56 protein-coding genes, 1 tRNA gene, 1 riboswitch and 1 other annotated feature (1 of these 59 only partly in view) are annotated in these 57,671 nt (G+C 45.4%); of the genes, 47 read left to right on the top strand and 10 right to left on the bottom strand.

Translation table 11 applies throughout. From position 1 onward, the window contains the following. From araN to ACQVGS_RS06830, 9 genes are all read left to right on the top strand, one after another. Nucleotides 1–369 carry the final stretch of an arabinooligosaccharides ABC transporter substrate-binding protein AraN gene (gene araN / locus ACQVGS_RS06790; RefSeq protein ID WP_127696667.1) on the top strand. Its footprint begins 933 nt before the window's first position, so 369 of the gene's 1,302 nt are visible here — the last part of the coding sequence; its start codon lies off the left edge, out of view; the stop codon is at nucleotides 367–369. Between the two features lie 35 nt (nucleotides 370–404). After that, entirely contained in the window at nucleotides 405–1,346 is a 942-nt protein-coding gene (gene araP / locus ACQVGS_RS06795) for an arabinooligosaccharides ABC transporter permease AraP (RefSeq protein ID WP_010335239.1), read from the top strand. After that, a complete protein-coding gene (gene araQ, locus ACQVGS_RS06800) occupies nucleotides 1,347–2,192 on the top strand; it encodes an arabinooligosaccharides ABC transporter permease AraQ (RefSeq protein WP_044153972.1) in 846 nt (281 codons plus the stop codon). 18 nt (nucleotides 2,193–2,210) lie between these two features. Then, on the top strand, nucleotides 2,211–3,713 hold the full coding sequence (gene abfA, locus ACQVGS_RS06805) for an alpha-L-arabinofuranosidase AbfA (protein ID WP_127696668.1): 1,503 nt from the start codon (nucleotides 2,211–2,213) through the stop codon (nucleotides 3,711–3,713). Nucleotides 3,714–3,863: 150 nt separating this feature from the next. Next, complete coding sequence (locus tag ACQVGS_RS06810; protein ID WP_024122421.1) at nucleotides 3,864–4,190, top strand: PadR family transcriptional regulator; 327 nt, start codon at nucleotides 3,864–3,866, stop codon at nucleotides 4,188–4,190. Further along, a complete protein-coding gene (locus ACQVGS_RS06815) occupies nucleotides 4,187–4,741 on the top strand; it encodes an HAAS signaling domain-containing protein (protein WP_099043322.1) in 555 nt (184 codons plus the stop codon). The genes ACQVGS_RS06810 and ACQVGS_RS06815 overlap by 4 nt, the downstream gene beginning before the upstream one ends. Continuing rightward, the gene (locus ACQVGS_RS06820) at nucleotides 4,738–5,628 is read left to right on the top strand and encodes a DUF4097 family beta strand repeat-containing protein (protein WP_127696669.1); all 891 of its coding nucleotides are present in this window, start codon (nucleotides 4,738–4,740) and stop codon (nucleotides 5,626–5,628) included. The genes ACQVGS_RS06815 and ACQVGS_RS06820 overlap by 4 nt, the downstream gene beginning before the upstream one ends. 111 nt (nucleotides 5,629–5,739) lie before the next feature. Then, nucleotides 5,740–7,536, top strand: coding sequence for a carbon starvation protein CstA (gene cstA, locus ACQVGS_RS06825; protein ID WP_106020227.1), 1,797 nt, complete (start codon nucleotides 5,740–5,742; stop codon nucleotides 7,534–7,536). A 33-nt stretch (nucleotides 7,537–7,569) separates the two neighbouring features. Continuing rightward, nucleotides 7,570–7,953, top strand: coding sequence for a VOC family protein (locus ACQVGS_RS06830; protein WP_044153993.1), 384 nt, complete (start codon nucleotides 7,570–7,572; stop codon nucleotides 7,951–7,953). Between the two features lie 37 nt (nucleotides 7,954–7,990). On the opposite strand, the gene ACQVGS_RS06835 is transcribed toward ACQVGS_RS06830, so the two are convergent. The 4 genes from ACQVGS_RS06835 to sspI all read right to left on the bottom strand — a co-directional run bounded on the left by ACQVGS_RS06835 (nucleotide 7,991) and on the right by sspI (nucleotide 12,229). After that, nucleotides 7,991–9,325: a (Fe-S)-binding protein gene (locus ACQVGS_RS06835; protein WP_127696670.1), complete on the bottom strand. Its 1,335-nt coding sequence runs from the start codon at nucleotides 9,323–9,325 to the stop codon at nucleotides 7,991–7,993. Continuing rightward, nucleotides 9,322–10,734 carry a glycolate oxidase subunit GlcD gene (gene glcD / locus ACQVGS_RS06840; protein ID WP_106022180.1) on the bottom strand — a complete coding sequence of 471 codons (1,413 nt, stop codon included), beginning with the start codon at nucleotides 10,732–10,734 and terminating at the stop codon, nucleotides 9,322–9,324. The genes ACQVGS_RS06835 and glcD overlap by 4 nt, the downstream gene beginning before the upstream one ends. A gap of 103 nt (nucleotides 10,735–10,837) precedes the next feature. After that, the gene (locus tag ACQVGS_RS06845) at nucleotides 10,838–11,944 is read right to left on the bottom strand and encodes a CdaR family transcriptional regulator (protein WP_400153437.1); all 1,107 of its coding nucleotides are present in this window, start codon (nucleotides 11,942–11,944) and stop codon (nucleotides 10,838–10,840) included. Between the two features lie 69 nt (nucleotides 11,945–12,013). Then, nucleotides 12,014–12,229, bottom strand: a complete 216-nt coding sequence (gene sspI, locus ACQVGS_RS06850) for a small acid-soluble spore protein SspI (protein ID WP_010335228.1) — start codon at nucleotides 12,227–12,229, stop codon at nucleotides 12,014–12,016. Between the two features lie 120 nt (nucleotides 12,230–12,349). On the opposite strand from sspI, the gene ACQVGS_RS06855 reads away from it, so the two are divergent. Further along, nucleotides 12,350–13,096 (top strand): TrmH family RNA methyltransferase, encoded by a 747-nt coding sequence (locus ACQVGS_RS06855; protein WP_263463212.1) that lies wholly within the window; start codon nucleotides 12,350–12,352, stop codon nucleotides 13,094–13,096. Between the two features lie 24 nt (nucleotides 13,097–13,120). Here ACQVGS_RS06855 and ACQVGS_RS06860 read toward each other — a convergent pair whose 3' ends face one another. Beyond that, the gene (locus ACQVGS_RS06860; protein WP_081638352.1) at nucleotides 13,121–13,369 is read right to left on the bottom strand and encodes a hypothetical protein; all 249 of its coding nucleotides are present in this window, start codon (nucleotides 13,367–13,369) and stop codon (nucleotides 13,121–13,123) included. A gap of 83 nt (nucleotides 13,370–13,452) precedes the next feature. Here ACQVGS_RS06860 and pheS point away from each other — a divergent pair, with 83 nt between their 5' ends. Further along, nucleotides 13,453–14,487, top strand: a complete 1,035-nt coding sequence (gene pheS, locus ACQVGS_RS06865) for a phenylalanine--tRNA ligase subunit alpha (RefSeq protein WP_059335559.1) — start codon at nucleotides 13,453–13,455, stop codon at nucleotides 14,485–14,487. Between the two features lie 15 nt (nucleotides 14,488–14,502). Next, nucleotides 14,503–16,917 carry a phenylalanine--tRNA ligase subunit beta gene (gene pheT, locus ACQVGS_RS06870; protein WP_106022182.1) on the top strand — a complete coding sequence of 805 codons (2,415 nt, stop codon included), beginning with the start codon at nucleotides 14,503–14,505 and terminating at the stop codon, nucleotides 16,915–16,917. Between the two features lie 35 nt (nucleotides 16,918–16,952). On the opposite strand, the gene rnhC is transcribed toward pheT, so the two are convergent. Then, on the bottom strand, nucleotides 16,953–17,894 hold the full coding sequence (rnhC, locus tag ACQVGS_RS06875; protein WP_095714259.1) for a ribonuclease HIII: 942 nt from the start codon (nucleotides 17,892–17,894) through the stop codon (nucleotides 16,953–16,955). A 133-nt stretch (nucleotides 17,895–18,027) separates the two neighbouring features. On the opposite strand from rnhC, the gene zapA reads away from it, so the two are divergent. The 14 genes from zapA (at nucleotide 18,028) to ACQVGS_RS06945 (ending at nucleotide 34,400) form a co-directional block, all read left to right on the top strand. Then, nucleotides 18,028–18,285 (top strand): cell division protein ZapA, encoded by a 258-nt coding sequence (zapA, locus tag ACQVGS_RS06880; protein ID WP_024122410.1) that lies wholly within the window; start codon nucleotides 18,028–18,030, stop codon nucleotides 18,283–18,285. Between the two features lie 6 nt (nucleotides 18,286–18,291). After that, entirely contained in the window at nucleotides 18,292–18,825 is a 534-nt protein-coding gene (locus ACQVGS_RS06885; RefSeq protein ID WP_024122409.1) for a CvpA family protein, read from the top strand. Nucleotides 18,826–18,897: 72 nt separating this feature from the next. After that, the gene (polX, locus tag ACQVGS_RS06890) at nucleotides 18,898–20,610 is read left to right on the top strand and encodes a DNA polymerase/3'-5' exonuclease PolX (RefSeq protein ID WP_400153438.1); all 1,713 of its coding nucleotides are present in this window, start codon (nucleotides 18,898–18,900) and stop codon (nucleotides 20,608–20,610) included. Nucleotides 20,611–20,630: 20 nt separating this feature from the next. Next, nucleotides 20,631–22,988 (top strand): endonuclease MutS2, encoded by a 2,358-nt coding sequence (locus ACQVGS_RS06895; RefSeq protein WP_400153439.1) that lies wholly within the window; start codon nucleotides 20,631–20,633, stop codon nucleotides 22,986–22,988. 14 nt (nucleotides 22,989–23,002) lie between these two features. After that, nucleotides 23,003–23,407 (top strand): DUF350 domain-containing protein, encoded by a 405-nt coding sequence (locus ACQVGS_RS06900; protein WP_010335217.1) that lies wholly within the window; start codon nucleotides 23,003–23,005, stop codon nucleotides 23,405–23,407. A 187-nt stretch (nucleotides 23,408–23,594) separates the two neighbouring features. After that, nucleotides 23,595–25,277: an AMP-binding protein gene (locus tag ACQVGS_RS06905; RefSeq protein ID WP_400153440.1), complete on the top strand. Its 1,683-nt coding sequence runs from the start codon at nucleotides 23,595–23,597 to the stop codon at nucleotides 25,275–25,277. A 117-nt stretch (nucleotides 25,278–25,394) separates the two neighbouring features. Next, nucleotides 25,395–25,979, top strand: a complete 585-nt coding sequence (gene fadR / locus ACQVGS_RS06910) for a fatty acid metabolism transcriptional regulator FadR (protein ID WP_095714264.1) — start codon at nucleotides 25,395–25,397, stop codon at nucleotides 25,977–25,979. A 14-nt stretch (nucleotides 25,980–25,993) separates the two neighbouring features. Next, entirely contained in the window at nucleotides 25,994–26,770 is a 777-nt protein-coding gene (locus ACQVGS_RS06915; RefSeq protein ID WP_103671723.1) for an enoyl-CoA hydratase, read from the top strand. 14 nt (nucleotides 26,771–26,784) lie between these two features. Next, nucleotides 26,785–27,558 carry an electron transfer flavoprotein subunit beta gene (gene etfB, locus ACQVGS_RS06920; protein WP_024122404.1) on the top strand — a complete coding sequence of 258 codons (774 nt, stop codon included), beginning with the start codon at nucleotides 26,785–26,787 and terminating at the stop codon, nucleotides 27,556–27,558. 35 nt (nucleotides 27,559–27,593) lie between these two features. Continuing rightward, nucleotides 27,594–28,571 carry an electron transfer flavoprotein subunit alpha/FixB family protein gene (locus tag ACQVGS_RS06925; RefSeq protein ID WP_151174414.1) on the top strand — a complete coding sequence of 326 codons (978 nt, stop codon included), beginning with the start codon at nucleotides 27,594–27,596 and terminating at the stop codon, nucleotides 28,569–28,571. 203 nt (nucleotides 28,572–28,774) lie between these two features. Next, the gene (locus tag ACQVGS_RS06930; protein WP_101861328.1) at nucleotides 28,775–30,262 is read left to right on the top strand and encodes an alpha-N-arabinofuranosidase; all 1,488 of its coding nucleotides are present in this window, start codon (nucleotides 28,775–28,777) and stop codon (nucleotides 30,260–30,262) included. A gap of 313 nt (nucleotides 30,263–30,575) precedes the next feature. Further along, nucleotides 30,576–30,890, top strand: coding sequence for a thioredoxin (gene trxA / locus ACQVGS_RS06935; RefSeq protein ID WP_003222500.1), 315 nt, complete (start codon nucleotides 30,576–30,578; stop codon nucleotides 30,888–30,890). 135 nt (nucleotides 30,891–31,025) lie between these two features. After that, a complete protein-coding gene (gene uvrC, locus ACQVGS_RS06940; RefSeq protein ID WP_151174413.1) occupies nucleotides 31,026–32,798 on the top strand; it encodes an excinuclease ABC subunit UvrC in 1,773 nt (590 codons plus the stop codon). A gap of 64 nt (nucleotides 32,799–32,862) precedes the next feature. Beyond that, a riboswitch (Lysine riboswitch) is annotated at nucleotides 32,863–33,042 on the top strand. A gap of 125 nt (nucleotides 33,043–33,167) precedes the next feature. Continuing rightward, entirely contained in the window at nucleotides 33,168–34,400 is a 1,233-nt protein-coding gene (locus ACQVGS_RS06945) for an aspartate kinase (protein ID WP_024122399.1), read from the top strand. 41 nt (nucleotides 34,401–34,441) lie between these two features. Here the strand turns inward: ACQVGS_RS06945 and ACQVGS_RS06950 are convergent, their stop codons facing one another. Beyond that, the gene (locus ACQVGS_RS06950; protein ID WP_010335208.1) at nucleotides 34,442–34,888 is read right to left on the bottom strand and encodes a YslB family protein; all 447 of its coding nucleotides are present in this window, start codon (nucleotides 34,886–34,888) and stop codon (nucleotides 34,442–34,444) included. A 292-nt stretch (nucleotides 34,889–35,180) separates the two neighbouring features. On the opposite strand from ACQVGS_RS06950, the gene sdhC reads away from it, so the two are divergent. The 12 genes from sdhC to ACQVGS_RS07010 all read left to right on the top strand — a co-directional run bounded on the left by sdhC (nucleotide 35,181) and on the right by ACQVGS_RS07010 (nucleotide 44,096). Then, the gene (gene sdhC / locus ACQVGS_RS06955; protein ID WP_003237652.1) at nucleotides 35,181–35,789 is read left to right on the top strand and encodes a succinate dehydrogenase cytochrome B558; all 609 of its coding nucleotides are present in this window, start codon (nucleotides 35,181–35,183) and stop codon (nucleotides 35,787–35,789) included. Between the two features lie 33 nt (nucleotides 35,790–35,822). Then, nucleotides 35,823–37,583, top strand: a complete 1,761-nt coding sequence (gene sdhA, locus ACQVGS_RS06960) for a succinate dehydrogenase flavoprotein subunit (protein WP_491831268.1) — start codon at nucleotides 35,823–35,825, stop codon at nucleotides 37,581–37,583. A gap of 2 nt (nucleotides 37,584–37,585) precedes the next feature. After that, on the top strand, nucleotides 37,586–38,347 hold the full coding sequence (gene sdhB, locus ACQVGS_RS06965; RefSeq protein ID WP_024122397.1) for a succinate dehydrogenase iron-sulfur subunit: 762 nt from the start codon (nucleotides 37,586–37,588) through the stop codon (nucleotides 38,345–38,347). A gap of 59 nt (nucleotides 38,348–38,406) precedes the next feature. Continuing rightward, complete coding sequence (locus tag ACQVGS_RS06970; RefSeq protein ID WP_106022189.1) at nucleotides 38,407–38,850, top strand: acyl-CoA thioesterase; 444 nt, start codon at nucleotides 38,407–38,409, stop codon at nucleotides 38,848–38,850. Nucleotides 38,851–38,965: 115 nt separating this feature from the next. Next, complete coding sequence (gene gerE / locus ACQVGS_RS06975) at nucleotides 38,966–39,190, top strand: spore germination transcription factor GerE (RefSeq protein WP_003184172.1); 225 nt, start codon at nucleotides 38,966–38,968, stop codon at nucleotides 39,188–39,190. 239 nt (nucleotides 39,191–39,429) lie between these two features. After that, nucleotides 39,430–39,870, top strand: coding sequence for a MarR family winged helix-turn-helix transcriptional regulator (locus ACQVGS_RS06980; RefSeq protein WP_003222521.1), 441 nt, complete (start codon nucleotides 39,430–39,432; stop codon nucleotides 39,868–39,870). Between the two features lie 7 nt (nucleotides 39,871–39,877). Then, nucleotides 39,878–40,696: a glutamate racemase gene (gene racE / locus ACQVGS_RS06985; protein WP_081638350.1), complete on the top strand. Its 819-nt coding sequence runs from the start codon at nucleotides 39,878–39,880 to the stop codon at nucleotides 40,694–40,696. Between the two features lie 115 nt (nucleotides 40,697–40,811). Continuing rightward, the gene (locus ACQVGS_RS06990; RefSeq protein WP_024122394.1) at nucleotides 40,812–41,912 is read left to right on the top strand and encodes a GerMN domain-containing protein; all 1,101 of its coding nucleotides are present in this window, start codon (nucleotides 40,812–40,814) and stop codon (nucleotides 41,910–41,912) included. Nucleotides 41,913–42,022: 110 nt separating this feature from the next. Then, nucleotides 42,023–42,760 carry a ribonuclease PH gene (gene rph / locus ACQVGS_RS06995; RefSeq protein ID WP_106022190.1) on the top strand — a complete coding sequence of 246 codons (738 nt, stop codon included), beginning with the start codon at nucleotides 42,023–42,025 and terminating at the stop codon, nucleotides 42,758–42,760. A gap of 12 nt (nucleotides 42,761–42,772) precedes the next feature. Then, a complete protein-coding gene (locus tag ACQVGS_RS07000) occupies nucleotides 42,773–43,369 on the top strand; it encodes an XTP/dITP diphosphatase (protein WP_101863450.1) in 597 nt (198 codons plus the stop codon). A 14-nt stretch (nucleotides 43,370–43,383) separates the two neighbouring features. After that, nucleotides 43,384–43,893, top strand: a complete 510-nt coding sequence (locus ACQVGS_RS07005) for a YfcE family phosphodiesterase (protein WP_024122391.1) — start codon at nucleotides 43,384–43,386, stop codon at nucleotides 43,891–43,893. A gap of 129 nt (nucleotides 43,894–44,022) precedes the next feature. Beyond that, a tRNA-Arg gene (locus ACQVGS_RS07010) sits at nucleotides 44,023–44,096 on the top strand. Nucleotides 44,097–44,152: 56 nt separating this feature from the next. On the opposite strand, the gene ACQVGS_RS07015 is transcribed toward ACQVGS_RS07010, so the two are convergent. The 3 genes from ACQVGS_RS07015 to cotQ form a co-directional block, all read right to left on the bottom strand. Next, nucleotides 44,153–44,980 carry a YsnF/AvaK domain-containing protein gene (locus ACQVGS_RS07015; RefSeq protein ID WP_400153441.1) on the bottom strand — a complete coding sequence of 276 codons (828 nt, stop codon included), beginning with the start codon at nucleotides 44,978–44,980 and terminating at the stop codon, nucleotides 44,153–44,155. A gap of 186 nt (nucleotides 44,981–45,166) precedes the next feature. Next, the gene (locus ACQVGS_RS07020; RefSeq protein ID WP_106020214.1) at nucleotides 45,167–45,622 is read right to left on the bottom strand and encodes a GNAT family N-acetyltransferase; all 456 of its coding nucleotides are present in this window, start codon (nucleotides 45,620–45,622) and stop codon (nucleotides 45,167–45,169) included. A gap of 171 nt (nucleotides 45,623–45,793) precedes the next feature. Beyond that, complete coding sequence (gene cotQ, locus ACQVGS_RS07025) at nucleotides 45,794–46,120, bottom strand: inner spore coat protein CotQ (protein ID WP_106022193.1); 327 nt, start codon at nucleotides 46,118–46,120, stop codon at nucleotides 45,794–45,796. 450 nt (nucleotides 46,121–46,570) lie between these two features. After that, nucleotides 46,571–46,820, top strand: a binding site (T-box leader). A gap of 121 nt (nucleotides 46,821–46,941) precedes the next feature. On the opposite strand from cotQ, the gene ilvB reads away from it, so the two are divergent. The 9 genes from ilvB (at nucleotide 46,942) to tig (ending at nucleotide 57,604) form a co-directional block, all read left to right on the top strand. Beyond that, entirely contained in the window at nucleotides 46,942–48,666 is a 1,725-nt protein-coding gene (ilvB, locus tag ACQVGS_RS07030) for an acetolactate synthase large subunit (RefSeq protein ID WP_400153442.1), read from the top strand. Next, on the top strand, nucleotides 48,663–49,181 hold the full coding sequence (ilvN, locus tag ACQVGS_RS07035) for an acetolactate synthase small subunit (RefSeq protein WP_101863444.1): 519 nt from the start codon (nucleotides 48,663–48,665) through the stop codon (nucleotides 49,179–49,181). Before ilvB ends, ilvN begins: the two co-directional genes overlap by 4 nt. 23 nt (nucleotides 49,182–49,204) lie before the next feature. After that, nucleotides 49,205–50,233, top strand: coding sequence for a ketol-acid reductoisomerase (gene ilvC / locus ACQVGS_RS07040; protein WP_400153443.1), 1,029 nt, complete (start codon nucleotides 49,205–49,207; stop codon nucleotides 50,231–50,233). After that, the gene (locus tag ACQVGS_RS07045) at nucleotides 50,220–51,776 is read left to right on the top strand and encodes a 2-isopropylmalate synthase (RefSeq protein ID WP_024122383.1); all 1,557 of its coding nucleotides are present in this window, start codon (nucleotides 50,220–50,222) and stop codon (nucleotides 51,774–51,776) included. The genes ilvC and ACQVGS_RS07045 overlap by 14 nt, the downstream gene beginning before the upstream one ends. A gap of 20 nt (nucleotides 51,777–51,796) precedes the next feature. Further along, the gene (leuB, locus tag ACQVGS_RS07050; RefSeq protein WP_059293476.1) at nucleotides 51,797–52,894 is read left to right on the top strand and encodes a 3-isopropylmalate dehydrogenase; all 1,098 of its coding nucleotides are present in this window, start codon (nucleotides 51,797–51,799) and stop codon (nucleotides 52,892–52,894) included. Between the two features lie 51 nt (nucleotides 52,895–52,945). Further along, a complete protein-coding gene (gene leuC, locus ACQVGS_RS07055; RefSeq protein ID WP_106020211.1) occupies nucleotides 52,946–54,364 on the top strand; it encodes a 3-isopropylmalate dehydratase large subunit in 1,419 nt (472 codons plus the stop codon). Between the two features lie 12 nt (nucleotides 54,365–54,376). Further along, on the top strand, nucleotides 54,377–54,976 hold the full coding sequence (gene leuD / locus ACQVGS_RS07060; protein WP_101861315.1) for a 3-isopropylmalate dehydratase small subunit: 600 nt from the start codon (nucleotides 54,377–54,379) through the stop codon (nucleotides 54,974–54,976). A gap of 121 nt (nucleotides 54,977–55,097) precedes the next feature. Next, nucleotides 55,098–56,102 carry a DNA damage checkpoint antagonist DdcA gene (gene ddcA, locus ACQVGS_RS07065; protein WP_024122379.1) on the top strand — a complete coding sequence of 335 codons (1,005 nt, stop codon included), beginning with the start codon at nucleotides 55,098–55,100 and terminating at the stop codon, nucleotides 56,100–56,102. 227 nt (nucleotides 56,103–56,329) lie between these two features. Beyond that, nucleotides 56,330–57,604: a trigger factor gene (gene tig, locus ACQVGS_RS07070; RefSeq protein WP_024122378.1), complete on the top strand. Its 1,275-nt coding sequence runs from the start codon at nucleotides 56,330–56,332 to the stop codon at nucleotides 57,602–57,604. The last annotated feature ends 67 nt before the right edge of the window (nucleotides 57,605–57,671 follow it).

Consider the following 57,671-nt stretch of genomic DNA (forward strand, 5'->3'; position numbering starts at 1 on the left):
ACCGTTGTGCCAAAGCAGGCCAAACATGTCGAATTAGCGAAAGAGTTTCTCGCCTTTGCGAAGGGTTCTGAAGAAGGAAACAAAAAGCTTTGGAGTGTGCTCGGGTTCGATCCGCTTCGCTGGGATGTCTGGAGCTCCAAGGAATTGAAAGAGAAAAACCAATACACGGATTACTTCCAAAACGGAACAGGCATTTTTTCTGTGCTGCTCGATATCAAGGATGAAATCAATCCGATTTATTTACATGAGGATTTTGCCAAGGCTTCAGACCTTGTCAACAGAAGCGTATTATTCGACGCGCTCAAATCTCAGCAAAAGACGCCAAAACAAGCCTTGGACAGAGCGGCAGGTGAACTGAAACAGAAATAGAATCCCATTCAAAAAGTGAAAGCGGGGAGGTTCTCATGAAACCTGTGAAAACGGGAACGGCTCATCCCGTTCCTTCGGCTGCGAAAGAATCAGGCTGGCGAGGTATTTTTTATTCGAAAAAAGCGGCGCCTTATCTGTTTACAGCGCCATTTGTTTTATCCTTTCTTGTTTTTTTTCTATACCCCATCATTAGTGTCTTCATCATGAGCTTTCAAAGAATATTGCCTGGAGAGGTGACGTTTGTCGGGTTATCCAATTACACCGCTCTTAACAACCCGACGTTTTATACCGCCCTTTTTAATACGCTGGAATATACGTTTTGGACGCTGATTGTGCTGATTCCAGTTCCATTGCTGTTAGCCATATTCTTGAATTCGAAACTGGTCAAATTCAGAAACATTTTCAAATCAGCGTTATTTATACCTGCACTGACTTCTACCATTGTGGCTGGAATCATTTTCCGGCTGATTTTTGGAGAGATGGAAACATCTTTAGCCAATTCGATTTTATTGAAACTCGGCTTTTCACCGCAGAACTGGATGAACAATGAACATACCGGCATGTTTTTGATGGTGCTGCTTGCTTCGTGGAGATGGATGGGAATTAACATCCTTTACTTTTTGGCCGGACTGCAAAATGTGCCGAAAGAGCTGTACGAAGCCGCTGATATTGACGGAGCAAATACGATGAAAAAATTTATGCACATTACGCTGCCGTTTCTGAAGCCTGTATCCGTCTACGTTTTAACCATCAGCATCATTGGAGGGTTCAGGATGTTTGAGGAAAGCTACGTCCTTTGGCAAAATAATTCCCCGGGTAATATCGGCCTGACGCTTGTCGGATATTTGTATCAGCAGGGCCTTGCTTACAATGAAATGGGATACGGGGCGGCCATCGGCATTGTCCTTTTGATTGTCATACTTGTTGTCAGCCTGATTTCATTAAAACTGTCAGGCTCGTTTAAGGGGGAGGGGTAAATGTTGCAGCACAGTCCTCAGTTTCGGGTGTACAGAATCGCGCTTACTTTATTTTTTATCATGCTGAGCCTGTTGTATATTTTCCCGATTTTCTGTCTGCTTTTAGGATCATTAAAGCCGTCATCTGAGCTTTTGCGGGTGGGGCTGAATGTTGACATTGATCCAAAAGTGATGAGTCTTGATAACTATACATTTTTGTTTAACGGCGGCAGCATTTATTTTAAATGGTTTTTTAACAGCCTTGTGCTCGGTCTATTAACGACAGTGCTTACTCTGTTTTTCTCGTCGATGATCGGATACGGGCTAGCGGTTTATGAATTTAAAGGCAGAAATATCATCTTTGTTCTTGTGCTGATTATTATGATGGTTCCGCTGGAAGTGATGATGCTCCCGTTGTTTAAGCTTACAGTCGGACTGCATTTGATCGATTCGTATACGGGTGTCATTTTGCCGTTTATCGTTTCGCCGGTAGCTGTTTTCTTTTTCCGGCAATATGCACTCGGCCTTCCGAAAGATCTGCTGGATTCAGCAAGGATGGACGGATGTACGGAATTTGGCATTTTTTTCAGAATTATGGCGCCTCTGATGAAACCGGCATTCGGAGCGATGATTATTCTCCAGTCTTTAAACAGCTGGAACAACTTCTTATGGCCCTTGATTGTGCTTCGGTCGAAAGAAATGTTTACGCTTCCAATCGGGCTGTCCAGCTTGCTTAGCCCTTACGGAAACAACTATGACATGCTCATATCCGGCTCAGTATTTGCCATTTTGCCGGTGATTATCATTTTCTTGTTTTTCCAAAAGTACTTTATCTCCGGCCTGACAGTAGGCGGAGTCAAAGGATAATGAAGGAGGAAACGTATAATGAAAAAAGCGAGAGTGATTGTGGACAAAGAATATAAAATTGGTGAAGTCGACAAACGGATTTACGGGTCGTTCATCGAGCATATGGGGCGTGCTGTATACGAAGGCATATATGAACCTGATCATCCTCAGGCTGATGAAAACGGGTTTCGCAAGGATGTCCAGGCGTTAATCAAGGAATTGCAGGTTCCGATCATCCGCTATCCGGGCGGAAACTTTTTATCAGGGTATAATTGGGAGGACGGCGTCGGACCTGTTGAGAACCGCCCGAGACGCCTTGACTTGGCATGGCAAACGACAGAAACCAATGAAGTGGGAACGAATGAATTTTTAACTTGGGCAAAAAAGGTGAACACAGAAGTCAATATGGCTGTTAACCTCGGCACGAGAGGGATAGATGCTGCCCGCAATCTCGTAGAATACTGCAACCATCCGAAAGGCTCTTACTGGAGTGATTTGAGAAGATCGCATGGCTATGAGCAGCCGTACGGCATCAAAACGTGGTGCCTGGGTAACGAAATGGATGGCCCGTGGCAGATCGGCCACAAAACAGCTGACGAATACGGACGGCTTGCCGCGGAGACGGCAAAGGTCATGAAATGGGTTGACCCATCAATTGAACTTGTTGCCTGCGGCAGCTCAAACAGCGGCATGCCGACCTTTATCGATTGGGAAGCAAAGGTGCTGGAGCATACGTACGAGCATGTCGACTATATTTCTCTCCATACGTATTACGGAAACCGGGATAACAATCTGCCAAACTATCTGGCTCGTTCAATGGATCTCGATCATTTTATTAAATCTGTTGCTGCAACCTGTGACTATGTAAAAGCAAAAACACGCAGCAAGAAAACAATCAATCTCTCTCTGGACGAATGGAATGTATGGTATCACTCAAATGAAGCTGATAAAAAAGTAGAACCGTGGATTACTGCGCGGCCTATTTTAGAAGATATTTATAACTTTGAAGATGCCTTATTGGTGGGCTCATTGCTCATTACGATGCTGCAGCACGCAGACCGTGTGAAAATCGCGTGTCTTGCACAGCTTGTAAATGTCATCGCGCCAATCATGACGGAAAAAGGCGGAGAAGCATGGAGACAGCCGATTTTTTATCCGTACATGCATGCTTCTGTCTACGGCCGAGGAGAGTCGCTGCAACCGCTTATTTCTTCACCGAAGTATGACTGCGCTGATTTTACTGATGTGCCGTATGTTGATGCCGCTGTTGTGTACTCCGAAGAGGAAGAAACACTGACGATTTTTGCGGTAAACAAAGCTGAGGATCAGATGGAGACGGAGATTTCGCTCAGAGGCTTTGAATCGTATCAAATCGCAGAGCACATCGTACTTGAGCATCAGGACATCAAAGCGACAAACCAGCATAACAGAAAAAATGTCGTCCCGCATTCCAACGGAACATCGTCTGTCAGCGAAAACGGCTTAACTGCACATTTCACGCCGCTTTCATGGAATGTGATCCGTCTGCAAAAACAATCATAATAGCAACATGAGCCGGAGATCTGTCTCCGGTTTTTTATTTTTTCTTAGTAAATATGATTCAGTACCTTGTAATGTTCAGTAGTGGATGTTACCATGTGAGGGATGGTGGAAAATATAAACAAAATTACGGGCCGCAGGGAGGATTTGATCATGAATGCTCAATTTAAAAAGGGAGCATTAGAGTTATGTGTGCTTGTATGTATTGCTGAAAAAGACCAATACGGATATGAGCTGTCTCAAAACATTTCCCGGTATATGGCTATTGCTGAAGGCACCTTATATCCTCTTCTAAGAAGACTGACGAAAGAGGAGTATTTAGAAACATATATGGCTCCGTCTTCTGAAGGGCCTGCCAGAAAATATTACACGTTGTCAAAGCTTGGTGTCATGCGAATGAAATTGCTGCTGGCAGAATGGGATCAGTTCACAGCATCCGTCAACCAAATCATTGATGCGGCAAGGGGAGGAGAACGATGAACCAAGAACAGTTTTTACAGGAGTTAAGCAAAGCGTTAAAGCCGCTTTCTGAAGAAGAGCGGAATGAGATCTTATTTGATTTTGAGGAACATATTACCGAAGGGATGAAAGAAGGCAGGCCGGAAGCGAACATTATCAGGGAACTCGGCTCCCCAAAACAAATTGCAAAGGAATTGGTGCCAGATGTGACGGAAACTGCTCCAGCAGTGCAGCGCCCTAAGAAGAACCTCTTCCAGATGGCATGTTCAGCAGCAGCGATAAGCATCTTGAATTTGATTTTTGTGCTGGGACCAGCTATTGGCATTTTTGGAGTGTACGTAGGTTTCTGCGGGGCAGCGCTTGCACTCTCTGTATCACCAATTATGTTTGTCGGCATGGTGATGTTTCAAATGAATACGCACATGATGCTGGAGTTCTTTTTATCACTCATGTTTGGCAGTCTGGGACTGCTATCTTGTATAGGGCTGTGGCATATAGGAAAGCTGCTGTATAGCGTGAGTTTACGATATATCAGATATAATTTAAAGCTGGTGACGGGGGCGCAGACATGAAAAAAATCATAATAGGATTGATCGCAGTATTTGCAGTCGGGGTAATCGGAGCTGTCATCTCTGCAGCTGCCTCGGATTTTACAAATGAAGAGGTGAAAGCTGCCGAAACTTATGATCCTGCAGATATTAAAAAAATTGAGGTAGCAACGAGCTCGATGAATGCAGAGGTCAAAAGCGGGCAAACGGATGATATTCAGGTAGCTGCTGAAGGACAAGTCAGTGATAAAAGCAAAAAGCTGTTCGATGTGACCCAAGATGGCAAATCATTAACAATCAATCAAATAGCACGCGAGAATATCATCTCTTTTATACCGTGGGGCAGCGAAAAGGATATGAAAATCACAATCACGATTCCGAAAAAGAAGTATGATGAGATAACCGTAACGACAACCTCTGGCGATATTCTGATAGAAAATGCGCAAACGGATCAATCAGCTGCTGACTCTACATCAGGAAATATTGAGCTGAAGCATACACGCATCGAAAACGAGCTGACGCTAAAAACAACGAGCGGAGATGTTCAAGCTGATCAAAATTCATTCGGCCAAGGTGAGGTAAAGACAACAAGCGGATCAATAAAAAGCAGCCACACAACAGCTGAAAAGGTGAACTATAAGACAACTTCCGGGGATATTGATCTTCTTCAGGATCATCAGAACGAAGAGGTCGACATCGTCACTACGAGCGGAAGTGTGTCAGTAGGGTATCAGAAAGAACCTGCATCTTTGGCAGTGGATTTTCAGGCTGACTCAGGTGATGCTGCGGTCAATCTCGACCACATCCTGTATAAAGAAAAGACAGAGCACCGTGTTGTAGGTTATGTAGGTAATAGCCCCTCTAACCATTTAAAAGTTCGTACAACCTCTGGAGACATTGAACTAAACTAACTGCCTCAAGCCGGCCCACTCCAGCCGGCTTTTTTGAATAGGAAAAAATGACCGCTTTTTGCTTTGAAATTATGATATATTTATGAAAAACAGCAAAGGGGTTGGGGAGAAATGAATGCGGTTACAATTGTGATAACGTCAATGTGTATATTGGCTATCGCCTATCGTTTATACGGAACATTTATGATGGTGAAGGTTCTCAAAGTGAATGATGAAAAGCCAACGCCTGCACATGCGCTTGAGGATGGAAAAGACTATGTGCCTACGAATAAATGGGTCTCATTCGGTCATCATTTCGCGGCCATTGCGGCGGCCGGGCCGCTGGTCGGACCGATTCTCGCGGCGCAGTTCGGTTATTTGCCGGGATTATTATGGCTGTTAATCGGGGCGGTGATAGGGGGAGCCGTCCATGATATTGTTGTGCTGTTCGCGTCAATGCGTCAAAACGGAAAGTCGCTGTCGGAAGTGGCGAAGGATGAGCTTGGTCCTGTTGCCGGCTTTTGTACGGGACTGTCCATGCTGTTTATTATTACCATTACGATGGCAGGCCTGTCGATGGTTGTGCTGCACGCGCTTGAACGGAATCCGTGGGGGACATTTGCTGTAGGGATTACGATTCCGATTGCGATGGGTGTCGGCTTGTTTTATAAGAAAACAGGGAATTTAAAGCTGGCGTCTTCTATCGGTTTTCTATTTTTAATGGCCGGAGTGTTTATCGGCCCTTGGGTGCAGACTACCGCATTTGGTGATCTGTTAACCCTTGATACGAAAACGCTTGCAATCGCGTTGCCGATTTACGCTTTTTTTGCAGCGGCACTGCCGGTCTGGCTGCTGCTCGCACCGCGCGATTATTTAAGCAGTTTTATGAAAATCGGTGTGTTTATCGCTTTAATTGCGGGTGTGTTTGTCGTGAATCCGTCCATTCCATTTCCGGCTTTTACGGAGTTTATAAAAGGCGGCGGGCCTGTGCTTGCGGGTCCTGTCTGGCCATTCATCTCGATTACGATAGCCTGCGGCGCGATCTCGGGGTTCCATGCCTTTGTCGGTTCCGGCACCACGCCGAAAATGCTTAATAAATGGAGTGATATGAAGCCGGTTGCTTTCGGTGCAATGCTTGTTGAGTGCCTTGTCGGCATTATGGCGCTGATTGCGGCGACTGCTTTGCAGCCTGCAGATTACTTTGCGATCAACAGCACGCCTGAGGTTTTCCGTACGCTCGGCATGGATGTTGTGCATTTGCCTGAACTGAGCAGGGAAATCGGTTTGGACTTAGAAGGCAGAACAGGGGGAGCCGTCACGCTTGCGGTAGGAATGACTTATATTTTTACCGGAATTCCGTTTTTCAGCCATCTGGCCTCATACTTTTTCCAATTTGTCATTATGTTTGAAGCGGTGTTTATTTTAACGGCGATCGACGCCGGCACGCGTGTGGCACGCTATTTGATTCAGGACTTCTTCGGAGAGGCGTATAAGCCGCTGAAGAAAACGGACTGGATTCCCGGATCTGTATTTGCCAGTGCGCTTGCCTGCTTTATGTGGGGCTATTTGCTTTACTCAGGTGATATCGGATCCATTTGGGCGCTGTTTGGCGTTTCCAATCAGCTGATGGCTTCAGTGGGTCTGATTATCGGAGCAACCATTGTGCTGAAAATCGCCGACAAACGCCGTTACATCCTCACCTGCCTCATTCCGCTCGCCTATTTATATGTGACTGTGAATTACGCGGGCTATTGGATGGTGCGCTATGTGTATCTCAATCCAGACGCTGCGGGTTACAGTGTCCTGAATGGCGTTTTGTCTATCATCATGCTGCTGTTAGGCTTCATCATTATCGTGGCGGCAGTGAAAAAATGGGCGCAGATGTGGAGAGATCCCAGCTTAAGAATGGAAGCCTCTATACCGGGATAAAAGGAAAAATGGAAACCTTAAGGAGGAAAAGAAATGAATTTATCAATGAAGTATATCATCCTGTATGTATCGGACAGCCAGCGCTCGATTCATTTTTATCAGCATATTTTGGGGCTGCCGATCCGCGCGGAACACGGCACATATGTAGAGTTTGATACCGGCTCCACCATTTTGGCGCTCAATACACGAGAAAGTGTCAAGGAAATGACGCCGTTAGATATACCGGAAACACCCGTTTCTTCACAAACATTTGAAATCGGGTTTGTCACTGAAAGTGTAGAAGCGGTCATCAAAAAAGTAAGAGAACACGGCATAACCATTATCGGGGAGCCTAAAGTGAAGCCATGGGGACAGACGGTCGCTTATATCGCCGATCCTGATGGACATTATATTGAAATTTGCAGTCCGATGGAATAAAGCACAAAGCCCAAAACAGAAATTGTTTTGGGCTTTCTTATGATGTTAGCGATCCGGCGGCTTCCAATAGCAAATCAGCAAGGTGAACAGCTCGGACCCTGCCGTTTAACCCCTCTCGTTCAATGCCGAGCTTCATCTGCAAAAGACATCCTGGATTGGCGGTTACAATGACCGCTGCTTCAGTTGCTTTGACAGCAGCCATTTTACTGTCCAGTATTTTCATTGACATGTCTGCTTCAACAATATTGTAAATTCCCGCTGATCCGCAGCAGCTGTCCGCTTTATCCATTTCTTTGAATTCAGCTCCCTTGATGCTTTGAAGAAGCTTTCTGGGCTCCGAAGATGTATGCATTACATTTCTCAGGTGGCATGAATCTTGATAGGTAATCAGCTTAGGTGTTTCAAGCTCCAAGTCTTTTTGGTGAAAATCAAGCTCAATCAAAACCGATGAAAAATCTTTTAGCTTCTGCACAAATGAAACAGCCCGCTCCGACCACTCGGGATCATCCTTCAGCAAATGGCCGTATTCAGTGAGAAAGGCTCCGCATCCGCCCGCGTTTGTAATGACAGCATCTACGTCTAGCGCTTCAAACGCGGCGATGTTTTGTTTCGCAAGCTCTTTTCCCGCATTTTTTTCGCCGCTGTGTCCATGCAGTGCGCCGCAGCATGCCTGCTCAGGCGGGATGACAATTTCACAGCCTGCCAGCTGCAGCAGTTTCAGCGTGGCATTGTTTGTCGGCAAAAACATCGTATCCATTAAACAGCCTGAAAAAAAAGCAACCCTTTTTTTAGCTGGGCCGACCGCCGGCAGTAAACGCGGCCGATGCTTCATTTCTTCACGTTTAGGCACATCCGGAAGAACGGCTTCCATCGTGCGCAAATGCTCAGGCAGAATGCGGAGCATGCCGGTTTTTCGCACAGCCGTCTGCAGCCCTGACCGCTGGTACAACCCAATGAGACTCACAGCCGAACGCATGCGGTTTTGATGCGGAAAGAGCTCCTGAAAAGCCGCTTTTCTCATAACACGCGCGCTGAGCGAGTGTTTTTTATTTTGGTGGATAATATCTCTTGCTTCCTCCAGCAGCTGTCCGTATTTAACGCCTGATGGGCATACCGGTTCACACGCGCGGCAGCCGAGGCAAAGAGACAGTGAACGCTCGACATCTTCATCCGGTTCAATCACACCGTCGGCGACTGCTTTCATTAAGGCGATTCGCCCGCGCGGCGAGTGAGATTCCTGAAAACCGGATTCGATATAGGTTGGGCAAGAAGGCAGACAGAAACCGCAGCGCATACAATTCAAAAGTTCGCTTTCATCCATACGCTCTTTAAACTCATGTTGGATCTGTTTCATTTCTTTTTCTGTTGTCATCTTTCCGTCACCACACGTTTTCTGGCATCTTTCGCAAACACTTTGCCCGGGTTTAAGATATTTTTTGGATCAAATGCCGCTTTCATTGCTTTCATTGCGGCGATGCCTTCTTTTTTCAGCTTCATTTCCAAGTAAGGCGCTTTCATGGCACCGACTCCGTGCTCCCCGGTAATCGTGCCGCCAAGCTCAATCGCTTTTTCAAAAATCTCGGCAAAAGCCTGCTCGACTCGCTCCATTTCATCCTTATTTCTTATGTCTGTCGTGCATGTCGGATGAAGGTTTCCATCCCCGGCATGGCCAAAGGTGCAGATCGAAATATCGTATTTCGCGGCAATGTCATTAATGGCTTTTACCATATTCGCGATTTCTGAACGCGGTACAGTCGCATCCTCCAAAATGGTGGTCGGCTTTAAACGGGCAAGTGCAGAAAGCGCTGAACGCCGGGCTTCAGTGAGGGCGAATGCTTCCTCATCTGTTTGTGCAGTTTGAACGGAGACGGCAGCGCCTTTTTTGCAAATTGCCTCAATTTTTTCCATGTCACGAGCCACGGTCTCAGCTGTCCCGTCCTGTTCGATCAAAAGAACCGCTTTCGCATTTGTCGGAAGGCCGATCTTGGCATAATCCTCAATCACCAAAAGGGTAGGCTGATCGAGAAATTCAAGCGTAGCCGGTATAATTTTTTCGGCAATAATGGCTGACACTGTTTGAGCAGCGGCATCAATATTTTCATAAAGGGCGAGCAGCGTCTTCTTTGTTTCTGGCTTCGGCACGAGTTTCAGAATCGCTTCTGTCACAATGCCGAGTGTCCCTTCTGAGCCGACAAAAAGGCGCGTGAGATCATACCCGGCTACATCCTTTGCAAGTTTTCCCCCAGTGCGGATCATATCTCCGTTTGCCAAAACAACCTCCAGCCCGATGACGTAGTCACGGGTGACGCCGTATTTTAAGCCGCGGAGACCGCCGGAATTTTCGTTGATGTTTCCTCCGATGGTTGATATTTTCATAGAACTCGGATCAGGCGGATAGAACAACCCCTTGCTTTCAACCGCACGAATTATATCCAAGGTAATAACGCCAGGCTGGACTGTGGCCGTCAAATTTTCTTCATCAATCTCAAGAATCTGATTCATATGCTTAAAGAGAAGAACAAGCCCGCCTTCAGTAGGGCACGTGCCCCCGCACAGGTTTGTCCCCGATCCTCTCGGAACAATCGGTACACGGTGCTCACTGCAAATGTTTAAAATACGTGATACTTCATGTGCATCTCTCGGCGCAATCACTGCATCCGGCATAGACTGAAATTGCGGTGTCGCGTCATATGAATACACGAGACGGCCGGCTTTCGAGTCATCGTAGTTTTCCGGTCCGACGATTTGGATCAGCTGTTCTTTTACATCTTTGGTGATCATGTTCACCCATCCCCCTATCAAAAAACGCTTTCAATCTATTGTAAAAGAAAAAAAGCAAAGCTTTCCATGTAGGGACATACAAAAAATGAAACTGAAACTCTCTCTATTTTGTATCTTGACCTAAAAAGTAAAGCGCGACATACATCGTGACGATGTCCTCTGTACGCTGAAAACTTAAACCCGTCAGCTGTTCAGCCTTTGACAGGCGATAGCGGAGCGTATTGATATGAATATGCATCTCTTCAGCCGTTTTTTTCAGGGACAAATCGTAATGGAAGAGAGTTCGTATCGTATTCATAAGCTCTTCGTTCCGGAGCGCTTCCTGAAACACTCTTTGCGGAAATTCATGTCGGGTACCCGGGCTGATCTCAGTCAGGCACATATCAAGCTTCAGGTCTTCCTCGCATACGGCGGTTTTGCGTTTAAGGCTGACGGCCAGTGCTTTTTCTGCCTGTTCGTATGACTGCGGCAGGCCGGAGCCGCTGACAGCCCTCCCAACGCCGGCAGCTGCACGGCTGTTTCCGAGGCGTTCAGCCAATGAACAAATAAGCTGAATTTGCCGCAAAAGCGGCTCCTTTTGTTCATGCTTCGGCACTTCGTGATTAATCAGAATACGTTCATTTCCCCATCTGATGAATAGATCGGATGGAAACACTGATTTCCAGGCGCGTGTCATTTGATCAATATCGCCGGGTGACCATTCGTGCCCTTGAATGAGGATCATCTGGCGGAGGGAGGTAAGGTCAACGCCAAGAAGCTGCGCTTTTTCGAGAAAACCCGGAGACCATTCTTTTAATTGCAGCCAGTCGATCATAAAGGATTCCAGCATTCTCTCGCGCCACTGGGTCTGCTCCAGATGCCACGATTCTTTAATGAACAGCTCTGTCATTTTCCTGAGCAGCTCCCCGTACGGCTGAATCTCAGCAGGTTCTCCCGTCAGTCCGAACACGGCGATGACATCACGCTCAGAAAATACGGGGAGGTTTAACCCCGCCTTTACCCCTTTGAGTCTCTTTTCATCTTCTTTTGTAATGATCACATTGCGTTTCTCTTTCGCGCAGATGAGCGCTCCTTCATGAAATAGCCCGACTCGCTCATCATTTGTGCTTGCGATAATGAGGCCGTCTGTGCTGACAATAATGACTTCACGTTCGTACATTTTTTTCACTTCGGCAATGATTTTTTTCGCTAACAGCGGTTGTAAAAACATGGCGGCGATCCCCCTCATGTTTTTATTATATAAGAAAAAAACCGGGCGCTGTCACCCGGTTTTGATGTGCTATTGGGCAGGTTTTAATCCGCCTTCCAGCGTCTTTAACATTTCTTGTTTCTCACTCTCAGATGCGTGCTGCCAAATGACTTCAAACAAAACGCCGAGTCCCGGAAGCATTTTTTCTTCACCGCTTTGAATCGCGTCCACAATTGTGTGTTCAAGCTGCTCCTGATCATTGCCGGTTACATTGGCAATGACGGCATGACGTAAATTAAGATCCATATGAAGCGCTCCTTTTTTCTAAAAATGTAATACGTATATTCTAACCCTGCACCCGGTTTATTATGTGCTGTTCTTGCGATATAATAACATCATGTTAAAAAAAGGAGAGCCACACAGACAGTGAAACAAATAGAATCGGCAAAAAACCAAAAAGTGAAGGATTGGAAAAAACTTCACACAAAAAAAGACCGAACAAAAACGAATACCTATTTGATTGAAGGAGAACATCTTGTTGAAGAAGCCTTAAAGAGCCCGGGCGCGGTGAAAGAAATTCTTGTCAAGGATGAAGCGGACATCCCGCCGAATCTTGATATGGGCATCCAGTGCTACGTGCTGAGCGAAGACGCGTTTTCAGCTGTTACAGAAACGGAAACACCGCAGCGGATCGCCGCTGTTTGCAATATGCCGGAAGAACATCTCGCGCCGCCTAAACGTGTGCTGCTGATTGACGCTGTTCAAGATCCGGGGAATCTCGGCACGATGATTCGCACGGCGGACGCAGCCGGTTTGGATGCGGTTGTGCTCGGTGACGGCACGGCGGATGCGTTTAACGGAAAAACGCTGCGATCCGCGCAAGGCTCCCATTTTCACATTCCTGTTGTGAGAAGAAATTTACAATCATACGTGGATGAATTAAAAGCAGAGGGCGTAAAAGTGTACGGCACAGCACTGCAAAACGGGGCGCCTTACCAGGACATCTCACCATCCGGTTCATTTGCTTTAATCGTCGGAAATGAAGGGGCAGGGGTGGATACCGGATTGCTGGAAAAAACAGATTTAAACCTGTACGTCCCGCTGTACGGGCAGGCTGAATCACTGAACGTTGCAATTGCGGCGGCTATCCTGATGTACCACTTGCGAGGATAGTGTTGCGCCGAGCGGAGTATTTCACTATAATAGAACATAATATTTGAAAAACCGTGACAGAGGATCTCGATTTCTGATCAACTGCCTTCCAGGGAGAAAATGCCGCAGACTGAGAGCATTTTTAAAGCAGCCGGAAATTGGTTTCACCTCTCGAGTTGTCACCGGGACCGCGCACCTTGCGCGTAAAGGTGAACCGGAATCTGATTCCGTTATGTCAATGAAGCTGACGACAGCATCAGTCTGTCTGAAATAAGGGTGGTACCGCGGCCACAACTCGTCCCTTGTCCTATAAGGGGCGGGTTTTTTTGTTTTTTAGAGACATATAACGGTTTGTTTACATAAAAGGAGGATGCAAAATGGAAGAAAAGCTAAAACAGCTGGAACAAGAAGCTTTAGATCAAGTAGAAGCGGCAAGCTCATTGAAGGTTGTCAATGATATTCGGGTTCAATATCTCGGAAAAAAAGGGCCGATCACAGAAGTGCTGCGCGGAATGGGCAAGCTTTCTGCGGAGGAGCGTCCGAAAATGGGCGCTCTTGCCAATGAGGTAAGAGAACGAATCGCCAATGCGATTGCAGCTAAAAACGAAAAGCTTGAGGAAGAAGAAATGAAACAGAAGCTTGCGGGACAGACAATTGACGTCACACTCCCGGGTAATCCTGTCGCAATCGGCGGACGCCATCCGCTCACTGTTGTCATTGAAGAAATTGAAGATCTATTTATCGGCATGGGCTATACCGTTGAAGAAGGCCCTGAGGTCGAGACGGACTACTACAACTTCGAAGCGCTCAACCTGCCGAAAGAACACCCTGCCCGCGATATGCAGGACAGCTTTTACATCACAGAGGAAATGCTGATGAGAACGCAAACCTCTCCTGTTCAGACGCGGACGATGGAAAAGCACAAAGGCAAAGGGCCTGTTAAAATCATTTGTCCCGGAAAAGTATACCGCCGCGATAATGATGACGCGACGCACTCTCACCAATTTATGCAGATTGAAGGGCTTGTTGTTGATAAAAACATCAGCATGAGTGATTTAAAAGGAACCCTTGAACTGGTTGCGAAAAAAATGTTCGGGCAAGACCGTGAAATCAGACTTCGCCCAAGCTTCTTCCCGTTTACCGAGCCTTCAGTAGAAGTAGACGTAACGTGCTTTAAGTGCGGAGGAAACGGCTGCTCTGTATGTAAAGGAACAGGCTGGATTGAAATCCTCGGCGCCGGCATGGTTCACCCGAATGTGCTGGAAATGGCCGGTTTTGATCCGAAGGAATATCAGGGCTTTGCGTTCGGAATGGGTGTTGAGCGCATCGCGATGCTGAAATACGGCATCGATGATATCCGCCACTTCTATACAAACGATGTCAGATTTATTTCGCAGTTTAAACAGGCGTAAGAGGAGGATGCTAGAATGTTTGTTTCTTATAAATGGTTAGAGGATTATGTTGATTTAAAAGGCATGGATCCGGCTGTTCTTGCTGAGAAAATAACAAGAGCCGGTATTGAAGTTGAAGGAATTGAGTATAAAGGAGAAGGCATTAAAGGCGTTGTCATCGGCCATGTGCTGGAGCGCGAACAGCATCCAAACGCCGATAAGCTGAATAAGTGCCTTGTAGATATCGGAGCTGAGGCACCCGTACAAATCATTTGCGGCGCGCCAAACGTGGATAAAGGGCAAAAAGTTGCAGTCGCTACAGTCGGGGCGGTGCTGCCGGGCAATTTCAAAATCAAAAAAGCCAAGCTTCGCGGTGAAGAATCAAACGGCATGATTTGTTCTTTACAAGAGCTCGGTATTGAGAGCAAGCTTGTGGCGAAGGAATATGCGGAAGGCATTTTCGTTTTCCCAAATGATGTTGAAGCAGGAAGTGATGCGTTAGCTGCTTTACAGCTTGACGATGCTGTCTTAGAGCTCGGTTTAACACCGAACCGCGCCGATGCGATGAACATGCTTGGTGTTGCTTATGAGGTTGCAGCGATTTTAGACACAGAGGTAAAGCTTCCGCAAACGGATTACCCAGTCGCTTCAGAACAAGCGTCAGACTACATTTCTGTCAAAGTTGAAGACCAGGAAGCAAATCCGCTGTATGCAGCAAAAATCATTAAAAACGTAAAAATTGCTCCGTCACCGCTTTGGATGCAGACGAAACTGATGAATGCAGGCATTCGACCGCATAACAACGTCGTGGATATCACAAACTTTGTTTTATTGGAGTACGGACAGCCGCTTCACGCGTTTGATTATGACAGATTTGGCTCTAAGGAAGTCGTAGTCAGAAAAGCTGTTGAAAATGAAACAATCTTAACACTCGACGATCAGGAACGAAAACTGTCTGCTGATCACCTTGTCATTACAAACGGGTCGAAAGCACAAGCCGTTGCTGGTGTTATGGGAGGAGCAGAATCAGAAGTTCGGGAAGACACAACAACGATTTTGCTTGAAGCTGCGTTCTTCAACGGGCAGACGGTTCGCAAGGCTTCAAAAGATCTTGGTTTGAGAAGTGAATCGAGTGCAAGATTCGAAAAAGGCATTGATCCTGCGCGTGTTCGTCTTGCGGCAGAACGAGCGGCACAGCTGATCCACCTGTATGCCGGCGGTGAAGTGCTTGCCGGAACTGTTGAAGAAGACCATCTCACAATCGAAGCGAATAACGTTCATGTATCGGCTGACAAGGTGAACAGCGTTCTCGGCATGACGATCAGCAAAGAAGAACTGATCAGCATTTATAAGCGTCTTGGCTTTACTGTCGGAGAAGCAAATGACTTGCTCGTTGTGACTGTTCCGTCACGCCGCGGTGACATTCGCATCGAAGAGGATTTGATTGAAGAAGCAGCAAGATTGTACGGCTACGACAACATTCCGTCCACACTTCCTGAAACAGCGGGAACAACAGGCGGATTGACGCCTTACCAGGCAAAACGCCGTAAAGTCAGACGTTTCCTTGAAGGAGCCGGCTTGTCACAAGCGATTACCTACTCATTAACAAACGAGAAAAAAGCGGCGGCATTTGCGATTGAAAAATCATTTAACACTGTCCTTGCGCTTCCGATGAGTGAAGAAAGAAGCATTCTCAGACACAGCCTTGTTCCGAATCTGCTTGAATCCGTTTCTTACAACCTGGCAAGACAAACTGATTCGGTTGCATTGTACGAAGTCGGTTCCGTTTTCCTGACGAAGGAAGAGGATACAAAACCTGTTGAAACGGAGCGCGTGGCAGGAGCGGTAACCGGTTTATGGCGCAAGCATCTGTGGCAGGGCGAGAAAAAACCGGTCGATTTCTTTGTCGCAAAAGGAATTGTTGAAGGGCTGTTAGATAAACTGAACGTCCTGGGCAGCATTGAATTTGTGCAATCAGAAAGAAAACAGCTGCACCCGGGCAGAACTGCGAACATTCTTTTAAACGGCTCTCTTATCGGCTTTATTGGCCAAGTCCATCCTTCACTGGAAAAAGAACTGGATATTAAAGAAACGTACGTGTTCGAACTTGATCTTCACACGCTGCTTACAGCAGACACGGCGCCGCTCGTGTACACGGCGATTCCGAAATATCCGTCTGTGACACGTGATATCGCGCTTGTGACAGATAAATCAGTGACAAGCGGCCAGCTCGAGAGCGTCATTAAAGAGGCGGGCGGCAAGCTTCTGAAAGAAGTAACCGTCTTTGACGTCTACGAAGGCGAACATATGGAGGAAGGCAAAAAGTCAGTCGCTTTTTCACTCCAATATGTAAATCCGGAGCAAACGCTGACTGAAGAAGAAGTGACAAAAGCGCACGACAAAGTCCTGAAAGCGTTGGAAAACACTTATCAGGCCGTATTGAGAGGCTAATAAAAAAGCTTGCAGAGAACATCTGCAAGCTTTTTCTATGAACGTTTTTTATCCGCCAGGCGCTGCGCTTTCTGCGTATTGGCAAAATGGAGTTTTGTAAAGGTTCGGAGAGCGGATAACCCTTTTTTGAGAATCAGTTTGGCGGCCGCTTCATCTACATGAGGGCCGGCCCCTTTCGGCAGTGTCATTCCCGCCTCGCGCGAAAGCTTATCCATTTCCATTAAAAAGGAATATCTCGCAATAATCGATGCAGCAGCCACTGACAGGTGAATGCCTTCGGCTTTTGTGCTGAAATAGGTGCGCTCCTGTACAATGTCTCTTCCCTTTAAATGGTTGTAGTAGACGCCGGGCTCGGCGAATTGGTCGATCAGAATCGCCTCAGGTTTTACTCCGTCCATTTTTCGCAAAAGATGGGTTATGGCCTGATTATGCAAGAGAGCTTTCATTTTTCCCTGACTCATGCCTCGTTCCTGCATGCTGTTGTACTTTTCGTTTTTTAAAACGAGCAGGCTGTACGGAATGGTTTTGATCAGGCTTCGGGCGATCTCAATGATTTGCGGGTCCTTTAGGTGTTTAGAATCCTTCACACCGAGTTCCTTCATTAAAGAAAGCTTTGTTTTGTCAACGTATGCGCAGACAACCGTCATTGGGCCAAAGTAATCTCCGGTTCCAACCTCATCAGAGCCGATGACAGACATGCCTGCGATGTCTGTTGGAGGGGCGTAGCGTGAATCAGCCGGCTTTTTTGCCGTTTTTTTCTTTTCCTGCGGCTCAGCAGTTCCCCAGCGGGCAGATTCTGCCTCTGCGTTTTTGCCCTGAAACAATACCTTCCCTGACTTATAAGCTGTAATGGTACAGCCTGCCGGTTTTGCCTGGAAAATGGCACCCTGCGGCACAGATGCAGTAAGTGAACTGTTATACGCTGTTTTCATTTGGTCAATAGCAGACATTGGTACTTTTATCACAGAATGGGACACGTAATAATCTCCTTTTTTTACACGATTCACTGTATCTACCAGTGTATCATAACAGCGGGAGGCTCGTCTTTCCATTCATTTAATAAACGTGTTATGATAGGAACTAGGATTCTCACGGAATGGAGGAGAAACGTTGTCTGACGGCAAAAAAACGAAAACAACCGTTGACATTTACGGCCAGCACTTCACTATGATCGGTGAAGAAAGCAGAGCCCATATGAGATATGTGGCCGGAATTGTTGATGATAAAATGAGAGAAATTAATCAAAAAAATCCATATCTTGATATAAATAAACTTGCAGTGCTGACAGCGGTAAATGTGGTGCATGACTATGTGAAATTAAAAGAGCAATATGAAAAACTGGAGCGTCAGCTTAAAGAAAAGGATTGAACAACTATGCTAGATATCATCATCTTAATCTTGCTCCTGATGGGGACTTTACTGGGATTAAAACGCGGTTTTATCCTCCAGTTTATCCGCTTGACGAGCTTTATTCTTTCGATCGCGTTTGCGTCTTTATTCTATAAAAATGTCGCACCGCATTTGAAGTGGATTCCCGCGCCCGATTTTTCAGCGGGACAGCCGGCGTTTTCTTTTTTCTCGGGAAATTTGGAAGCAGCCTACTATAATGCGATTGCGTTTGTCGTTCTATTTATTATCGCTAAAATCTTACTGAGAATCATCGGCTCATTCCTAAGTATTGTAGCGGGCATTCCTGTGATTAAACAAATCAACCAAATGCTCGGTGCCGTTCTCGGTTTTCTGGAAGTCTATTTATTTACATTTGTGCTGCTGTATGTTGCTTCCGTACTTCCGATAGACGGCTTACAGCAAATGATGGGGCAATCGTCTCTCGCAAATGTCATGATCAACCATACACCGTATTTGTCAGGGCTTTTACAGGAGCTTTGGACGCAATACGGAGGATAAAAAACTTCTCTTGTCCGGAGAAGTTTTTTTCAAGTATGATGGAAACATATGTGAACGTCTGGGGGTTATTCTATGCATAAAAAAGATATTATCCGGCTGCTGGAAACCATTGCAGTCTACATGGAACTGAAAGGGGACAACCCGTTTAAAGTTTCCGCATTCCGAAAAGCAGCGGCAGCCTTGGAACAGGACGACCGCAGTTTATCAGAAATGGACGACATGATGTCACTGTCCGGTATCGGAAAAGGCACGTACAGCGTCATAAAAGAATATATAGATGAAGGAAAGTCAAGTACGCTCGAATCACTGCAGCAGGAGGTGCCGGAAGGGCTGGTGCCTTTATTGAAGCTGCCGGGGCTCGGCGGCAAAAAAATCGCAAAGCTGTATAAAGAGCTCGGCGTACATGATGCAGAATCATTGAAGGAAGCCTGCGAACAGCAGAAAGTCCAAGGGCTTGCGGGATTCGGCAAGAAATCAGAAGAAAAAATATTGCAGGCGCTCGGGGAAGCCGGAAAACAGCCTGAACGTTTTCCGATTGGCTATGCGCTCCGGGTCGCGCGGGAAATTGAAGAGCATCTTTCTCGATTGACAGATATCATCAAATATTCCCGTGCCGGAAGTCTCCGAAGAGCACGCGAAACCGTCAAAGATCTGGATTATATTATTGCGACGGATCATCCCGCTGAAGTAAGAGAGCAGCTGCTTGCGCTGCCAAACATCAAAAGCGTCATTGCCAGCGGAGACACGAAGGTATCCGTCATTCTTTCCTTTGAATATGAAACCAGTGTCGATTTCCGTCTCGTGACGGAAGAACAATTCCCGACAACTCTTCATCATTTTACGGGATCGAAGGACCACAATATCAAAATGCGGCAAATTGCAAAAGAACGCGGTGAACGGATCAGTGAGTACGGCGTCGAGACGGTTGAAACAGGAGAAATCAAAACCTTCCCGAGTGAACGGGAATTTTACGCACACTTCGGCTTGCCGCTGATCCCGCCGGAACTCCGTGAAAGCGGGCAAGAGGTGGAAACCTACAACGACAGAATTGAACTCATAGAGCACGATCAAATCAAAGGCGACCTTCACATGCACTCCACATGGAGCGATGGCGCCTTTTCGATCAGGGAAATGGTTGAAGCATGCATGAAAAAAGGCTATCAGTACATGGCCATCACTGATCACTCGCAATATTTAAAGGTCGCCAACGGGCTGACTGCTGAAAGGCTCAAGCAGCAGGCGAAAGAAATTGACGCGCTGAATGCTGAGTTTGAGAGCTTCCGTATTTTTAAAGGCGTTGAGATGGATATTCTTCCTGACGGCACACTTGATTATGATGACGATGTGCTGGCGGAAATGGATCTGGTCATTGCATCCATCCATTCAAGCTTTAATCAGCCGGAGCACGTCATTATGAAGCGGCTTGAGACGGCACTGACCAACAAGCATGTTGACATTATCGCCCATCCGACCGGACGCCTCATCGGCAGACGTGCCGGTTACGAAATCGATATCGACAAACTGATTGAGCTCGCGAAGAAAACAAATACGGCGCTTGAACTCAACTCTAACCCTGCGCGTCTCGACCTGCGGACAGAGCATTTAATCAAAGCAAATGAACAAGGGGTTACATTGGTCATTAATACCGATGCCCATAACATCGAGATGTTAAACGATATGAAAACCGGCGTCACTGCCGCGCGCAAAGGCTGGACGGAAACGAAAAACGTCCTGAATGCCCGGTCGCTTGAAGACGTACAGGCATTCCTGAAGCGCAACGATTAAGTAAGGAGGCTCACACTACCGTGCAGCAAAAAGTATTATCATCTCTTGAATTCCATAAAGTGAAAGAACAGGTAATCGAGCACGCCGCTTCATCGCTCGGAAAAGAAATGCTTCTCCAGCTAAAGCCTTCTGCTTCGATTGACGAAATCAAAAAACAGCTGGATGAGGTAGATGAAGCCTCTGCGATCATCCGGCTGCGAGGCCAGGCACCGTTTGGCGGCCTTACCGATATCAGAGGGGCATTAAGACGGGCGGAAATCGGCAGCGTTCTCAGTCCCTCGGAATTCACTGAAATATCAGGACTGCTTTACGCAGTCAAACAAATGAAACACTTTCTCGGACAAATGGCTGAAGACGGAGTCGACATTCCGCTGATGCAGCAATATACTGAACAGCTCATTACACTGCCCGATTTAGAACGAGAAATTAATTCCTGCATAGATGATCACGGCGAAGTGCTTGATCACGCGTCAGAAACGTTAAGAGGAATCCGCACGCAGCTCAGAACGCTCGAATCGAGAATCAGAGACCGGTTAGAGTCCATTCTGCGTTCCTCCTCTGCTTCGAAAATGCTGTCTGATACGATTGTTACAATCCGAAATGACCGCTTTGTTATCCCGGTCAAACAAGAGTACAGATCAAGCTACGGAGGCATTGTGCATGACACCTCTTCTTCTGGCGCGACTCTGTTCATTGAACCGCAGGCGATTGTAGATATGAACAACTCGCTTCAGCAGGCGAAAGTGAAAGAAAAGCAAGAAATTGAACGGATTTTACGCGTGCTGACAGAGCATACGGCGGAGCACAAAGAGGAGCTTTTTCAAGATTTGCAAGTCCTGCAGACGCTTGACTTCATTTTTGCAAAAGCGAAATACGCAAAAGCGGTCAAAGCTACAAAACCGACCATGAATGACAGCGGATTTGTCCGTCTGAAAAAAGCGCGCCATCCATTGCTTCCGCCTGATCAGGTGGTCGCCAATGACATCGAGCTGGGCGGCGATTTTTCAACCATCGTGATTACAGGACCGAATACCGGGGGGAAAACAGTTACTTTAAAAACACTGGGGCTGTTGACCTTAATGGCGCAATCGGGTCTTCATATTCCGGCAGATGAAGGATCGGAAGCCGCTGTATTTGAGCATGTGTTCGCTGATATCGGCGATGAACAGTCGATCGAGCAAAGCTTAAGTACATTTTCTTCCCATATGGTGAACATTGTCGGCATTTTAAAACAAGTCAACGAAAACAGCCTTGTGCTCTTTGATGAACTGGGAGCGGGTACAGACCCGCAAGAAGGCGCGGCACTCGCCATGAGCATCTTGGATGAAGTCCACCGCACCAATGCCAGAGTATTAGCGACGACGCATTATCCTGAGTTAAAGGCGTATGGCTATAACAGAGAAGGCGTCATGAACGCTAGTGTCGAATTTGACATTGAGACCCTTTCACCAACCTATAAGCTCTTAATCGGTGTACCGGGACGAAGCAACGCCTTTGAAATTTCTAAACGGCTCGGGCTTCCGGACCATATTATCGGGCAGGCGAAATCAGAAATGACGGCCGAGCATAATGAGGTCGATACGATGATTGCGTCTCTTGAACGAAGCAAAAAACGGGCGGAAGAAGAGCTTTCTGAAACAGAGGCGTTCAGAAAAGAAGCCGAAAAGCTGCATAAAGAGCTGCAGCAGCAAATCATCGAACTCAACAGCAAAAAAGACAAATTGATGGAAGAGGCCGAACAGCAGGCGGCTGAAAAAGTTAAAGCGGCCACAAAAGAAGCTGAAGACATCATTCACGAATTACGCTCGATTAAAGAAGAACACAAGTCCTTCAAGGATCACGAGCTGATTAACGCGAAGAAACGGTTAGAAGGCGCTATGCCGACCTTTGAAAAGTCCAAAAAACCGGAAAAACCGAAAACGCAAAAACGCGTCTTGAAGCCGGGGGATGAAGTAAAAGTCATTACTTTCGGGCAGAAAGGAACATTGCTTGAAAAAACCGGCGGCAATGAATGGAATGTTCAAATCGGCATTTTAAAAATGAAAGTGAAAGAAAAAGACCTTGAATTTATCAAATCGGCACCGGAACCAAAAAAAGAAAAACTCATTACGGCGGTTAAGGGCAAAGATTACCACGTATCGCTTGAACTTGATCTTCGCGGCGAGCGCTATGAAAATGCCCTCAGCCGTGTTGAAAAATACTTGGATGACGCGGTGTTAGCGGGATATCCAAGAGTGTCCATTATCCACGGCAAAGGTACCGGCGCTTTAAGAAAAGGCGTGCAGGATCTCCTGAAAAATCACCGCAGCGTTAAAAACTCCCGTTTCGGTGAAGCTGGTGAGGGAGGATCAGGCGTTACAATTGTTGAACTAAAATAAAAGGGAGTATGGTCATGAGTGATTTTTGGGAAAATGAGCTTGTGGAAATCGCGGCGTATTACAGTGTCGCGGTTCTCTGCCTCGTCCTCTTTTTGACTGTGTTTGAGCTGGTGACAGCTTATAAAAACTGGGAAGAGATTCAAAATGGAAATCTCGCTGTGGCAATGGCAACAGGCGGGAAAATTTTAGGGATAGCAAATGTGTTCCAGCACTCCATCTCTCAGCACAATTCTCTGCTGCAAATGATCGGCTGGGGTGTGTACGGATTTGTTATGCTTTTGATCAGCTACTTCATTTTTGAGTTTTTGACACCGCGGTTTAAAATTGATCAAGAAATTGAAAATGATAACCGGGCTGTCGGCTTTATTTCATTTGTCATTTCTGTCGGGCTCTCATTTGTTGTGGCAGCCGGAATATAAGGGGACGGAGAATAGATGGAAAAGCTTGCAAAAATACTGCTCGCCGCGGCGGGAATCTTTTTGTTGATTGGTCTTATATATCTGTTCGTATGATGAGAAAAAGAAAGATTTTCCTTTCTTTTTCTTTTTTTTGCCGTCTATCTGCTATAATAATAGGGTGAACTCTAAAATCGAAAGGGGAGGTTTTATGCAGTCTCAAAAGCCGTGGCTAGCCGAGTATCCCGACGATATCCCGCATGAGCTTCCATTGCCGAACCAAACCCTGCAATCCATCCTGACAGACTCCGCCGCACGATTCCCTGACAAAACAGCCGTATCTTTTTTCGGAAAAAAACTCACCTTTCATGACATTTTGACGGATGCTCTTAAACTCGCAGCTTTTCTGCAGCAACATGGCCTGCAAAAAGGAGACAGAGTGGCTGTCATGCTGCCCAACTGTCCGCAGTCCATCATTTCTTATTATGGGGTGCTGTTTGCCGGCGGTATCGTGGTGCAGACAAACCCGCTCTACACCGAGCATGAACTCGAATACCAGCTGAGAGACGCAGAGGCCAGGATGATCATCACCTTAGATTTGCTTTTCCCGAAGGCAATAAAAATGAAAACGTTATCAATTGTAGATCAGATTTTGGTGACGAGTATAAAAGACTATTTGCCGTTTCCAAAAAATATTCTCTATCCGCTTACGCAAAAACAAAAAGTGCACATTGACTATGATGAAAACGACAATATTCATACCTTTGCTTCGAGCATGAAGCGGGAAAAAACAGAACTGATCACAATTCCGGACATTGACCCTGAACATGATATCGCCGTTCTGCAATACACTGGAGGTACGACGGGAGCGCCCAAAGGAGTCATGCTCACGCACAGAAATATTTTAGCCAATACCGAAATGTGTGCGGCTTGGATGTACAACGTAAAAGAAGGCGATGAAAAAGTGCTTGGCATTGTCCCATTTTTTCACGTCTATGGGCTGACGGCAGTGATGAATTATACGATTAAACTAGGATTTGAAATGATCCTGCTTCCCAAGTTCGATCCGCTGCAAACGCTCAAAATCATCGATAAACAAAAACCGACACTGTTTCCCGGCGCGCCGACGATTTACATTGGCCTCTTGCATCATCCCCAATTACAGCAATACGATCTGTCATCCATTAAAAGCTGCCTCAGCGGCTCAGCCGCTCTTCCTGTCGAGGTGAAGCAGCAATTTGAAAAGCTGACTGGCGGAAAGCTTGTGGAGGGATATGGTTTATCCGAGGCATCTCCGGTGACACACGCTAATTTTATTTGGGGAAAAAACAAACCCGGCAGTATCGGCTGTCCCTGGCCTAATACAGACGCAGCCATTTACTCTGAAGAGACTGGCCATTTTGCCGCTCCGTATGAGCACGGTGAGATCGTCGTAAAAGGCCCGCAGGTCATGAAGGGGTACTGGAACAAGCCGGAGGAAACGGCTGCTGTCTTAAGGGACGGGTGGCTTTTTACCGGAGACATGGGCTATATGGATGAAGATGGATTTTTCTATATTGCCGACCGGAAGAAGGACATCATTATCGCAGGCGGCTATAATATTTACCCGCGGGAAGTTGAAGAAGCGCTGTACGAACATGAAGCGATTCAGGAAATTGTCGTTGCAGGCGTGCCTGATTCGTACAGAGGGGAAACGGTAAAAGCGTTTGTCGTGTTAAAGAAAGGCGCACAAGCCGACGCAGCAGAACTGGACGCTTTCGCCAGAGCCCGTCTCGCACCCTATAAAGTGCCGAAAGCCTATGAATTCAGAAAAGAGCTTCCGAAAACAGCGGTTGGGAAAATTTTAAGAAGGCGTTTACTTGAAGAAGAAACCGAAAATCATCATATCAAGTAACAAATAGAGCCAGAAAAAGAGAACATTTATGAATAAACTTGACAAACCGGAAAATCCTTCTTATCATAAAATTATGAATGAATAGTCATTCATTTCTATAGGAAGGAACGATGAAAATTGAAGCAAAAACGGCCAAAGTATATGCAGATTATTGATGCAGCAGTTGAAGTAATTGCGGAAAACGGCTACCACCAGTCACAGGTATCTAAAATCGCCAAACAAGCCGGAGTAGCGGACGGCACCATCTATCTTTATTTTAAAAATAAAGAAGACATTTTAATTTCTCTGTTTAAAGAAAAAATGGGCCAATTCATTGAGCGGATGGAAGAGGACATAAAAGAAAAGGCAACAGCAAAAGAGAAATTGTCGCTCGTGATTTCAAAGCATTTCTCACTCTTGGCGGGAGACCATAACCTCGCCATTGTCACTCAGCTTGAGCTCCGCCAATCCAATTTGGAGCTGCGGCAGAAAATTAATGAAATATTAAAGGGCTACTTAAATATTTTAGACGGCATTCTGACGGAAGGAATACAATCAGGCGAGTTAAAAGAAGGCCTCGATGTCCGCCTCGCCCGGCAGATGATTTTTGGAACGATTGACGAAACCGTGACGACCTGGGTGATGAATGATCAAAAATATGATCTGGCTGCTTTGTCAGACAGTGTTTTAGAATTACTGGTATCCGGAATTCACAATAAGTAAAGGAGTTCTGTCCTATGAATGCAATATCACTCGCAGTTGATCAATTTGTTGCAGTTATGACGATTCACAATCCGCCGGCAAACGCGCTTTCTAGCCGGATATTAGAAGAGCTGTCCTCCTGTCTTGATCAGTGTGAGACAGATGCCGGCGTGCGGTGCATTATTATACACGGGGAAGGAAGGTTCTTCTCCGCCGGCGCTGATATCAAAGAATTTACATCACTGAGAAACAGTGAGGATTCCTCAATGCTGGCTGAACGCGGCCAGCAGCTGATGGAGAGAATGGAGAGCTTTCCAAAACCGATTATCGCAGCGATTCACGGAGCTGCCCTCGGCGGCGGGCTGGAGCTTGCAATGGCCTGCCATATCAGAATTACGGCAGAAGATGCCAAACTGGGGCTTCCTGAGCTTAACCTCGGTATTATTCCCGGTTTTGCAGGTACACAGCGGCTCCCGCGATACGTTGGTACAGCAAAAGCATTGGAGCTCATTGGATCAGGAGAACCGATATCGGGGAAAGAAGCGCTTGACCTCGGACTTGTGACAATCGGAGCAAAAGATGAAGCAGAAGTGCTTGAAAAAGCGAAAACGCTTGCCGCCAAATTTGCAGAAAAAAGCCCGCAAACGATGGCGTCTCTGCTTGAGCTTCTCTATACAAATAAGGTGTATTCCTATGAAGGCAGCTTAAAGCTTGAAGCAAAGCGTTTTGGAGAAGCGTTTGAGTCGGAGGACGCCAAGGAAGGCATTCAGGCATTTCTCGAAAAAAGAAAGCCTCAGTTCAAAGGCGAATAAAAGGGGATATGATCATGAATCTATTTGTACTGATGAAACGGACGTTTGACACAGAAGAAAAAATCGTCATTGACGCAGGGAAGATTCAGGATGACGGGGCTGAATGGATTATCAATCCGTACGATGAGTACGCGATTGAAGAAGCCATTCAGCTGAAGGAAAAACACGGCGGCACCATCACCGTTGTTACTGTCGGCGGCGAAGAAGCGGAAAAGGAGCTGCGTACAGCGCTTGCCATGGGATGTGACCAAGCCGTTTTAATCAACATAGAAGATGATCTCGAAGAACCCGACCAGTATTCCATTTCTCAAGTTTTATACCACTATATGAAGGATCAGGAGTTTGACCTTATTCTCGGAGGAAATGTCGCGATCGATGGAGGCTCAGGACAAGTGGCGCCTCGCCTGGCAGAGCTTTTGGACATTCCGTGCATCACGACGATCACCAAACTCGACATCAATGGAAGTGACGCAGAAGCGGAAAGGGACGTTGAAGGGGATGTTGAAAAAATCAAAACGACTCTTCCTTTGCTGGTCACAGCTCAGCAAGGCTTAAATGAACCGCGCTACCCATCGCTTCCGGGGATCATGAAAGCCAAGAAAAAACCGCTTGAAGAGCTTGAGCTGGATGATCTGGACTTGGATGAAGAAGATGCTGAACCAAAAATGAAAACAATTGAACGTTTTCTGCCTCCGAAAAAAGAAGCCGGAAAGCTTCTGCAGGGTGAGCCTGCCGAACAGGCAAAAGAGCTCGTATCATTGCTCCGCAGCGAGGCGAAAGTCATTTAGCGCTTGCACATTCAAAGAAACAGGGGGATGTTAGGATGGGAAAAAAAGTGATCGTACTCGGAGAAATTCGTGACGGAGAACTGCGAAATGTCACCTTTGAAGCGATCTCCGCTGGAAGAACCATTTCAGGTGATGGAGAAGTGATCGGTGTTCTTATAGGAGAAAACGTATCACAGCATGCAGAGGAGCTTATCCACTACGGTGCAGACAAAGTTCTCACAGCTGAGGACCCAAAGCTCAAGGCATATACGGCAGACGGATACAGCCAAGTGATGCGAACCATTATTGAAAAGGAGAAACCTGATGCGGTCGTATGCGGACACACTGCAATGGGGAAGGATCTGTCGCCGAAGCTTGCAGCCCGGCTCCAAACGGGATTGATTTCTGACACTACAGATGTAAGCGTTACCGGAGAGAACGTTGTTTTCACAAGACCGATTTACTCAGGGAAGGCATTTGAACGTGTCATTTCAACGGATCCGATGACGCTTGTGACGATTCGTCCAAACAACATTCAAGCGTTAGAAAAAGACGCCAGCCGGGCAGGCAGCATTGAAAGCATCGAAGTTTCCCTTACGGATCTCCGTACCGTCATACAAGAGATCGTCAAAAAAACAGCGGACGGCGTTGATCTCTCTGAAGCGAAAATCATTGTTGCGGGCGGCCGCGGTGTAAAAAGCAAGGAAGGCTTTCAGCCGCTGCAGGAGCTTGCCGAGGTGCTGGGCGCAGCAGTCGGCGCTTCACGCGGGGCGTGTGACGCTGATTATTGTGACTATGCTCTTCAAATCGGACAGACCGGAAAAGTTGTCACTCCTGATTTGTATATCGCCTGCGGAATTTCCGGTGCCATTCAGCATTTGGCGGGGATGTCCAACAGCAAGGTAATTGTCGCCATCAATAAAGATCCTGAAGCCGATATTTTTAAAATAGCTGATTACGGTATTGTAGGAGATTTATTTGAAGTCGTCCCATTACTGACTGAAGAATTCAAACAGCTGAATATTCACTCATAAAGGGAAGCCCCGGACTGCAAAAGTTCGGGGTTTTTGAATACATACGTACAAATATTTAGTAATAAAAAAAGTCGTTGACATGTACGGACATATATAATAAGGTTACTTTAAAAGCGCTTACATTCATGCTGGCTCCTCAGACAAAACACAGATCCTATATTTGACTGTGGTGCTTTTCATATTTATGAAAGGAATGATCAAGCATGTCTGAACATACAGCAGTGATTCAAACGGATATTGTAAAAGGAACGATCAACAAAAATATATACGGTCATTTTGCTGAGCATTTAGGAAGAGGGATTTATGAAGGGATTTGGGTCGGAACGGAATCAAGCATTCCTCATATAAACGGTATAAGAAAAGATGTGTTAGAAGCGCTGAAACAGCTGCGTATTCCTGTCCTCCGATGGCCGGGAGGCTGCTTTGCGGATGAATATCATTGGGCTAATGGTGTGGGTGACCGCAAGACGATGCTCAATACTCACTGGGGCGGTACAGTTGAATCGAATGAATTCGGGACACATGAATTTATGATGCTGTGCGAGCTGCTTGAGTGCGAACCTTACATTTGCGGCAATGTAGGAAGCGGAACAGTTCAGGAAATGGCGGAATGGATCGAATATATGACCTTTAAAGAAGGCACGCCCATGTCGGATTGGAGAAAACAAAACGGAAAAGAAGAGCCTTGGAAGCTGAAATATTTTGGAGTGGGCAATGAAAATTGGGGCTGCGGCGGCAACATGCATCCAGAGTACTATGCCGATCTATACCGCCGTTTTCAAACGTATGTCCGCAATTACAGCGGCAATGAAATTTATAAAATTGCCGGCGGTGCAAACGTCGATGATTTTAATTGGACGGACGTGCTCATGAAAAAAGCCGCTGGCCTGATGGATGGGCTAAGCCTTCATTACTACACGATTCCGGGAGATTTCTGGAAGGGCAAAGGATCGGCCACAGAATTTACAGAGGACGAATGGTTCATCACGATGAAAAAGGCCAAATACATTGATGAATTGATTGAAAAACACGGAACAATTATGGACCGGTATGATCCGGAACAGCGGGTCGGACTGATTATTGACGAATGGGGCACATGGTTTGACCCTGAGCCAGGAACAAACCCAGGCTTTTTATATCAGCAAAACACGATTCGTGACGCGCTGGTCGCAGCTTCTCACTTTCACATTTTCCATCAGCATTGCCGCCGGGTGCAAATGACCAACATCGCACAGACGGTAAACGTGCTTCAAGCTATGATTCTGACTGAGGGAGAACGGATGCTATTAACGCCGACATACCATGTGTTTGATATGTTTAAGGTACATCAGGATGCCTCACTTTTAGATACTGAAACAACGTCCGCTGACTATGAATGGAAGGGAGAAACGCTGCCTCAAATCAGTGTGTCAGCATCAAGAAATGCTGAGGGCGATATAAACGTCAGCATCTGTAACATTGATCATCAAAATAAAGCAGAGGTGGAGATCGAGCTGAGAGGTCTTGACAAGACTGTGGATCATTCCGGCGTTATCCTGACTGCTGAAAAGATGAACGCCCATAACACGTTTGATGATCCGGAGCACGTAAAACCTGAATCGTTCAGCCGTTATTCTGTAAATAAAAACAAATTGAAAGCAAAGCTGCCGCCAATGGCAGTTGTCTTACTCACATTACGGACTGATTCTTAACCAAAAAAAGGAGCGCCGATCCACTAGAGGACAGCGCTCTTTTTTGTTTTGAAACAGCTCCAAAAGGGCATGGTAAAGTATATGACGGTTATAGAAGGGATGTTGTCCTATGCTTCGTACAATTTTAATGATCATCGGCGCAATCGTGGTGATCGGAGCGATTATCAGATTCGTGTTTTAATTTCGAAATGCCCCATTCTATGAGTAAACCGATTGTGATCAGGAAAAAATAATTTATAAGCATTTAAATAGCGTGAACGAATGGGAGATGCTATACTAAAAATCATCATTTCACAATTGGAGGAATTCAATAATGGCTATCGTAAAAGCAACTGATCAATCTTTCTCAGCTGAAACAAGCGAAGGCGTCGTACTGGCTGATTTCTGGGCCCCTTGGTGCGGACCTTGTAAAATGATTGCACCTGTTCTTGAAGAATTGGATCAAGAAATGGGCGACAAACTGAAAATCGTAAAAATCGATGTAGATGAGAACCAAGAAACAGCAGGCAAATACGGCGTTATGAGCATCCCGACACTTCTTGTCTTAAAAGATGGAGAAGTTGTTGAAACATCTGTAGGCTTCAAACCGAAAGAAGCGCTTCAAGAGCTTGTAAACAAACATCTTTAATGTTCGGCTGCTTACATGCCAGAGCGATTCCAATTGAGGGATCGCTTTTTTTATTCGCCAATCGTGAACCATGGAGAAAAACACCTGTTCGTGTTAAACTGGAAACAAAGGACTAACTATAAGGAAGGGTAACATATGAACAAACAACTGAAAGAAAAACTCGCCCTCCTTCCCGATCAGCCCGGGTGTTATTTAATGAAGGACCGTCAGCAGACAGTGATCTACGTAGGAAAAGCAAAAGTGCTGAAAAACAGAGTGCGCTCCTACTTTACCGGGTCTCATGACGCAAAAACACAGAGGCTTGTGACGGAAATCGAGGATTTTGAATATATCGTGACGTCCTCCAATCTTGAAGCGCTTATTTTAGAAATGAACTTGATCAAAAAGCATGATCCGAAATATAACGTCATGCTGAAAGATGATAAAACCTATCCTTTTATAAAACTCACCCATGAACGCCACCCAAGGCTGATTGTCACCCGCAATGTCAAAAAAGACAAAGGGCGCTATTTCGGACCGTATCCGAATGTTCAGGCCGCAAGGGAGACGAAAAAGCTGCTCGACCGTCTCTATCCTCTCAGAAAATGCTCAAAGCTCCCCGACAGAGTGTGTCTTTATTATCACCTCGGACAATGTCTTGCTCCGTGTGTAAAGGACATTTCTGAAGAGACAAACAGAGAGCTGGTTGAGAGTATTACCCGTTTCTTAAAAGGCGGCTATAACGACGTCAAAAAAGAGCTTGAAGAGAAAATGCTTGAGGCGGCTGAGAACCTTGAATTTGAACGGGCAAAGGAGCTTCGTGACCAAATTGCCCATATCGAATCAACGATGGAAAAACAAAAAATGACGATGAACGACTTAGTCGACCGTGATGTATTCGCTTACGCTTATGATAAAGGCTGGATGTGCGTACAGGTCTTTTTTGTACGGCAAGGAAAGCTCATCGAACGTGACGTCAGCATGTTTCCGCTTTATCAGGAAGCAGATGAAGAGTTCCTTACCTTCATCGGGCAGTTTTATTCAAAAAACAATCATTTTCTGCCGAAGGAGATTTTAGTGCCGGACAGCGTCGATCAATCGATGATTGAGCAGCTGTTGGAAACAAACGTCCATCAGCCGAAAAAAGGGTCGAAGAAAGAATTGCTTATGCTGGCACATAAAAACGCAAAAATCGCGCTTAAAGAAAAATTCTCTTTAATCGAACGTGACGAGGAGCGTTCAATCGGTGCTGTGCAGAAACTCGGAGACGCCTTAAATATTTATATCCCGCACAGAATCGAAGCGTTCGATAACTCGAATATACAAGGGACAAACCCGGTTTCGGCGATGATTGTGTTCATCGACGGCAAACCATACAAAAAGGAATACCGCAAATACAAAATCAAAACTGTCACAGGGCCTGATGATTACGGCTCAATGAGAGAGGTTGTCAGACGAAGATATACAAGAGTGCTTCGCGAAAACCTGCCGCTCCCTGACCTGATCATTATAGACGGAGGGAAAGGCCAGATCAATGCGGCCCGTGACGTCATAGAAAACGAACTCGGCCTTGATATCCCGATTGCCGGCTTGGCGAAGGATGATAAACACAGAACCTCCAATTTATTAATCGGCGATCCGCTGGAGACGGTTTATCTTGAACGAAACAGCCAGGAATTTTACCTGCTTCAGCGCATTCAGGATGAGGTGCACCGGTTTGCGATCAGCTTCCACAGGCAAATCCGCGGGAAAAGCGCGTTCCAGTCTGTGCTAGACGATATACCCGGAATCGGAGAAAAAAGAAAGAAAATGCTGTTAAAGCATTTCGGTTCCGTCAAAAAAATGAAGGAAGCAAGCCTCGAGGACATCAAAAAAGCGGGTGTACCCGCAGCGGCGGCACAGCTGCTTTATGATAAATTGCAAAAATAATGTTGTCCTTTTGAAAAAGTTCTGATAAAATGTGAACTAATTTCATAATTAGATCGTGTAATATGGTGAAGATAGAGGTGCGAACTTCAAGAGTAAGCCTTTGGAGAAAGATGGATTCTGAGAAAAAGGCTGAAAGGGGAGCGTCGCCGAAGCAAATAAAACCCCATCGGTATTATTTGCTGGCCGTGCATTGAATAAATGTAAGGCTGTCAAGAAATCATTTTCTTGGAGGGCTATCTCGTTGTTCATAATCATCGTGATGATTAATTGATAAGCAATGAGAGCAATTCCTCTCATTGCTTTTTTTATTGTGGACAAAGCGCTCTTTCTCCTCACCCGCACGAACCAAAATGTAAAGGGTGGTTATACATGGGTCTCATTGTACAAAAATTCGGTGGTACTTCCGTCGGCTCAGTCGAAAAAATTCAAAATGCAGCAAATCGCGTCATTGCGGAAAAACAGAAAGGCCATCAAGTCGTAGTTGTCGTATCAGCTATGGGGAAATCCACTGACGCATTGGTCAGCCTTGCAAAAGACATCACTGATCAGCCGAGCAAACGTGAAATGGATATGCTGCTGGCAACAGGCGAGCAGGTCACCATTTCCTTGCTTTCCATGGCGCTGCAGGAAAAAGGCTATGACGCCGTTTCCTATACAGGATGGCAGGCGGGGATCCGCACGGAGGCCGTCCATGGCAACGCCAGAATTACGGAGATGAACACATCCGTGTTAGAAGGCCAGCTTCAGGAAGGAAAAGTCGTTGTTGTGGCAGGGTTTCAAGGCATGACAGACGACAGTGAAATCACGACATTGGGCAGAGGTGGTTCAGACACAACAGCAGTGGCTTTGGCTGCCGCATTAAAAGCGGATAAATGTGATATTTATACAGATGTGCCCGGCGTGTTTACAACCGATCCGCGCTACGTGAAATCAGCGAGAAAGCTTGCCGGCATCTCTTACGATGAAATGCTGGAGCTTGCCAATTTAGGCGCTGGAGTTCTTCATCCGAGAGCGGTTGAATTTGCGAAAAATCACCAAGTGCCGTTAGAAGTGCGTTCAAGTACAGAAACAGAAGCGGGAACATTAATTGAGGAGGAATCATCCATGGAGCAGAATCTTATCGTCAGAGGCATCGCGTTCGAAGATCAAATCACAAGGGTAACCATCTACGGGCTGACAAGCGGCCTGACCACTTTGTCTACTATTTTTACAACTCTTGCAAAAAGAAACATTAACGTGGATATCATTATTCAAACGCAGGCGGGAGACCATGAGACCGGAATTTCCTTCTCTGTTAAATCCGAAGACGCGGACCAGACTGTTGCCGTACTTGAAGAGTACAAAGATGCGCTGGAATTCGAAAAAATCGAGACAGAAAGCAAATTGGCCAAAGTATCCATTGTCGGATCAGGCATGGTATCAAATCCCGGTGTAGCGGCTGAAATGTTTGCTGTACTGGCGGAAAAAAACATATTAATCAAAATGGTCAGCACATCTGAAATCAAAGTTTCAACAGTAGTGAGCGAAAATGACATGGTAAAAGCGGTGGAAGCACTCCACGATGCATTCGAGCTCTCGAAACATCCTTCAGCTGTGTCATGACAACCAAAAAGGCGGGACTCATGCAGTCACCGCCTTTTTCATTAAACAGGGTCTTTCATATCCCATTTAACAGTCAGAACCACTTTATCGGCTCTCTTTTTTACTTGTTCGTATGATTCGGCAATCTGATCATTCATCAATTGAATTTGCTCGGCGATGAAGCCAGCTTCCAGCTGAAAGCAAGGTTCTTTCTGATATTTTAGCCGATTGGAAATGATCTGTCCTTCAAGCTCGAATTCTAGCTCTTGTTTCTTTGCGCTAACGTTTGTGAGGGTTCCCCAGCCTGCTTCTTCAAAGAAAGCCGGAAATTCCTCCCATGATTCAAGAGGAAACTTTCGGGCGAGATGTTTCCCTGCCCAATACATCATGGAAGAGTAATCTTGGCCAAGCATGTCTGGGAGAACAATCTCTCGTATCAGTTCATAGGCATAGGCGTTCATTTCAATTTCTTTTAGATTATGTATTGATGCTTCATATTTAGACTTCATATCTGTCTCCCCTCTCTCCTTCGTATATTATAGCCCAAACAGGGGGGAGGATTACAGAATGATCCTGTAATTCTCATGAAAAATTAAGAAAGAATTATATATTGATAAAATAAAATTTTTGAATCAACTAATCAATTCGGAAAATTAGAATTTATGTACGCGTTTTCTTGACGCCCTTTTGTGGTAGGAGTAAAATGAAATTGTCAATAAATCTTAATAAAGTGCTTACAATTGAAAGAAGTGGGGGAAGAGATTTAGCACATTTCGCACTTATCAAACAGGGGGTAAAGTAATGTCTGGGAACAGAGAGTTTTATTTTCGAAGATTGCATTCCTTGCTTGGCGTCATACCGGTCGGCATCTTTTTGATTCAGCATTTAGTCGTCAACCAGTTTGCCGCAAGGGGCGCGGAAGCATTCAATAATGCTGCTCATTTTATGGATAGTCTGCCTTTCAGGTATGCTCTGGAAATCTTTATTATCTTCTTACCTTTAATTTATCATGCAGTTTATGGTGTGTACATAGCGTTTACTGCGAAAAATAACGCAGGACAATATAGCTATATGCGAAACTGGCTCTTCGTCCTGCAGCGTGTAACCGGTATCATCACTCTCATTTTTGTGAGCTGGCATGTGTGGGAAACCCGCATTGCTGCACAGATGGGCGCTGAGGTCAATTTCGACATGATGGCGAATATCTTGAGCTCGCCGGCTATGCTGGGCTTTTACATTGTAGGTGTTTTATCGACAATTTTCCACTTCTCGAACGGTTTATGGTCTTTTGCTGTCACATGGGGCATCACTGTAACGCCACGTTCTCAAAGAATTTCGACGTACGTTACGCTGATTATCTTTGTTGCACTGTCATACGTAGGCTTAAAAGCGATTTTTGCATTTGTATAAGAGTACTAGATTACTAGAGGGAGAGGGGCTATCATGAGTCAAACAAGCATTATTGTAGTCGGCGGGGGTCTTGCCGGCCTCATGGCGACAATCAAAGCAGCGGAATCAGGAATGGCGGTTAAGCTGTTTTCCATCGTTCCTGTGAAACGTTCTCATTCGGTTTGTGCCCAAGGCGGCATCAACGGAGCAGTCAATACAAAAGGGGAAGGCGACTCTCCGTGGGAACATTTTGACGATACTGTATACGGGGGAGACTTTCTTGCCAATCAGCCGCCGGTTAAGGCGATGTGTGAAGCGGCGCCATCAATCATCCACTTATTAGACCGGATGGGCGTCATGTTTAACCGGACGCCTGAGGGGCTGCTTGATTTCCGCCGATTTGGGGGTACACAGCACCACAGAACAGCTTATGCCGGTGCGACGACTGGCCAGCAGCTGCTTTACGCTTTGGACGAGCAAGTGCGCAGATACGAGGTTGCCGGTCTGGTCACAAAATACGAAGGCTGGGAATTCCTTGGCGCTATATTAGATGATGACAGAACCTGCCGCGGAATTGTCGCGCAAAACCTGACAAACATGCAAATTGAATCCTTCCGTTCTGACGCTGTCATTATGGCGACAGGCGGACCGGGAATCATTTTCGGTAAATCCACAAACTCCATGATTAATACAGGGTCTGCTGCATCGATCGTTTATCAGCAGGGAGCGTATTATGCAAATGGAGAATTCATTCAGATCCACCCGACAGCTATACCGGGGGATGATAAATTAAGGCTGATGAGTGAATCAGCGCGCGGTGAAGGCGGACGCGTATGGACATACAAAGACGGTAAGCCATGGTATTTCCTTGAGGAAAAATATCCTGCATATGGGAACCTGGTGCCGCGTGATATTGCGACACGCGAAATATTTGATGTGTGTGTGAATCAGAAACTCGGCATCAACGGCGAGAACATGGTGTATCTCGATCTGTCTCATAAAGATCCAAAAGAGCTTGATATTAAGCTCGGCGGCATCATTGAAATTTATGAGAAGTTTATGGGAGACGACCCGCGCAAACTCCCAATGAAAATCTTCCCTGCGGTTCATTATTCAATGGGCGGCTTATGGGTACATTACGATCAAATGACAAATATCCCGGGACTGTTTGCCGCTGGAGAATGTGATTACTCCATGCACGGCGGCAACCGCTTGGGAGCAAACTCCCTGCTCTCCGCGATTTACGGAGGAATGGTAGCCGGACCGAATGCGGTTAAATATGTAAACGGCTTAGAATCTTCCGCAGAGGATATGTCTTCATCGATATTCGATGCCCACGTGAAAAAAGAAGAAGAAAAATGGGCTGAGATCATGAATATGGACGGAAACGAAAATGCGTACGTCCTCCATAGAGAGCTCGGGGAATGGATGACGGCGAATGTGACGGTTGTCCGCCATAACGACAAGCTGTTGAAAACAGATGACAAAATTCAGGAGTTAATGGAGCGGTATAAAAAGATTAACATCAATGACACGACAAAATGGAGCAACCAGGGAGCTATGTTTACACGCCAGCTTTCAAACATGCTTCAGCTTGCCAGGGTGATTACACTGGGTGCTTACAACCGTAATGAAAGCAGGGGCGCCCATTATAAACCGGATTTCCCTGAGCGTAATGACGATGAATGGCTCAAAACAACAATGGCTAAACATGTAAGCCCGTATGAAGCGCCTGAGTTTGAGTATCAGGATGTCGACGTATCACTGATAACGCCTCGGAAACGGGATTACTCGAAGAAGAAGGTGGCGAAATAATCATGAGTGAGAAAAAGACCATACGATTTATTATCACACGTCAAGATACACCCGACAGCACGCCTTACGATGAAGAATTTGAAATACCATACCGCCCGAACCTGAACGTCATTTCCGCTTTAATGGAAATCCGCCGGAATCCGGTTAACGTGAAAGGTGAAAAGACAACTCCTGTCACATGGGATATGAACTGTCTTGAAGAAGTATGCGGCGCATGTTCAATGGTTATAAACGGAAAGCCCCGCCAGTCTTGTACGGCGCTTGTTGACCAGCTTGAACAGCCGATCCGCTTAAAACCGATGAAAACATTCCCGGTCGTGCGTGATCTGCAGGTTGACCGCAGCAGAATGTTTAATTCTCTGAAAAAAGTAAAAGCGTGGATACCGATCGACGGCACGTACGATTTAGGACCGGGACCGAGAATGCCGGAAAAACGCCGCCAGTGGGCATATGAATTATCAAAATGCATGACGTGCGGTGTCTGCCTGGAAGCCTGCCCGAATGTAAACAGCAAATCGAAATTCATGGGTCCGGCTCCAATGTCTCAGGTCCGTCTGTTTAACGCCCATCCGACAGGAGCCATGAACAAATCCGACCGGCTGGAAGCGCTGATGGATGAAGGAGGCCTTGCAGATTGCGGCAACTCGCAAAACTGCGTTCAATCCTGTCCGAAAGGCATTCCGCTTACCACTTCTATCGCTGCCTTAAACAGGGATACAAACTTACAAGCATTCCGCAATTTCTTCGGAAGCGACAGAGTATAAGATGAAAAAAACCTCTTCCGCATGGGAGAGGTTTTTTTAACAATAAGGAGATGAGTGAAATGAAGCTTCCTGCTTACATTGACATGCCGTTTCAAAAATGGATAGAATCCTTTTCTTTTTTTAATGAAGTATCTGTACGATTTTCTGAGACAGATATGTTTGGGCATATGAATAATGTAATCCCTTTCATCTATTTTGAAGAAGCGAGGATATCTTATTTTAAAAATCTGAATATGATGAAACAACATAAGCAAACCATGACAGTCGTCGCCAGTCAGCAATGTGATTATCTGCGCCAAGTTATGCCTTATGAAGACTTGCGTATTTATGTAAAAACAAGCGCTGTCGGCAGTTCATCCCTCACCTTGCATTACCTCGGAGAAAATAGCGTAGGGGAGCCTTGCTTCACTGGAGCTGTTGTCATGGTTCAAGTGTCAAAGGAAAGCGGAAAGGCTGTCAGCTGGACGAGTGAGGAGAAAGAAAAGCTTCTCCATACACGATAAACTAATTCTTCTGTAAACGTCACCTCCTGCGCCCTCCTGACATATGATATCTTGACTATATCAAAACCCATTCGTTTCAGATTCGCTCTCACCTTAGCAAGGAGGGTTACAATACTTGAAGGAGAAAGAATTTCAATCGAAGCCGCTGCTAACGAAAAGAGAAAGAGAAGTGTTCGAATTGCTCGTTCAAGATAAGACAACAAAGGAGATTGCAAGCGAGCTATTTATCAGTGAGAAAACCGTTCGAAACCATATTTCAAATGCCATGCAGAAATTAGGTGTGAAAGGGCGTTCGCAAGCCGTTGTTGAGCTTCTTAGAATGGGTGAGCTAGAGCTTTAATCCTTGCCGGTATTCCTTCTTTTTAGGAGGGAGCCGGTTATTGCTGTTTGTTTGAAAAGTTCCAAATTCCTATATTAAACTAGGATGATACGATATAAAACGAGATTTTCAATTTGCTTTCATTTGCCTAATGTCCCTCTATTTCTCGTCCCGCGAGTCTTGCATTTTCTTTAAAAAAGAAGGAAAATAGACACGGAACGCTTTTGTGCGTAAGAGATCCTTGAGTGAGGGATGGACAAATGACATCAAAACCTTTGGAGCATGTTGCGGACATTGAAAAGTCGCTCCGCCACATTGCCGCGATCATTAAACAAAAAGGAAGAGAAATCCTAAACCAATACGCGATCACGCCGCCGCAATTTGTCGGTCTGCAATGGCTTTATGAATTAGGAGACATGACAATCGGCGAACTATCGGGGAAAATGTATCTGGCATGCAGCACGACGACGGATCTCATCGACCGTATGCAAAAAAATGAGCTTGTCGAGCGGGTAAAGGATCCGGCGGACAGACGTGTCGTCAGGATACACCTTCTGCCTGAAGGAGAACGCATTATCCAAGAGGTCATTACAAAAAGGCAGGAATACCTGCGTGATATGTTCGAAACGTTTACAGATGAAGAAATAGCCATCTTCGAAAAATCATTGATGAAACTGCAGCATGAAATGAAGAGAAAATGAGGCGATTTTGTTGGAACAACCAATAGGAGTCATTGATTCCGGGGTTGGCGGGTTAACCGTTGCAAAGGAAATCATGAGACAGCTACCAAAAGAAAATATAATCTACGTAGGGGATACAAAACGGTGTCCGTACGGGCCGCGTCCTGAAGAAGAAGTGCTTCAATACACGCGGGAGCTGACGAATTATTTGTTGAAAAACCACCACATTAAGATGCTGGTGATCGCCTGCAACACCGCGACAGCAATTGCACTGGAAGACATCCAGCGCGACGTTGATATTCCGGTGGTCGGGGTGATCCAGCCTGGTGCGCGGGCAGCGATAAAAGTGACAGAAAATCAGCATATCGGTGTAATCGGCACAGAAAACACCATTAAGAGCAATGCTTATGAAGAAGCCCTTCTGGCATTAAATGCCGAACTGAAGGTCGAAAATCTTGCCTGTCCGCTGCTTGTGCCGTTTGTGGAAAGCGGAAAGTTTCTGGACAAAACAGCAGACGAGATTGTCAAAACATCATTATCTCCGTTAAAAGATACATCGATTGACTCGCTGATTTTAGGCTGCACCCATTATCCTATTTTAAAAGACGCAATTCAAAGATATATGGGGGAGCATGTGAATATTATTTCGTCAGGCGATGAAACAGCCCGGGAAGTGAGTACGATTCTATCGTATAAAGGACTGCTGAATCAATCTCCGTTTACCCCGGATCATCAATTCCTGACTACAGGAGAACGGGATCAGTTTGCGAAAATAGCAGATGACTGGTTTGGCCATGAAGTAGGTCACGTAGAATGCATCTCTTTGCGAGAACCAATTAGAAGATAGTTTTGCCCCGCAACGGCGTGTTGCGGGTTTTTTCTGTTTTTAATGGAATTCATCGGTCTATTTCCCGCAGAGGCTCGTATACATAGTAGTACAAACAGCCTTAGGAGGGAAAAGTATGCTGAAAAAAGGACCTGCAGTCATTGGTGCCACTTGTCTCACCTCTGCCTTGCTTTTATCCGGGTGCGGTTTATTTCAATCCGATAAGACAGCTGAGGAAATCGATCCGCCTCAAGACGTTACATACGTAAATGATGAAGCGGGGACCGATTCAAATACAACAGCAGCCGAAAAAACAAAAAATGAAAAAAGTGATACCGAAAAAGCGAATCAGGACTCTTCTACAGTGATGAGGGAGCTTTATCTCATTGATAAAAACGGTTATGTCGTTGCTCAAACGATGCCTCTTCCGAAAAGTGAAGGAACGGCTAAGCAGGCGCTTGAATACCTTGTGCAGGGCGGGCCTGTGTCAGAGATTCTGCCGAATGGCTTCAGAGCTGTTTTGCCGGCTGACACAACTGTTAACGTAGATATCAAAAAAGATGGCACTGCTATAGCGGACTTCTCGAAAGAATTTAAAAACTATAAGAAGGAAGATGAACAGAAAATCGTTCAATCGGTGACGTGGACGCTGACTCAATTCAGTTCAATTGATAAAGTAAAGCTGAGAATCAACGGCCATGAACTGAAGGAGATGCCTGTAGGCGGCACGCCGATCTCAGACGATTTAAGCCGTAAGGACGGGATTAATTTGGAAACAGCAGGCGTCAATGATCTCACTGCTACACATCCGCTGACAGTCTACTATTTGGCGGAAACCGATGACAGTGAGTATTACGTGCCGGTAACGAAACGAATTGACAATTCTAAAACAGACGACATTACAGCGGCTATTAATGAACTGGCTGAGGGCCCGAGCAAGGCGAGCGGCCTGTTAACGGATTTCAGCGAAGATGTGAAATTGGTCAGTAAGCCGAAAATCAAAGATGGACGTGTAACGTTAGATTTTAATCAATCCATTTTCGGAAGCGCCGATGAAAAGACGAAAATGATTTCTTCAGAAGTGCTCAACAGCATTGTGCTGACTTTAACAGAGCAGCCGGATGTAAAAAGCGTATCCGTTAAAGTGAACGGAAAAGCCGAGCTTGTGAACGAAAAAGGCGAAAAACTTTCAGAAGCGGTATCCAGACCGTCTCAAGTGAATACGGGTAGTTTTTAAATTGGGATTTTTGATATACTAGAAAGAAAGAGGTTAGCGTTCCGGCTGCCTCTTTCTTTATTCAATTCCGGGACAAAAATGGTTTATGTACATACAATCGGAGGTAAAACATGAGACATGACGGAAGACAACATGATGAGCTGCGTCCAATCACGTTTGATTTGGACTTTATCAGCCATCCGGAAGGGTCTGTTCTAATAACAGCGGGGAATACAAAAGTAATCTGCAACGCATCTGTAGAGGACCGCGTACCGCCGTTTTTGCGGGGCGGAGGCAAAGGGTGGATTACAGCTGAGTATAGCATGCTGCCGCGGGCTACAAATCAAAGAACGATCAGAGAATCTTCCAAAGGAAAAATTTCCGGCAGAACGATGGAAATTCAGCGTTTGATCGGCCGCGCGCTTCGGGCAGTCGTTGATTTAGAGAAACTGGGCGAACGTACGATTTGGATTGACTGTGATGTCATTCAGGCGGACGGAGGAACGAGAACGGCTTCCATTACCGGAGCATTTCTTGCCATGGCGATTGCGGTTGGCAAGCTTCTCAAAGCAGGAACGATTAAAACAAACCCGCTCACTGATTACCTGGCAGCGATCTCTGTCGGAATTGATAAAGAGCGGGGAATTTTGTTAGATTTAAATTATGAAGAAGATTCTGCTGCTGAAGTTGATATGAATGTCATCATGACAGGCAGCGGCCGCTTTGTGGAGCTTCAGGGAACAGGGGAAGAGGCAACCTTTTCACGTGAGGATCTGAATGGGCTTCTCGGTCTTGCAGAAAAAGGCATTCAGGAACTGATTGACAAGCAAAAAGAAGTACTGGGCGATTCTCTTCCAGAACTGAAATAATGACAGAAAGGCTTGATCATCATGAAAGAAGCAATTATTGCAACTCACAATCCGGGAAAAGTGAAGGAATTTAAAGAAATCCTTGAGCCGAAAGGGTACGAGGTAAAATCATTAGCTGAAATCGGGTTTACAGATGAAATTGAAGAGACAGGCCATACGTTTGAAGAAAATGCGATTCTAAAAGCGGAAGCGGTGGCGAAAGCAGTGAACAAAATGGTGATTGCAGACGACTCCGGCTTGTCCGTTGATAATTTAGGAGGCCGTCCCGGCGTCTATTCAGCACGCTATGCAGGGGAACAGAAAGATGACCAGGCGAATATCGATAAAGTGCTGAGCGAGCTGAGAGGCATCGAAAAAGAACAGCGCACGGCACGTTTTCGCTGCGCGCTTGCCGTAAGTATTCCGGGAGAGGAAACAAAAACAGTCGAAGGTCATGTTGAAGGTTATATTGCCGAAGAGCCGAGAGGAGAATACGGATTTGGCTATGACCCGATCTTTATCGTCAAAGATAAAGATAAAACTATGGCCGAGCTGACAAGTGATGAAAAAAATAAAATCAGCCACAGGGCTGACGCGCTTAAAAAGCTGTCGAAGCTGTTGGAGGCATAAGGGGGAGCTTATATATGAACGTGCTGATTATCAGTGACAGCCATGGGCTTGAAGAGGAGCTTCAAACCATAGCGAAACGTCATGAAGCGGATGTTGATCTCATGATTCATTGCGGAGACTCTGAGCTTGAAACCGGCCATCCGGCGTTAGAGCCTTATTCCGTTGTAAAAGGCAATTGTGATTTTATCGGTGATTTTAAGGACGAGCTCCTGCTGACGGCCGGTTCCAAAAAAATATTGGTTACGCACGGACACCTTCATGGTATTAAACAGACCTTGCTAAACGTATACTATCGTGCAGAGGAGCTCGGAGCGGATATCATTTGCTTCGGGCATTCACACATCGCAGGAAGCGAAATGCTGCGCGGAAAACTGCTGATTAATCCCGGCAGCATCCGCCTTCCAAGAGTGCGCAGCACAGAAAGCTATGCTATACTGTCTTTAGAAAATGATACAGCAACAGTGCGTTTTTATAACCAAGCAGGCGATGAAATCATTGATTTGCAACACCGGGTAACCCTATGAAATATCACATGAGGAAGAAAATTTTCTTCCTCATGAAAAAAATTCTAAAAAACCGTTGACTTATCATTGCATCCCATATATAATAAATCTTGTCGCTGATAGTTAAAGCGAAAACAAAAAACAAAACGTGTCCCAGTAGCTCAGCTGGATAGAGCAACGGCCTTCTAAGCCGTCGGTCGGGAGTTCGAATCTCTCCTGGGACGTACCAAGAAAAAACCTCAAATCTTAAAGGATTTGAGGTTTTTGTTTATGATGATTTTTATTTGTTATTTAACGTATCATCATCCAGATCGCGGACATTTCCTTCTTTATTCAGACGCGGTTTTTCTTTTTTCACAGTTTCGGAAATATGTTCGTTTTCTTCGACAGTCCGTTTTCCGACAACCACTTCATCCGTAACAACGGGTTTTTTTGTCACTTCGAGCTTTTCCTCAACGATAGGAACTCTGACCGTTTCTGAGTCATTTACGGGAGAAGCGTCTGCCGTGTTTTCATCCACCGGACGGCGTTCAACGTAAATTTCATCATGTCTTATCGGAATGTCTATATCTCTTTGTTCTGTTTTGACTTCTTTTCCGATTTCCACTTCACCGGTTTGGATATCTTCTTTATCCACTTTCAGCTGTTCTTCTCGAAGCGGCAGGGTCTTTTCTTCTTTTGTTGTATAATCCACTGTCTCATTTGCATTTGCAAAGCCGCCTGAAAGGGCATTGCCGTTATCAATAGGCGTATCTAAGTCTGCGTCTGTATCAACGGCTACGAGAAGCTTTCCGTCATCCAGGTCCTCTTGGTACTTGTCTATTTCGTCATTTGAGATATCCAGATCTGATAATGCTTTGCTGTGTGCGCCTGTATCATCCATTGTGAAATAATCTTTCAGTTTATCGAAAAAGGATTCAGAATCACTATCATTTGCTTCAAGGGCTTGATTTACTTCTGTCCCTGTACGAGATTCGAGATAATCGGTATCCCGGCGATTTGTGACAACAGAAATATCGTCAGAATCATACCCCTTTGTTAGTAAGCCTTCAATCACTGCAATGGTTTCTTGTGGAGTTTCGTATACACCAACTACACTTTTTGTCATATTAATCTCCTCCTCTGTAAAAATAAAATTTTATCGTTCTTGTCGTCTTTAATTCCCGTTACGTTTTAAAATAAACAAAATCGAAAACACTTGGTGCACCTAACAGTATTTATGCGAAAGACGGGAGGAAATAAAAAAGATAGATAAGGCAGAAACATAGTCCCGCACTTATCTATCTTTTATATTTCACAATTCCTTTGTCATAAACACGCTGTTCGGATCTTCCGTATAGTCTGCAAACGGCTGGCAATACCGGAATCCGAAGCTTTCATAAAGTTTTCTTGCCGGCTCGAAAGAAGTCATTGACCCCGTTTCCAAACTCAATCGCTGATAGCCGCGCCGCTTGGCTTCTACTATAATGTGCTGAAGAACCTTGCTGGCAACGCCCTTTCTTAAATGGGAAGAAGAGGTTCGCATCGACTTAATTTCTCCATGCCGGCTGTCCAGTTCCTTAAGTGCTCCGCAGCCGGCTAATTTATTGCCGTCCCAAGCGCTCCAAAATGTAATCTCAGGTTTTTTCAGCCTTTCTATGTCCAGGGCATGAATACTTTCAGCCGGAGACATGAGAGTCATGCTATGTAAATGCTCACTTACTAATTCGATCACTTGATGTCCGGTCAAATCATCTACTTTAATATGCAAAATGAATTCCTCCTCAAAAACGTGTCACTCTGAACAGACTTATCCTTTATCTTAAAATATATCCTTTTTGCTTCCAAATAGTAAGATAGGAAACCTCACATTCTATTAGCTTTATTTAAAGATGAATAAATTAATAAGTGCCGAACATAGATGTTCGACACCTGATGATATTTAATATCGAAATCCTCCGTGTACACCAGATGCTCCGCTGAACCCTCCGGCGTGCGTCGCCGGGATACTAAAACCGCCGCCATGGCCGCTATAGCCGGCACCTGAAAATTGCTGCCCGTAAAATCCTGAAGCATATGGAAATGAAGAGTACATAGCAGATGGGGTGCTTAGCGGGCTGTATGCCTGGCTGTACGGCTGTCCGTATCCAAAGCCTCCAAATGGCTGATGGCCTTGCTGATAAAAGCTGGGAGCTGCCGGATAAAATGGCTGGGGAAAGCTTGGAAAACCCCCGGGAAATCCTTGGATGTCTGCTAATGATTTATTCATCTCGTATCACCTTTTCTTTGCAAGATAACACCAGTGTATGACGAAAAATAATGAAAGAGCCTATCCGAACTGAAATTGTTTTTTGCCAGAAGATCTTTCATATGTACGTCTCATCGAAACAAAAACACGTCATATTATATGACATGTTTATATGAAATTGAAAAATTCGAGTGTAAACTTGATAGATTAATAAAAAAATTACAAAAACTTTTATCTTTTGAAATTCCTTATATACCAATAATGAAAGCGTATACAGTATAGTTTGATTAATCTAAATTGTCTAATAATTTTAAAAAATGCTGTTGACACTGCGTCCAAAGCGGCGTAATATGAGTTCAACAAAAGATAAACGCAAGTTTCACAAGCACAAATGTTTGCAATAGGATTCTAAAAAAATGAAAAACAAACGATCTTCTTGGACGGCAGAAAAGCTGTTCAAGAGACTGAATATGAAAAGCGCAGATGAGGATAAGTAGCCTTGAAAAAGCTTTCCACAGAGAACCGGATTAGCTGAGAACCGGCGAAGCTTTACAAGGTGAACTCGCCTCAGAGTGCCAGTCTGAAATCCCAGTAGGACTTGGCCGGGTGAACGATGATGTTTACTCGTTATTAAAACGGATAGGAATATCCATGAGACGGCCGTATGAAAGGCCGTAAACAAGGGTGGTACCGCGGAAAGAAGAGCCTTTTCGCCCCTTTTGGCTATCGCATTCAATGCGCGGCTGATTGTGGGCGGAAGGGCTTTTTTTATTGAATAATCAGCTATAAAGCTAATAAATGATGATCTTTAGAGGATGAAAATCCAAAAGGAGGAACTAAAAATGGGGACTAATGTACAGGTGGATTCAGCATCTGCCAAATGTACACAGACGATGAGCGGAGCGTTAATGCTGATTGAATCATTAAAGAAAGAAAAAGTAGAAATGATATTCGGTTATCCGGGCGGAGCTGTACTTCCGATCTACGATAAACTGTACAATTCAGGAATGGTACATATCCTTCCCCGGCACGAGCAAGGCGCCATTCATGCAGCAGAAGGATACGCGAGAGTTTCTGGAAAACCAGGGGTCGTTATTGCGACATCAGGCCCGGGAGCGACAAACCTTGTTACTGGACTTGCGGATGCCATGATTGATTCACTGCCTTTAGTCGTCTTTACAGGGCAGGTGGCAACCTCCGTTATCGGCAGCGACGCTTTTCAGGAAGCGGACATTTTAGGAATTACAATGCCGGTTACAAAACACAGCTATCAGGTCCGCCAGCCGGAAGATCTGCCGCGCATCATTAAAGAAGCATTCCATATTGCGACAACGGGAAGACCGGGACCTGTATTAATCGATATTCCGAAAGATGTTGCAACAATTGAAGGGGAATTCAGCTATGATCACGAGATGAATCTCCCGGGATATCAGCCGACAACGGAGCCGAATTATTTGCAGATCCGCAAGCTTGTGGAAGCTGTAAGCAGCGCAAAGAAACCGGTTATCCTAGCGGGTGCGGGCGTATTGCAAGGAAAAGCGTCAGAAGAATTAAAAAATTATGCCGAGCAGCAGCAAATTCCAGTTGTACACACGCTTTTAGGACTTGGGGGTTTCCCGGCAGACCATCCGCTTTTCTTGGGGATGGCGGGTATGCACGGCACTTATACAGCGAACATGGCCCTTCATGACTGTGATCTTTTAATCAGTATCGGCGCCCGTTTTGATGACCGCGTCACAGGAAACCTGAAACATTTTGCGAGAAACGCAAAGATTGCCCACATTGATATTGATCCGGCTGAAATCGGAAAAATCATGAAAACACAGATTCCGGTTGTCGGCGACAGCAAAGTTGTCCTGCAAGAGCTGATCAAACAAAACGGCAAACAAGGCGATTCAAGCGAATGGAAAAAACAGCTTGCCGAGTGGAAAGAAGAGTATCCGCTCTGGTATGTAGACAATGAAGAAGAAGGCTTTAAACCTCAAAAACTGATTGAATACATTCATCAATTTACAAAAGGGGAAGCCATTGTCGCAACGGATGTCGGCCAGCATCAAATGTGGTCAGCGCAATTTTATCCGTTCCAAAAGGCAGATAAATGGGTGACATCAGGCGGTCTTGGAACAATGGGTTTCGGCCTTCCGGCAGCGATCGGCGCACAGCTGGCCGATAAAGATGCAACCGTGGTGGCGGTGCTTGGAGACGGCGGTTTTCAAATGACGCTACAGGAACTTGATGTTATTCGCGAATTGAATCTGCCGGTTAAAGTTGTGATCTTAAATAACGCTTGTCTCGGAATGGTAAGACAGTGGCAGGAGATTTTCTATGAAGAGCGTTATTCAGAGTCTAAATTCGCTTCACAGCCGGACTTTGTCAAATTGTCAGAAGCATACGGCATTAAAGGCATCAGAATCTCCTCTGATGCAGAAGCGAAGGAAAAGCTGGAAGAGGCATTGACATCAAAAGAACCGGTTGTCATTGACGTTCGGGTCGCCAGCGAAGAAAAAGTATTCCCGATGGTGGCTCCGGGGAAAGGGCTGCATGAAATGGTGGGGGTGAAACCTTGAAAAGAATTATCACATTGACTGTGGTGAACCGCTCCGGCGTGTTAAACCGGATCACCGGTCTATTTACAAAAAGACACTACAACATTGAAAGCATTACAGTTGGACACACAGAAACAAGCGGCGTTTCCAGAATTACCTTTGTCGTTCACGTTGAAGGAGAAAATGATGTTGAACAGCTGACAAAACAGCTTAACAAACAAATTGATGTGCTGAAAGTCACTGACATCACAAATCAATCAATTGTCCAAAGGGAGCTTGCCTTAATCAAGGTCGTTTCCGCACCGTCAACGAGGACAGAGATTCACGGAATTATAGAGCCGTTCAGAGCTTCTGTCGTTGATGTCAGCAGAGACAGCATCGTTGTACAGGTGACTGGCGAATCTAACAAAATTGAAGCGCTGATTGAATTATTAAAACCGTATGGAATCAAAGAAATTGCGAGAACAGGTACTACGGCTTTTGCGAGAGGCACTCAGCAAAAGGCGTCATCCAATAAAACAATATCTATTGTATAAAACAAAACAAGGGAGAGATTGAAATGGTAAAAGTATATTATAACGGTGATATCAAAGAGAACGTATTGGCTGGAAAAACAGTAGCGATTATCGGTTATGGCTCACAAGGGCATGCACACGCGCTGAACCTGAAAGAAAGCGGAATTGACGTGATTGTCGGTGTCAGACAAGGAAAATCTTTCACTCAGGCGCAAGAAGACGGACATCGAGTATTTTCAGTAAAAGAAGCTGCGGCTCAAGCTGAGATCATTATGGTTCTTCTTCCGGATGAACAGCAGCAAAAAGTATATGAAGCTGAAATCAAAGATGAGCTGACTGCAGGCAAATCATTGGTCTTCGCTCACGGATTTAACGTTCATTTCCACCAAATTGTTCCACCGGCAGATGTTGACGTATTTTTGGTAGCGCCTAAAGGTCCTGGACATTTGGTTAGAAGAACATATGAGCAAGGAGCAGGCGTACCGGCGTTGTTCGCGATCTATCAAGATGTGACAGGTGAAGCGAAAGATAAAGCTTTGGCATACGCAAAAGGAATCGGCGGAGCAAGAGCAGGCGTTTTGGAAACGACATTTAAAGAAGAAACAGAAACGGATCTGTTCGGTGAGCAAGCTGTACTTTGCGGAGGATTAACTTCCCTTGTAAAAGCTGGATTTGAAATATTAACTGAAGCTGGTTATCAGCCGGAACTTGCATACTTTGAATGTCTTCATGAGCTGAAATTGATCGTTGACCTTATGTATGAAGAAGGCTTGGAAGGCATGAGATACTCTATTTCTGATACTGCTCAATGGGGAGATTTCGTATCCGGGCCGCGTGTTGTAGACGCAAAAGTAAAAGAATCAATGAAAGAAGTCTTAAAAGACATCCAAGACGGAACATTTGCAAAAGAATGGATCGTAGAAAACCAAGTAAACCGTCCTCGTTTCAACGCAATCAATACGAGCGAAAACGAACATCAAATCGAAGTGGTGGGAAGAAAGCTTCGTGAAATGATGCCGTTTGTCAAACAAGGCAAGAAGAAGGAAGCGGTGGTCTCCGTTGCGCAAAATTAATTTTTTCGATACGACGCTTCGTGATGGTGAACAATCCCCTGGAGTAAACTTAAATACACAGGAGAAACTTGCCATAGCAAAGCAGCTCGAAAGACTCGGGGCAGATATCATTGAAGCGGGATTTCCCGCTTCGTCCCGAGGTGACTTTTTAGCTGTGCAGGAAATCGCAAGAACCATAAAAAATTGTTCTGTGACAGGTCTTGCCCGCTGTGTAAAAGGTGATATTGATGCGGCCTGGGAAGCGTTAAAAGACGGTGCTCAGCCAAGAATTCACGTATTCATTGCCACATCGGACATTCATTTAAAACACAAGCTGAAAATGACGCGTGAACAGGTCATCGAAAGAGCCGTTGAAATGGTGAAATACGCAAAAGAGCGTTTCCCGATTGTTCAATGGTCTGCTGAAGATGCCTGCCGAACTGAACTGCCGTTTTTAGCGGAAATCGTAGAAAAAGTGATTGACGCAGGGGCTAGTGTCATCAACCTTCCGGATACAGTCGGCTATTTGGCTCCGGCAGAATACGGGAATATCTTTAAATATATGAAAGAGAACGTTCCAAACATTCATCAAGCAAAGCTGTCAGCTCACTGCCACGATGATTTGGGAATGGCAGTCGCCAATTCTCTCTCAGCGATCGAAAATGGCGCCGATCAAATTGAATGTGCGATTAACGGAATTGGTGAAAGAGCCGGAAATGCTGCATTAGAGGAAATTGCAGTTGCCCTTCATATCAGAAAAGATTTCTATCAAGTCGAAACAGGCATTACGCTAAATGAAATAAAACGCACTAGTGATTTAGTAAGCAAGTTCACAGGTATGGCTGTTCCGCGAAATAAAGCGGTAGTGGGCGACAACGCATTTGCTCATGAATCAGGCATCCACCAGGACGGCTTCTTAAAAGAAAAATCAACATACGAAATTATTTCACCAGAGCTTGTCGGTGTAACGGCAGATGCGCTTGTCCTAGGCAAGCATTCAGGACGCCATGCATTTAAAGACCGGCTGACTGCATTGGGATTCCAATTTGATAGTGAAGAGATTAATAAGTTCTTTACGATGTTTAAAGAGTTAACTGAGAAGAAAAAAGAAATCACTGATGAGGATCTTGTCTCTCTTATTTTAGAAGAAAAAGTAACAGACCGCAAGATTGGGTATGAATTTCTTTCTCTGCAAGTCCATTATGGAACCTCTCAGGTCCCTACGGCTACGGTTTCTTTGAAAAATCAAGAAAACGCCCAGCTTATTCAGGAAGCGGCAACAGGAGCCGGAAGCGTGGAAGCGATATACAATACTCTTGAACGCTGTATTGATAAAGATGTGGAGCTCTTAGACTACCGCATTCAGTCCAATAGAAAAGGCGAAGACGCATTTGCCCAGGTTTATGTAAGAGTAGTAGTAAACGGAAAAGAATCAGCAGGGCGGGGCATAGCGCAAGACGTATTAGAAGCTTCGGCGAAAGCCTATCTGAACGCAGTCAACCGTCAATTGGTTTTCCAGTCTAATATGAACGGACTGCAAAACCATACAGCTGTCGGATCATAAAAGAAAGGAGAACGGTTAATTTGAAGAAACGGATTGCTCTATTGCCCGGAGACGGGATCGGCCCTGAAGTATTAGAATCAGCGACAGACGTGCTGAAAAGTGTTGCCGAACGCTTCAGCCATGAATTTGAATTTGAATACGGCCTTATTGGAGGAGCGGCAATTGACGAACACAACGACCCTCTCCCAGAGGAAACCATTGCGATTTGTAAAAAGGCTGATGCTATTTTGCTTGGTGCTGTCGGCGGCCCGAAATGGGATCAAAACCCTTCGGAGCTGAGACCCGAAAAAGGTCTGCTCAGCATTAGAAAACAGCTTGACCTGTTTGCGAATTTACGGCCTGTGAAAGTGTTTGAAAGCCTTTCTGACGCTTCGCCTTTGAAAAAAGAATATATTGATAACGTTGATTTCGTTATCGTTCGTGAACTGACAGGCGGTTTGTATTTCGGACAGCCGAGCAAACGCTATGTAAACAGTGAAGGTGAGCAAGAAGCGGTAGACACACTGTTTTATAAGAGGGAAGAAATTGAACGCGTGATCAGAGAGGGCTTTAAAATGGCGGCTGCCAGAAAAGGCAAGGTTACCTCTGTTGATAAAGCGAACGTTCTTGAATCAAGCAGGCTGTGGCGGGAAGTGGCTGAAGACGTCGCAAAAGAATATCCTGATGTGAAACTTGAGCATATGCTCGTTGATAACGCGGCTATGCAGCTGATTTATGCACCGAATCAATTTGATGTCGTGGTGACTGAAAATATGTTTGGTGACATTTTAAGCGACGAAGCGTCCATGCTAACAGGTTCTCTCGGAATGCTTCCGTCAGCCAGCTTATCAAGCTCAGGACTCCATCTGTTCGAGCCTGTACACGGCTCAGCACCTGACATAGCAGGGAAAGGGATGGCAAATCCATTCGCGGCGATATTATCAGCGGCAATGCTTTTGAGAACATCTTTCGGGCTTGAAGAAGAAGCGAAAGCTGTAGAAGATGCAGTCAATCAGGTTCTTACTTCCGGAAAAAGAACAAGAGACTTGGCAAGAGGCGAAGAATACAGCAGCACTCAGGCCATTACAGAGGAAGTAAAGACGGCATTGATGAGTGAAAATACAATTTCTAACGTGTGACAGCTTATGGTGTAAGCGGTCTTAGTTCATAGGTAGAGGGAGGAAATAAAGATGATGCCTCGAACGATCATCGAAAAGATTTGGGATCAGCATATTGTAAAACATGGTGAGGGAAAACCGGATCTTCTCTATATTGATTTGCATCTCATCCATGAGGTGACATCCCCTCAGGCATTTGAAGGGTTGAGACAAAAGGGAAGAAAGGTCAGGAGACCGCAAAATACATTCGCAACGATGGATCACAACATTCCAACCGTCAATCGCTTTGAGATAACGGACGAAGTTGCGAAACGCCAAGTGACAGCGCTTGAGCGGAACTGCGAAGAGTTTGGCGTACGCCTTGCCGATCTTCACAGCGTAGATCAGGGGATTGTCCATGTAGTCGGGCCCGAGCTTGGCTTAACGCTTCCGGGAAAAACGATCGTATGCGGCGACAGCCATACTTCCACTCACGGTGCATTCGGCGCCCTGGCATTTGGAATCGGAACGAGTGAGGTTGAGCATGTTCTTTCTACACAGACACTCTGGCAGCAGCGTCCGAAAACGCTTGAGGTGCGTGTAGACGGGACACTGCAAAAAGGGGTAACGGCAAAGGATGTCATTCTTGCTGTTATCGGTAAATACGGCGTGAAATTCGGCACCGGTTACGTTATTGAATACACTGGGGAAGTATTCAGAAACATGACGATGGATGAGCGGATGACCGTTTGCAACATGTCAATTGAAGCCGGAGCAAGAGCAGGTTTGATTGCGCCTGACGAAGTGACATTTGAATATTGCAAAAACCGCAAGTATACGCCAAAAGGAGAAGAATTTGATAAAGCCGTAGCAGAATGGAAAGCGCTGCGCACTGATCCAGGTGCTGTTTACGATAAATCAATTGTGCTTGACGGCAATGACATTTCTCCTATGGTGACATGGGGTATCAACCCGGGAATGGTTCTTCCTGTCGATTCTGAAGTTCCGGCGCCGGAAAGCTTTTCAGCGGAAGATGACAAAAAAGAAGCGATTCGCGCTTATGAATATATGGGGCTGACTCCTCATCAGAAAATTGAAGACATTAAAGTGGAGCACGTATTTATCGGTTCCTGTACAAATTCACGCATGACTGACCTCCGCCAGGCTGCCGATATGATCAAAGGGAAAAAGGTGGCTGAAAGTGTTAGAGCAATCGTCGTGCCTGGATCTCAGAGCGTAAAACTTCAGGCTGAAAAGGAAGGGCTTCATCAGATCTTCTTAGACGCTGGATTTGAATGGAGAGAATCAGGCTGCAGCATGTGTTTGAGCATGAATAATGACGTTGTTCCTGAAGGAGAGCGCTGTGCGTCAACCTCTAACCGTAACTTTGAGGGCAGACAAGGAAAAGGCGCGAAAACACATCTCGTCAGCCCTGCGATGGCTGCGATGGCCGCCATTCACGGCCATTTCGTGGATGTCAGAAAGTTTTATCAGGAAAAAACAGTTGTGTAAGGAGTGCACGAGATGGAACCTTTGAAAACACATACGGGGAAAGCGGCCGTATTAAATCGTATTAATGTTGATACAGACCAGATCATTCCGAAACAATTTCTAAAGAGAATTGAAAGAACGGGCTACGGCCGTTTTGCATTCTTTGACTGGAGATACGATGCGAATGGCGAACCAAACCCGGAATTTGAATTAAACCAGCCGGCTTATGAAGGGGCGTCCATTTTAATAGCGGGAGAAAACTTCGGCTGCGGGTCATCGCGTGAACACGCTCCGTGGGCGCTTGATGACTACGGCTTTAAAATCATTATCGCACCGTCATTTGCTGATATTTTCCACCAAAACTGCTTTAAAAACGGTATGCTGCCGATTCGTATGCCGTATGACAATTGGAAAAAGCTTGTCGGACAATACGAAAATCAGTCACTGCAAATGACAGTCGATCTTGAAAATCAGCTTATTCACGACAGCGAAAGCAATCAGATCTCATTCGAAGTCGATCCGCATTGGAAAGAAATGCTGATCAACGGCTATGATGAAATTTCATTAACGCTTTTACTTGAAGATGAAATTAAGCAATTTGAGTCGCAGAGAAGCTCTTGGCTTCAAGCTTAAAAAAAGCTGCCCGGCAATTTGTCCGGCAGCTTTTTTTGCCTGGCAGAACCTTTCCTTTCTTGTTTTTGTGTACGGGTGTTGATACACTTGAACAAAATAAATGCCTGAAAGGAATATAGGTATGACGCATGACAAGAAAAACGCAAAAATTATTCCTTTTCCTCATTTGAAAGACCGTCTGGTGGAAAAAGGAATGTCCTCGCTGAAGGAGAAAAAGTATCAAGAGGCGCTGGAACTGTTTTCAGAAGCAATGAAATATGATGATACTGAATCAGATCTTCACTTGGGTATGGCCATTTGCTTTTTGGAGCTGGGCGAATTGGAAGAGGCAAAACGTGTATGCGAAAAGATGCTGAAAGAAGGATACGGCCAGTATTTTACGGTTTTACAAGTATACATGACGATCTTAATTCAGCTGAAGAAATACGAAGAAGTAAAAAGCACGATTGAAGCCGTCCTGGAGGAAAATCAGCTGCCTGCGGAAAGCGCCGAGCAATTTTATAAACTGCTTGATTTCAGCCGCAAAATGACCGACCCAGAGCGAGAAGACGAGGCTTGGGCCGAAGAGTATGAAGATGTGATTGACACGGAGAAAGTGTTAGCCAGCCCAGAGGAACAAATGAATTTAATCCATTCATTGAAAGACCGCAATGTAGCGAAGTATACGGGGCTGTTAAAAACAATTCTTGAAGATCCCGCTGCTCACCCGATTATCAAGACGATGATCGTGATGTTAATGGCGGAACACGACTACAGCAAACCGGTCCACATTACAAAATTCGGCGACTCCATGACAATCGAGCCGAGCGAGACTGTCCCGCCTGACGCCTCCCCAATTTTGCACCGCGTTCTCCGTGTGCTGGATGAAACGCTTGGGAATGAAAATCCGACCCTGTATGCTGCGGTAGAAGAACTGTGGAGAAGACATTTGTATGTTTTATATCCATTTCAGCCAAAACTGCTGTCTGCCGATCTTTGGGCGGCGGCCCTGCATAAAGTCGGCTATGAAATGCATGGGATTGAGATTGAAAGAGAAGAGCTGCATATGATGTATGAGTTTACCGACAGAGAACTTGATGAAGCGTGCACAATGATTAAAGATATTGAAGAAATTTCTTATTTGTAAATCACGCCATATAGTTGAAAGCGGTATGTGTTATGTTATAATATAATGGTTGTATTTGTGTATAACGGGTTATAAGAAATACGGTTGGACAGGCTTTGCAGTTCATTATTAAAATGTATACATAATGATTCTGATCTTTGGCAGCTTCGTTTTTGATGGACGAAGCCGAATGATTGCTTTAGAATGGAAGACCGACACAACCTGAATAGATTTTTGGAGGGAAACACATGTCTGTAAAATGGGAAAAACAAGAAGGCAACGAAGGCGTTTTAACGGTTGAAGTTGATGCTGAAACATTTAAAACGGCACTTGATGATGCATTTAAAAAAGTAGTTAAGCAAGTTTCAATTCCTGGATTCCGTAAAGGGAAAATTCCTCGCGGTTTATTCGAACAGCGCTTTGGCGTAGAAGCTCTTTACCAAGATGCTTTGGATATTCTTCTTCCTGTAGAATACCCTAAAGCGGTTGAAGAAGCTGGAATCGAGCCTGTAGACCGTCCTGAAATCGATGTTGAAAAAATCGAAAAAGGCGAAAGCTTAATCTTCACTGCAAAAGTAACAGTGAAACCTGAAGTGAAGCTTGGCGAATACAAAGGCTTAGGCGTCGAAAAAGACGACACAGCTGTAACTGACGAAGATGTTCAAAACGAACTAAAAGGGCTTCAAGAGCGTCAAGCTGAGCTTGTTGTAAAAGAAGAAGGCGCTGTTGAAGAAGGAAACACAGTTGTTCTTGACTTCGAAGGATTCGTTGACGGCGAAGCATTCGAAGGCGGAAAAGCTGAAAACTATTCACTTGAAGTGGGTTCAGGTTCATTCATCCCTGGCTTCGAAGATCAGTTAGTTGGCCTTGAAGCAGGTGCTGAGAAGGATGTTGAAGTAACATTCCCTGAAGAGTACCACGCTGAAGATCTTGCCGGCAAACCAGCTGTCTTCAAAGTGAAAATTCACGAAATCAAAGCGAAAGAGCTTCCTGAGCTTGATGATGAATTCGCAAAAGATATCGATGAAGAAGTGGAAACACTTGCTGAATTGACTGAAAAAACGAAGAAACGTTTAGAAGAAGCAAAAGAAAACGAAGCTGACGCTAAATTGCGTGAAGAGCTTGTTCTGAAAGCTTCTGAAAACGCTGAAATCGATGTTCCTCAAGCGATGATTGACACTGAGCTTGACCGCATGCTGAAAGAATTCGAACAGCGTCTTCAAATGCAAGGCATGAACCTTGAGCTTTACACTCAATTCTCAGGCCAAGACGAAGCTGCGTTAAAAGAGCAAATGAAAGAAGATGCTGCAAAACGCGTAAAATCTAACCTGACTCTTGAGGCGATTGCGAAAGCGGAAAACCTTGAAGTAACAGATGAGGAAGTTGATGCTGAGCTTTCTAAAATGGCTGAAGCATACAACATGCCTGTTGAAAATATCAAACAAGCCATCGGTTCTACTGACGCGATGAAAGAAGATTTAAAAGTTCGCAAAGCAATTGATTTTCTTGTAGAAAACCGTTAATATGGTGCATAATAATAGTAATAATAAAACAGGGCGCGAATGATTCGTGCCTTGTTTTGTACAATTA

The organism is Bacillus sp. SD127 (assembly GCF_058566445.1).

What these genes read in the sequence shown, in the direction of transcription:
- araP (WP_010335239.1), top strand. Translation starts at nt 405, where the DNA reads ATGAAACCTGTGAAAACGGGAACGGCTCATCCCGTTCCTTCGGCTGCG.
- araQ (WP_044153972.1), top strand. Translation starts at nt 1,347, where the DNA reads ATGTTGCAGCACAGTCCTCAGTTTCGGGTGTACAGAATCGCGCTTACT.
- abfA (WP_127696668.1), top strand. Translation starts at nt 2,211, where the DNA reads ATGAAAAAAGCGAGAGTGATTGTGGACAAAGAATATAAAATTGGTGAA.
- ACQVGS_RS06810 (WP_024122421.1), top strand. Translation starts at nt 3,864, where the DNA reads ATGAATGCTCAATTTAAAAAGGGAGCATTAGAGTTATGTGTGCTTGTA.
- ACQVGS_RS06815 (WP_099043322.1), top strand. Translation starts at nt 4,187, where the DNA reads ATGAACCAAGAACAGTTTTTACAGGAGTTAAGCAAAGCGTTAAAGCCG.
- ACQVGS_RS06820 (WP_127696669.1), top strand. Translation starts at nt 4,738, where the DNA reads ATGAAAAAAATCATAATAGGATTGATCGCAGTATTTGCAGTCGGGGTA.
- cstA (WP_106020227.1), top strand. Translation starts at nt 5,740, where the DNA reads ATGAATGCGGTTACAATTGTGATAACGTCAATGTGTATATTGGCTATC.
- ACQVGS_RS06830 (WP_044153993.1), top strand. Translation starts at nt 7,570, where the DNA reads ATGAATTTATCAATGAAGTATATCATCCTGTATGTATCGGACAGCCAG.
- ACQVGS_RS06835 (WP_127696670.1), bottom strand. Translation starts at nt 9,325, where the DNA reads ATGACAACAGAAAAAGAAATGAAACAGATCCAACATGAGTTTAAAGAG.
- glcD (WP_106022180.1), bottom strand. Translation starts at nt 10,734, where the DNA reads ATGATCACCAAAGATGTAAAAGAACAGCTGATCCAAATCGTCGGACCG.
- ACQVGS_RS06845 (WP_400153437.1), bottom strand. Translation starts at nt 11,944, where the DNA reads ATGTTTTTACAACCGCTGTTAGCGAAAAAAATCATTGCCGAAGTGAAA.
- sspI (WP_010335228.1), bottom strand. Translation starts at nt 12,229, where the DNA reads ATGGATCTTAATTTACGTCATGCCGTCATTGCCAATGTAACCGGCAAT.
- pheS (WP_059335559.1), top strand. Translation starts at nt 13,453, where the DNA reads ATGGAAGAAAAGCTAAAACAGCTGGAACAAGAAGCTTTAGATCAAGTA.
- pheT (WP_106022182.1), top strand. Translation starts at nt 14,503, where the DNA reads ATGTTTGTTTCTTATAAATGGTTAGAGGATTATGTTGATTTAAAAGGC.
- ACQVGS_RS06885 (WP_024122409.1), top strand. Translation starts at nt 18,292, where the DNA reads ATGCTAGATATCATCATCTTAATCTTGCTCCTGATGGGGACTTTACTG.
- polX (WP_400153438.1), top strand. Translation starts at nt 18,898, where the DNA reads ATGCATAAAAAAGATATTATCCGGCTGCTGGAAACCATTGCAGTCTAC.
- ACQVGS_RS06900 (WP_010335217.1), top strand. Translation starts at nt 23,003, where the DNA reads ATGAGTGATTTTTGGGAAAATGAGCTTGTGGAAATCGCGGCGTATTAC.
- ACQVGS_RS06905 (WP_400153440.1), top strand. Translation starts at nt 23,595, where the DNA reads ATGCAGTCTCAAAAGCCGTGGCTAGCCGAGTATCCCGACGATATCCCG.
- ACQVGS_RS06915 (WP_103671723.1), top strand. Translation starts at nt 25,994, where the DNA reads ATGAATGCAATATCACTCGCAGTTGATCAATTTGTTGCAGTTATGACG.
- etfB (WP_024122404.1), top strand. Translation starts at nt 26,785, where the DNA reads ATGAATCTATTTGTACTGATGAAACGGACGTTTGACACAGAAGAAAAA.
- ACQVGS_RS06925 (WP_151174414.1), top strand. Translation starts at nt 27,594, where the DNA reads ATGGGAAAAAAAGTGATCGTACTCGGAGAAATTCGTGACGGAGAACTG.
- ACQVGS_RS06930 (WP_101861328.1), top strand. Translation starts at nt 28,775, where the DNA reads ATGTCTGAACATACAGCAGTGATTCAAACGGATATTGTAAAAGGAACG.
- trxA (WP_003222500.1), top strand. Translation starts at nt 30,576, where the DNA reads ATGGCTATCGTAAAAGCAACTGATCAATCTTTCTCAGCTGAAACAAGC.
- uvrC (WP_151174413.1), top strand. Translation starts at nt 31,026, where the DNA reads ATGAACAAACAACTGAAAGAAAAACTCGCCCTCCTTCCCGATCAGCCC.
- ACQVGS_RS06945 (WP_024122399.1), top strand. Translation starts at nt 33,168, where the DNA reads ATGGGTCTCATTGTACAAAAATTCGGTGGTACTTCCGTCGGCTCAGTC.
- ACQVGS_RS06950 (WP_010335208.1), bottom strand. Translation starts at nt 34,888, where the DNA reads ATGAAGTCTAAATATGAAGCATCAATACATAATCTAAAAGAAATTGAA.
- sdhC (WP_003237652.1), top strand. Translation starts at nt 35,181, where the DNA reads ATGTCTGGGAACAGAGAGTTTTATTTTCGAAGATTGCATTCCTTGCTT.
- sdhA (WP_491831268.1), top strand. Translation starts at nt 35,823, where the DNA reads ATGAGTCAAACAAGCATTATTGTAGTCGGCGGGGGTCTTGCCGGCCTC.
- sdhB (WP_024122397.1), top strand. Translation starts at nt 37,586, where the DNA reads ATGAGTGAGAAAAAGACCATACGATTTATTATCACACGTCAAGATACA.
- ACQVGS_RS06970 (WP_106022189.1), top strand. Translation starts at nt 38,407, where the DNA reads ATGAAGCTTCCTGCTTACATTGACATGCCGTTTCAAAAATGGATAGAA.
- ACQVGS_RS06980 (WP_003222521.1), top strand. Translation starts at nt 39,430, where the DNA reads ATGACATCAAAACCTTTGGAGCATGTTGCGGACATTGAAAAGTCGCTC.
- ACQVGS_RS06990 (WP_024122394.1), top strand. Translation starts at nt 40,812, where the DNA reads ATGCTGAAAAAAGGACCTGCAGTCATTGGTGCCACTTGTCTCACCTCT.
- rph (WP_106022190.1), top strand. Translation starts at nt 42,023, where the DNA reads ATGAGACATGACGGAAGACAACATGATGAGCTGCGTCCAATCACGTTT.
- ACQVGS_RS07005 (WP_024122391.1), top strand. Translation starts at nt 43,384, where the DNA reads ATGAACGTGCTGATTATCAGTGACAGCCATGGGCTTGAAGAGGAGCTT.
- ACQVGS_RS07015 (WP_400153441.1), bottom strand. Translation starts at nt 44,980, where the DNA reads ATGACAAAAAGTGTAGTTGGTGTATACGAAACTCCACAAGAAACCATT.
- cotQ (WP_106022193.1), bottom strand. Translation starts at nt 46,120, where the DNA reads ATGAATAAATCATTAGCAGACATCCAAGGATTTCCCGGGGGTTTTCCA.
- ilvB (WP_400153442.1), top strand. Translation starts at nt 46,942, where the DNA reads ATGGGGACTAATGTACAGGTGGATTCAGCATCTGCCAAATGTACACAG.
- ilvC (WP_400153443.1), top strand. Translation starts at nt 49,205, where the DNA reads ATGGTAAAAGTATATTATAACGGTGATATCAAAGAGAACGTATTGGCT.
- leuC (WP_106020211.1), top strand. Translation starts at nt 52,946, where the DNA reads ATGATGCCTCGAACGATCATCGAAAAGATTTGGGATCAGCATATTGTA.
- leuD (WP_101861315.1), top strand. Translation starts at nt 54,377, where the DNA reads ATGGAACCTTTGAAAACACATACGGGGAAAGCGGCCGTATTAAATCGT.
- ddcA (WP_024122379.1), top strand. Translation starts at nt 55,098, where the DNA reads ATGACGCATGACAAGAAAAACGCAAAAATTATTCCTTTTCCTCATTTG.
- tig (WP_024122378.1), top strand. Translation starts at nt 56,330, where the DNA reads ATGTCTGTAAAATGGGAAAAACAAGAAGGCAACGAAGGCGTTTTAACG.